This is a genomic window from Methylopila henanensis, assembly GCF_042681025.1.
Lineage (GTDB): Bacteria > Pseudomonadota > Alphaproteobacteria > Rhizobiales > Methylopilaceae > Methylopila > Methylopila henanensis.
In genome coordinates this window covers 25,889-80,145 of the sequence record NZ_JBHUER010000004.1, presented here as the reverse complement: position 1 = coordinate 80,145, position 54,257 = coordinate 25,889, and the positions used below count along the sequence as shown (strand labels likewise).

The 54,257-nt window shown below is 70.3% G+C and carries 56 protein-coding genes, 3 pseudogenes and 1 riboswitch (1 of these 60 cut by a window edge); of the genes and pseudogenes, 32 read left to right on the top strand and 27 right to left on the bottom strand.

The features are described 5' to 3' along the window. The 3 genes in view from ACFSCV_RS06695 to rsmA are tightly spaced (each overlapping or abutting the next) and all read left to right on the top strand, a layout consistent with a single transcriptional unit that may run on beyond the window. Positions 1 to 400: the 3' portion of a SurA N-terminal domain-containing protein gene (locus ACFSCV_RS06695; RefSeq protein WP_378798221.1), read on the top strand. 521 nt of this gene lie to the left of the window's left edge; 400 of the gene's 921 nt are visible here — the last part of the coding sequence; the start codon falls outside the window, past its left edge; its stop codon occupies positions 398 to 400. Continuing rightward, positions 397 to 1,425 (top strand): 4-hydroxythreonine-4-phosphate dehydrogenase PdxA, encoded by a 1,029-nt coding sequence (gene pdxA, locus ACFSCV_RS06690; protein WP_378798219.1) that lies wholly within the window; start codon positions 397 to 399, stop codon positions 1,423 to 1,425. Before ACFSCV_RS06695 ends, pdxA begins: the two co-directional genes overlap by 4 nt. Next, positions 1,422 to 2,264 (top strand): 16S rRNA (adenine(1518)-N(6)/adenine(1519)-N(6))-dimethyltransferase RsmA, encoded by an 843-nt coding sequence (gene rsmA / locus ACFSCV_RS06685; protein ID WP_378798217.1) that lies wholly within the window; start codon positions 1,422 to 1,424, stop codon positions 2,262 to 2,264. Before pdxA ends, rsmA begins: the two co-directional genes overlap by 4 nt. Positions 2,265 to 2,271: 7 nt before the next feature. Here the strand turns inward: rsmA and gmk are convergent, their stop codons facing one another. The 4 genes from gmk to ACFSCV_RS06665 all read right to left on the bottom strand — a co-directional run bounded on the left by gmk (position 2,272) and on the right by ACFSCV_RS06665 (position 6,358). Continuing rightward, complete coding sequence (gmk, locus tag ACFSCV_RS06680; RefSeq protein WP_378798215.1) at positions 2,272 to 2,943, bottom strand: guanylate kinase; 672 nt, start codon at positions 2,941 to 2,943, stop codon at positions 2,272 to 2,274. Between the two features lie 5 nt (positions 2,944 to 2,948). Continuing rightward, positions 2,949 to 3,839, bottom strand: coding sequence for a YicC/YloC family endoribonuclease (locus tag ACFSCV_RS06675; protein WP_378798213.1), 891 nt, complete (start codon positions 3,837 to 3,839; stop codon positions 2,949 to 2,951). Between the two features lie 129 nt (positions 3,840 to 3,968). After that, on the bottom strand, positions 3,969 to 5,765 hold the full coding sequence (locus ACFSCV_RS06670; protein WP_378798211.1) for an ABC transporter ATP-binding protein: 1,797 nt from the start codon (positions 5,763 to 5,765) through the stop codon (positions 3,969 to 3,971). Positions 5,766 to 6,175: 410 nt separating this feature from the next. Beyond that, positions 6,176 to 6,358: a YdcH family protein gene (locus ACFSCV_RS06665; protein WP_378798209.1), complete on the bottom strand. Its 183-nt coding sequence runs from the start codon at positions 6,356 to 6,358 to the stop codon at positions 6,176 to 6,178. A 184-nt stretch (positions 6,359 to 6,542) separates the two neighbouring features. On the opposite strand from ACFSCV_RS06665, the gene ACFSCV_RS06660 reads away from it, so the two are divergent. Then, positions 6,543 to 6,767, top strand: a complete 225-nt coding sequence (locus ACFSCV_RS06660) for a YdcH family protein (protein WP_271200446.1) — start codon at positions 6,543 to 6,545, stop codon at positions 6,765 to 6,767. A gap of 6 nt (positions 6,768 to 6,773) precedes the next feature. Here the strand turns inward: ACFSCV_RS06660 and ACFSCV_RS06655 are convergent, their stop codons facing one another. Beyond that, a complete protein-coding gene (locus ACFSCV_RS06655; protein WP_378798206.1) occupies positions 6,774 to 8,144 on the bottom strand; it encodes an NAD(P)H-dependent oxidoreductase in 1,371 nt (456 codons plus the stop codon). Positions 8,145 to 8,321: 177 nt separating this feature from the next. Here ACFSCV_RS06655 and purE point away from each other — a divergent pair, with 177 nt between their 5' ends. From purE to ACFSCV_RS06635, 4 genes and pseudogenes are all read left to right on the top strand, one after another. Beyond that, positions 8,322 to 8,828, top strand: coding sequence for a 5-(carboxyamino)imidazole ribonucleotide mutase (purE, locus tag ACFSCV_RS06650; protein ID WP_378798204.1), 507 nt, complete (start codon positions 8,322 to 8,324; stop codon positions 8,826 to 8,828). Position 8,829: 1 nt separating this feature from the next. Further along, on the top strand, positions 8,830 to 9,915 hold the full coding sequence (locus ACFSCV_RS06645; RefSeq protein WP_378798202.1) for a 5-(carboxyamino)imidazole ribonucleotide synthase: 1,086 nt from the start codon (positions 8,830 to 8,832) through the stop codon (positions 9,913 to 9,915). Between the two features lie 174 nt (positions 9,916 to 10,089). Beyond that, positions 10,090 to 10,308, top strand: a pseudogene (rpsU, locus tag ACFSCV_RS06640) (30S ribosomal protein S21); the annotation flags it as partial. A gap of 215 nt (positions 10,309 to 10,523) precedes the next feature. After that, entirely contained in the window at positions 10,524 to 11,381 is an 858-nt protein-coding gene (locus ACFSCV_RS06635; RefSeq protein WP_378798200.1) for a tetratricopeptide repeat protein, read from the top strand. Positions 11,382 to 11,466: 85 nt separating this feature from the next. Here the strand turns inward: ACFSCV_RS06635 and thiC are convergent, their stop codons facing one another. Continuing rightward, complete coding sequence (gene thiC, locus ACFSCV_RS06630) at positions 11,467 to 13,320, bottom strand: phosphomethylpyrimidine synthase ThiC (protein WP_378798198.1); 1,854 nt, start codon at positions 13,318 to 13,320, stop codon at positions 11,467 to 11,469. Between the two features lie 84 nt (positions 13,321 to 13,404). Beyond that, a riboswitch (TPP riboswitch) is annotated at positions 13,405 to 13,514 on the bottom strand. A gap of 182 nt (positions 13,515 to 13,696) precedes the next feature. Here thiC and ACFSCV_RS06625 point away from each other — a divergent pair. Both ACFSCV_RS06625 and ACFSCV_RS06620 read left to right on the top strand, forming a co-directional pair. Then, positions 13,697 to 14,359: a GntR family transcriptional regulator gene (locus ACFSCV_RS06625; RefSeq protein WP_378798196.1), complete on the top strand. Its 663-nt coding sequence runs from the start codon at positions 13,697 to 13,699 to the stop codon at positions 14,357 to 14,359. Positions 14,360 to 14,390: 31 nt separating this feature from the next. Continuing rightward, positions 14,391 to 15,170: pseudogene (locus tag ACFSCV_RS06620) on the top strand (phytanoyl-CoA dioxygenase family protein); the annotation flags it as partial. 79 nt (positions 15,171 to 15,249) lie between these two features. On the opposite strand, the gene ACFSCV_RS06615 reads toward ACFSCV_RS06620, so the two are convergent. From ACFSCV_RS06615 to ACFSCV_RS06565, 11 genes and pseudogenes are all read right to left on the bottom strand, one after another. After that, entirely contained in the window at positions 15,250 to 15,840 is a 591-nt protein-coding gene (locus tag ACFSCV_RS06615) for a Swt1 family HEPN domain-containing protein (protein WP_378798194.1), read from the bottom strand. Further along, positions 15,837 to 16,536, bottom strand: a pseudogene (locus tag ACFSCV_RS06610) (DUF5343 domain-containing protein). Before ACFSCV_RS06610 ends, ACFSCV_RS06615 begins: the two are co-directional and overlap by 4 nt. 271 nt (positions 16,537 to 16,807) lie before the next feature. Beyond that, positions 16,808 to 18,211: an NAD(P)(+) transhydrogenase (Re/Si-specific) subunit beta gene (locus tag ACFSCV_RS06605; RefSeq protein ID WP_378798192.1), complete on the bottom strand. Its 1,404-nt coding sequence runs from the start codon at positions 18,209 to 18,211 to the stop codon at positions 16,808 to 16,810. 8 nt (positions 18,212 to 18,219) lie between these two features. Then, entirely contained in the window at positions 18,220 to 18,663 is a 444-nt protein-coding gene (locus tag ACFSCV_RS06600) for a proton-translocating transhydrogenase family protein (RefSeq protein WP_271200457.1), read from the bottom strand. Next, the gene (locus tag ACFSCV_RS06595) at positions 18,663 to 19,805 is read right to left on the bottom strand and encodes a Re/Si-specific NAD(P)(+) transhydrogenase subunit alpha (protein WP_378798190.1); all 1,143 of its coding nucleotides are present in this window, start codon (positions 19,803 to 19,805) and stop codon (positions 18,663 to 18,665) included. The genes ACFSCV_RS06600 and ACFSCV_RS06595 overlap by 1 nt, the downstream gene beginning before the upstream one ends. 4 nt (positions 19,806 to 19,809) lie before the next feature. Further along, a complete protein-coding gene (locus tag ACFSCV_RS06590; RefSeq protein ID WP_378798188.1) occupies positions 19,810 to 20,094 on the bottom strand; it encodes an aa3-type cytochrome c oxidase subunit IV in 285 nt (94 codons plus the stop codon). Between the two features lie 316 nt (positions 20,095 to 20,410). Next, positions 20,411 to 21,787, bottom strand: coding sequence for an ABC1 kinase family protein (locus ACFSCV_RS06585; RefSeq protein ID WP_378798186.1), 1,377 nt, complete (start codon positions 21,785 to 21,787; stop codon positions 20,411 to 20,413). 129 nt (positions 21,788 to 21,916) lie between these two features. Next, complete coding sequence (locus tag ACFSCV_RS06580; RefSeq protein WP_378798184.1) at positions 21,917 to 22,558, bottom strand: class I SAM-dependent methyltransferase; 642 nt, start codon at positions 22,556 to 22,558, stop codon at positions 21,917 to 21,919. Then, complete coding sequence (gene mnmA, locus ACFSCV_RS06575) at positions 22,555 to 23,727, bottom strand: tRNA 2-thiouridine(34) synthase MnmA (RefSeq protein WP_378798182.1); 1,173 nt, start codon at positions 23,725 to 23,727, stop codon at positions 22,555 to 22,557. Before mnmA ends, ACFSCV_RS06580 begins: the two co-directional genes overlap by 4 nt. Positions 23,728 to 23,927: 200 nt before the next feature. Further along, on the bottom strand, positions 23,928 to 24,593 hold the full coding sequence (locus ACFSCV_RS06570; protein WP_378798180.1) for a flagellar hook assembly protein FlgD: 666 nt from the start codon (positions 24,591 to 24,593) through the stop codon (positions 23,928 to 23,930). A gap of 17 nt (positions 24,594 to 24,610) precedes the next feature. Beyond that, complete coding sequence (locus tag ACFSCV_RS06565) at positions 24,611 to 25,897, bottom strand: flagellar hook-length control protein FliK (RefSeq protein ID WP_465264206.1); 1,287 nt, start codon at positions 25,895 to 25,897, stop codon at positions 24,611 to 24,613. Positions 25,898 to 26,191: 294 nt separating this feature from the next. On the opposite strand from ACFSCV_RS06565, the gene sciP reads away from it, so the two are divergent. The 6 genes from sciP (at position 26,192) to flbD (ending at position 31,741) form a co-directional block, all read left to right on the top strand. Next, positions 26,192 to 26,467 (top strand): CtrA inhibitor SciP, encoded by a 276-nt coding sequence (gene sciP, locus ACFSCV_RS06560; RefSeq protein ID WP_271200467.1) that lies wholly within the window; start codon positions 26,192 to 26,194, stop codon positions 26,465 to 26,467. 157 nt (positions 26,468 to 26,624) lie between these two features. After that, positions 26,625 to 28,292, top strand: a complete 1,668-nt coding sequence (gene fliF / locus ACFSCV_RS06555) for a flagellar basal-body MS-ring/collar protein FliF (protein WP_378798176.1) — start codon at positions 26,625 to 26,627, stop codon at positions 28,290 to 28,292. Between the two features lie 4 nt (positions 28,293 to 28,296). Beyond that, a complete protein-coding gene (fliG, locus tag ACFSCV_RS06550; RefSeq protein ID WP_378798174.1) occupies positions 28,297 to 29,331 on the top strand; it encodes a flagellar motor switch protein FliG in 1,035 nt (344 codons plus the stop codon). A 27-nt stretch (positions 29,332 to 29,358) separates the two neighbouring features. Further along, complete coding sequence (locus ACFSCV_RS06545; protein WP_378798172.1) at positions 29,359 to 30,018, top strand: FliH/SctL family protein; 660 nt, start codon at positions 29,359 to 29,361, stop codon at positions 30,016 to 30,018. Then, entirely contained in the window at positions 30,015 to 30,365 is a 351-nt protein-coding gene (gene fliN, locus ACFSCV_RS06540) for a flagellar motor switch protein FliN (RefSeq protein WP_378798170.1), read from the top strand. Before ACFSCV_RS06545 ends, fliN begins: the two co-directional genes overlap by 4 nt. A gap of 14 nt (positions 30,366 to 30,379) precedes the next feature. Continuing rightward, positions 30,380 to 31,741: a sigma-54-dependent transcriptional regulator FlbD gene (flbD, locus tag ACFSCV_RS06535; RefSeq protein ID WP_378798168.1), complete on the top strand. Its 1,362-nt coding sequence runs from the start codon at positions 30,380 to 30,382 to the stop codon at positions 31,739 to 31,741. Between the two features lie 12 nt (positions 31,742 to 31,753). Here the strand turns inward: flbD and rcdA are convergent, their stop codons facing one another. After that, positions 31,754 to 32,284 carry a protease adaptor protein RcdA gene (gene rcdA, locus ACFSCV_RS06530; RefSeq protein ID WP_378798166.1) on the bottom strand — a complete coding sequence of 177 codons (531 nt, stop codon included), beginning with the start codon at positions 32,282 to 32,284 and terminating at the stop codon, positions 31,754 to 31,756. 332 nt (positions 32,285 to 32,616) lie between these two features. After that, positions 32,617 to 32,817: a DUF1192 domain-containing protein gene (locus ACFSCV_RS06525; protein WP_378798164.1), complete on the bottom strand. Its 201-nt coding sequence runs from the start codon at positions 32,815 to 32,817 to the stop codon at positions 32,617 to 32,619. A 195-nt stretch (positions 32,818 to 33,012) separates the two neighbouring features. Between ACFSCV_RS06525 and ACFSCV_RS06520 the strand changes: the two genes are divergently transcribed. Further along, the gene (locus ACFSCV_RS06520; protein ID WP_378798162.1) at positions 33,013 to 33,708 is read left to right on the top strand and encodes a DUF1013 domain-containing protein; all 696 of its coding nucleotides are present in this window, start codon (positions 33,013 to 33,015) and stop codon (positions 33,706 to 33,708) included. A gap of 8 nt (positions 33,709 to 33,716) precedes the next feature. On the opposite strand, the gene ACFSCV_RS06515 is transcribed toward ACFSCV_RS06520, so the two are convergent. Both ACFSCV_RS06515 and ACFSCV_RS06510 read right to left on the bottom strand, forming a co-directional pair. Then, positions 33,717 to 34,364 carry a glutathione S-transferase family protein gene (locus ACFSCV_RS06515; protein WP_378798160.1) on the bottom strand — a complete coding sequence of 216 codons (648 nt, stop codon included), beginning with the start codon at positions 34,362 to 34,364 and terminating at the stop codon, positions 33,717 to 33,719. Between the two features lie 13 nt (positions 34,365 to 34,377). Continuing rightward, positions 34,378 to 36,267 (bottom strand): propionyl-CoA synthetase, encoded by a 1,890-nt coding sequence (locus ACFSCV_RS06510; protein ID WP_378798158.1) that lies wholly within the window; start codon positions 36,265 to 36,267, stop codon positions 34,378 to 34,380. 187 nt (positions 36,268 to 36,454) lie between these two features. On the opposite strand from ACFSCV_RS06510, the gene ACFSCV_RS06505 reads away from it, so the two are divergent. Both ACFSCV_RS06505 and ACFSCV_RS06500 read left to right on the top strand, forming a co-directional pair. Further along, positions 36,455 to 37,249 carry an EAL domain-containing protein gene (locus tag ACFSCV_RS06505; RefSeq protein WP_378798156.1) on the top strand — a complete coding sequence of 265 codons (795 nt, stop codon included), beginning with the start codon at positions 36,455 to 36,457 and terminating at the stop codon, positions 37,247 to 37,249. Positions 37,250 to 37,555: 306 nt separating this feature from the next. After that, positions 37,556 to 38,395 (top strand): DUF1206 domain-containing protein, encoded by an 840-nt coding sequence (locus ACFSCV_RS06500; RefSeq protein WP_378798154.1) that lies wholly within the window; start codon positions 37,556 to 37,558, stop codon positions 38,393 to 38,395. Here the strand turns inward: ACFSCV_RS06500 and mltG are convergent. From mltG to fabD, 5 genes are all read right to left on the bottom strand, one after another. Further along, positions 38,392 to 39,636, bottom strand: a complete 1,245-nt coding sequence (gene mltG / locus ACFSCV_RS06495) for an endolytic transglycosylase MltG (protein ID WP_378798152.1) — start codon at positions 39,634 to 39,636, stop codon at positions 38,392 to 38,394. The genes ACFSCV_RS06500 and mltG overlap by 4 nt on opposite strands. Before the next feature lie 91 nt (positions 39,637 to 39,727). Next, complete coding sequence (gene fabF, locus ACFSCV_RS06490) at positions 39,728 to 40,993, bottom strand: beta-ketoacyl-ACP synthase II (RefSeq protein ID WP_378798150.1); 1,266 nt, start codon at positions 40,991 to 40,993, stop codon at positions 39,728 to 39,730. A 60-nt stretch (positions 40,994 to 41,053) separates the two neighbouring features. Then, on the bottom strand, positions 41,054 to 41,296 hold the full coding sequence (locus ACFSCV_RS06485) for an acyl carrier protein (RefSeq protein ID WP_261402796.1): 243 nt from the start codon (positions 41,294 to 41,296) through the stop codon (positions 41,054 to 41,056). Between the two features lie 243 nt (positions 41,297 to 41,539). Beyond that, the gene (fabG, locus tag ACFSCV_RS06480; protein WP_378798147.1) at positions 41,540 to 42,277 is read right to left on the bottom strand and encodes a 3-oxoacyl-[acyl-carrier-protein] reductase; all 738 of its coding nucleotides are present in this window, start codon (positions 42,275 to 42,277) and stop codon (positions 41,540 to 41,542) included. 16 nt (positions 42,278 to 42,293) lie between these two features. Beyond that, the gene (fabD, locus tag ACFSCV_RS06475) at positions 42,294 to 43,250 is read right to left on the bottom strand and encodes an ACP S-malonyltransferase (protein ID WP_378798145.1); all 957 of its coding nucleotides are present in this window, start codon (positions 43,248 to 43,250) and stop codon (positions 42,294 to 42,296) included. Positions 43,251 to 43,415: 165 nt separating this feature from the next. Between fabD and ACFSCV_RS06470 the strand changes: the two genes are divergently transcribed. Further along, positions 43,416 to 43,859 carry a carboxymuconolactone decarboxylase family protein gene (locus tag ACFSCV_RS06470; protein WP_378798143.1) on the top strand — a complete coding sequence of 148 codons (444 nt, stop codon included), beginning with the start codon at positions 43,416 to 43,418 and terminating at the stop codon, positions 43,857 to 43,859. Here the strand turns inward: ACFSCV_RS06470 and ACFSCV_RS06465 are convergent. Continuing rightward, positions 43,754 to 44,767 carry an acyl-CoA desaturase gene (locus ACFSCV_RS06465; RefSeq protein ID WP_378798141.1) on the bottom strand — a complete coding sequence of 338 codons (1,014 nt, stop codon included), beginning with the start codon at positions 44,765 to 44,767 and terminating at the stop codon, positions 43,754 to 43,756. The two genes, ACFSCV_RS06470 and ACFSCV_RS06465, sit on opposite strands and share 106 nt — an antisense overlap. A gap of 122 nt (positions 44,768 to 44,889) precedes the next feature. On the opposite strand from ACFSCV_RS06465, the gene ACFSCV_RS06460 reads away from it, so the two are divergent. The 12 genes from ACFSCV_RS06460 to ACFSCV_RS06405 form a co-directional block, all read left to right on the top strand. Further along, on the top strand, positions 44,890 to 45,228 hold the full coding sequence (locus tag ACFSCV_RS06460; RefSeq protein ID WP_378798139.1) for a metalloregulator ArsR/SmtB family transcription factor: 339 nt from the start codon (positions 44,890 to 44,892) through the stop codon (positions 45,226 to 45,228). Positions 45,229 to 45,443: 215 nt separating this feature from the next. Continuing rightward, positions 45,444 to 45,902, top strand: a complete 459-nt coding sequence (gene rpsF / locus ACFSCV_RS06455; RefSeq protein WP_378798137.1) for a 30S ribosomal protein S6 — start codon at positions 45,444 to 45,446, stop codon at positions 45,900 to 45,902. Beyond that, positions 45,902 to 46,150 (top strand): 30S ribosomal protein S18, encoded by a 249-nt coding sequence (gene rpsR / locus ACFSCV_RS06450; RefSeq protein WP_271204639.1) that lies wholly within the window; start codon positions 45,902 to 45,904, stop codon positions 46,148 to 46,150. The genes rpsF and rpsR overlap by 1 nt, the downstream gene beginning before the upstream one ends. A gap of 206 nt (positions 46,151 to 46,356) precedes the next feature. Beyond that, the gene (locus ACFSCV_RS06445; protein WP_378798135.1) at positions 46,357 to 47,325 is read left to right on the top strand and encodes a DUF2232 domain-containing protein; all 969 of its coding nucleotides are present in this window, start codon (positions 46,357 to 46,359) and stop codon (positions 47,323 to 47,325) included. Between the two features lie 35 nt (positions 47,326 to 47,360). Further along, positions 47,361 to 47,960 carry a 50S ribosomal protein L9 gene (rplI, locus tag ACFSCV_RS06440; RefSeq protein ID WP_378798133.1) on the top strand — a complete coding sequence of 200 codons (600 nt, stop codon included), beginning with the start codon at positions 47,361 to 47,363 and terminating at the stop codon, positions 47,958 to 47,960. Between the two features lie 195 nt (positions 47,961 to 48,155). Further along, positions 48,156 to 48,788 carry a DsbA family protein gene (locus ACFSCV_RS06435; RefSeq protein WP_378798131.1) on the top strand — a complete coding sequence of 211 codons (633 nt, stop codon included), beginning with the start codon at positions 48,156 to 48,158 and terminating at the stop codon, positions 48,786 to 48,788. A gap of 178 nt (positions 48,789 to 48,966) precedes the next feature. Then, positions 48,967 to 50,457: a replicative DNA helicase gene (locus ACFSCV_RS06430; protein WP_378798129.1), complete on the top strand. Its 1,491-nt coding sequence runs from the start codon at positions 48,967 to 48,969 to the stop codon at positions 50,455 to 50,457. Positions 50,458 to 50,470: 13 nt separating this feature from the next. Further along, positions 50,471 to 51,574: an alanine racemase gene (gene alr, locus ACFSCV_RS06425; protein ID WP_378798127.1), complete on the top strand. Its 1,104-nt coding sequence runs from the start codon at positions 50,471 to 50,473 to the stop codon at positions 51,572 to 51,574. 63 nt (positions 51,575 to 51,637) lie between these two features. Continuing rightward, complete coding sequence (locus ACFSCV_RS06420; protein WP_378798125.1) at positions 51,638 to 51,910, top strand: type II toxin-antitoxin system ParD family antitoxin; 273 nt, start codon at positions 51,638 to 51,640, stop codon at positions 51,908 to 51,910. Further along, positions 51,900 to 52,214: a type II toxin-antitoxin system RelE/ParE family toxin gene (locus tag ACFSCV_RS06415; RefSeq protein ID WP_378798123.1), complete on the top strand. Its 315-nt coding sequence runs from the start codon at positions 51,900 to 51,902 to the stop codon at positions 52,212 to 52,214. The genes ACFSCV_RS06420 and ACFSCV_RS06415 overlap by 11 nt, the downstream gene beginning before the upstream one ends. Next, positions 52,202 to 53,617, top strand: coding sequence for a DNA repair protein RadA (gene radA / locus ACFSCV_RS06410; RefSeq protein ID WP_378798121.1), 1,416 nt, complete (start codon positions 52,202 to 52,204; stop codon positions 53,615 to 53,617). The genes ACFSCV_RS06415 and radA overlap by 13 nt, the downstream gene beginning before the upstream one ends. Before the next feature lie 85 nt (positions 53,618 to 53,702). Continuing rightward, a partial coding sequence (locus ACFSCV_RS06405; RefSeq protein ID WP_378798119.1) for a CvpA family protein occupies positions 53,703 to 54,257 on the top strand: 555 nt, incomplete at its 3' end.

Below are 54,257 nucleotides of genomic sequence, written 5' to 3'. Positions count from 1 at the left end.
GCTGCCGAAGGGCGCGACCGAGGCCCAGGTGAACCAGCGCCGCGCCGAGGCCAACGCCGCCCGCGCCCGTTTCCCCGGCTGCGACCAGGCGGTGCAGTTCGCGACCAGCCTGCGCGACGTCGCCGTGAAGGAGCCGGTGACGCGCTCCTCGGCGTCGCTCGGCAAGGAGCTCAACGAAAACCTGTCCAAGGTGAAGCTCGGGTCCCTGACCGCGCCGGAGCGCGGCGAGCAGGGCCTCGAGATGATCGCGGTCTGCGAGCGCAAGGACATCGCCGACGACAACATGCTCCGCCGTCAGGCGCTGGACGACACCGGCGGCAAGGAGCTCGAGGAGCAGGCGAAGAAGTATCTCGAGCAGCTCAAGTCGCGCGCGATCATCCAGGTCCTCAGCCAGGGATGACCGCGCCCGCCGACCTCGGCCGTCCGCTCGCGCTCAGCATGGGCGAGCCGGCCGGGATCGGACCGGACCTCGCGCTCAGGCTCTGGAGCGAGCGACGCGCCCGCGCGACGCCGGCCTTCGCAGCCCTCGGCGATCCCGCCGTCTACGCCGAACGCGCGGCCCTGCTCGGAATCGAGGCTCCGATCGCCGAGGTCGAGCCCGAGGCGGCCGAGGCCGTGTTCGCCGAACGCTTTCCCGTGACGCCCGTCGGCCGGCGCTGCCGCGCCGAGCCCGGCCGACCCGATCCCCGCGACGCCGAGACCGTGGTCTCCGCGATCCGGATCGGCGTCGAACTGGTCCACGCCGGGCGCTGCGCCGCGCTCGTCACCGCGCCGATCGCCAAGGCGCCGCTCGCCGAAGCCGGCTTTCCGCATCCCGGGCACACCGAATATCTCGGCCATCTCGCCGAGACGCTGTGGGGCGCGCCCGCCCGCGCGGTCATGCTGCTGTGGGCCGAGGAGATCGCCGTCGTCCCGGTCACGGTGCATGTGCCGCTCAACCGGGTTCCGGCGCTGCTGACCGAGGACGAGATCGTCGAAACCGGCCGCATCGTCGCGCGCGACCTGCGCCGGCGCTTCCGCATCGACGCGCCGCGGCTCGCCGTCGCCGGGCTCAACCCGCATGCGGGCGAGGACGGGCTGCTCGGACTGGAAGACGAGGCCGTCGTCGCCCCCGCCGTCCGCCGGCTGAAGGCGGAAGGGATCATGGCGACCGGCCCGCACCCGGCCGACACCATGTTCCACGCGGCGGCGCGCGCCCGCTACGACGCCGCGCTCTGCATGTATCACGATCAGGCGCTGATCCCGGTGAAGACGCTGGCTTTCGACCGCGCGGTGAACGTGACGCTCGGCCTGCCCTTCGTGCGCACCTCGCCCGACCACGGCACCGCCTTCGACATCGCCGGCACGGGCGTCGGCGATCCCGCGAGCCTGCTCGCGGCGCTCGTCCTCGCGCGGCGGCTGTCGCGGGAGCCGGCGCTCGCGTGAGCGCGATCGACGATCTGCCGCCTCTGCGCGACGTCATCCAGCGGCACGACCTCGCGCCGAAGAAGTCGCTCGGCCAGAACTTCCTGCTGGATCTCAACCTCACCGCGCGCATCGCCCGGACCGGCGGCCGCCTCGACGGCGTGACGGTGGTCGAGGTCGGGCCCGGCCCCGGCGGCCTCACCCGCGCGCTGCTGGCGGAGGGCGCGCGACGGGTCGTCGCGATCGAAAAGGACGCCCGCGCGCTGGCGGCCCTCGCCGAGATCGCCGCGCGCTATCCCGGCCGGCTCGACGTGGTCGAGGGCGACGCGCTCGAGGTCGACATGGGCGCGCTCGCGGGCGACGGCCCTGCGCGGGTGATCGCCAACCTGCCCTACAACGTCGCGACGCCGCTGCTGCTGGGATGGGTCGCGGCGGACCGCTGGCCGCCCTGGTGGGACGGGCTGACGCTGATGTTCCAGCGCGAGGTGGCCGAGCGCATCGTGGCGCGGCCGGGCGACAGCGCCTATGGCCGGCTGGCCGTCATGTGCGGCTGGCGCTGCGAGGCGAAGATCGCCTTCGACGTGAACCCGCAGGCCTTCACCCCGCCGCCGAAGGTGGTGTCCTCGGTCGTGCGGCTGGAGCCGCGGCCGCAGCCCCTGCCCTGCGCGGTCAAGGCGCTCGAAACGGTGACGCAGGCCGCCTTCGGCCAGCGACGCAAGATGTTGCGCCAGAGCCTCAAGAGCCTCGGCGACCCGTTGGCGCTGCTCGACGCCGCCCGGATCGAGCCGACCCGCCGGGCGGAGGAGGTCTCGGTCGAGGGCTTCGTCGCGCTCGCCAACGCGTGGGTTGCGACGCGCTGACCGCGCGTCAGATCAGCGTTTCGGCCAGTTCCTCCGCCAGCCTGTCGGCGAACTCCCCGATCGCGACGCGGCGCGCGCGGCGCAGCCGCTCGGCCTCGAGGATCGAGCGGATCTCGTTGAAGCAGCGGTCGAGGTCGTCGTTGACGACGACGTAGTCGTATTCCGTCCAGCGCGCGATCTCGACGGCCGCGTTTCTGAGGCGCTTCAGGATGACCTCCGGCGCGTCCTCGGCCCGGCGCTCCAGCCGCGCGCGAAGCTCGGCCGCGGAGGGCGGCAGCACGAACACGCTGGCGACGTCGTCCGGCATCGCCTCGCGCGCTTGCAGCGCGCCCTGCCAGTCGATGTCGAACAGGATGTCCTTGCCCTCGGCGAGCGCCTTCTCCACCGGCTCGCGCGGCGTTCCGTAGCTGTTGCCGTGCACCGTCGCCCATTCCAGCAGTTCGCCCGCGTCGCGCATCGACTCGAACTGGCGCTGGGTGATGAAGTGGTAGTGGACGCCGTCGATCTCGCTGCCGCGACGGGGACGGGTGGTGACGGAGATCGAGACCGTGAGCCCCGCGGCGCTCTCCATCAGCGCGCGCGTCAGCGTGGACTTGCCGGCGCCCGACGGCGACGACAGCACGAGCACGACGCCGCGGCGGACCATATCCTTCTTGGCGACTACGGGTTCGGTCGTCATCGCGCTCACTCCACGTTCTGGACCTGCTCGCGGAACTGCTCGACCACGGCCTTGAGCTCGAGGCCGATCGCCGAGAGGCTGCGGTCGTTGGCCTTGGCGGACAGGGTGTTCGCCTCGCGGCCGAGCTCCTGCGCCAGGAAATCGAGCTTCCGGCCGACGGCGCCGCCCTCCTCAAGCAGCTTGCGCGCCGCGGCCACGTGGGCCGCGAGCCGGTCGAGCTCCTCGCGGATATCGGCGCGGGAGGCGAGCAGCGCCGCTTCCTGATGCAGGCGGTCGGGGTCGAGCGCGGGACTGGCGCCCAGCAGCGCGGCCACCTGTTCGGCGAGCCGGGCGCGCACCGCCTCGGGGCCACGCGCGGGGCAGGCGTCGGCGCGCGCGGTGAGCTCGGCGATCGTCGACAGCCTCTCGGCAAGCACGGCGTCGAGCGCCGCGCCCTCGGCGGCGCGCATGGCGGCGAGCTCGTCGAGCGCGCGTTCGAAGTCGGCGAGCGCCGCGGATTCGAGCGCCGCGCGCTCCTCCGGGGATTCGTCCGCCTCCACGAGTTCGACCACGCCGCGCTGCGCCAGCAGGCCGTCGATCGTCGGCGGCGCGGCGTCCGGCAGCCGGGCCGCGATCGCGGCCGCGGCGGCGAGCACCGCCGCGAGCGCCGCCTCGTTGACGCGCGCCTCCACGGCGCGCGCAGCGCCGGCGAAGGTCAGCGTCGCGTGGGCGGTCCCGCGCTTGAGCCGCGCGGCGGCGGCGGCGCGGGCCGCCGGTTCGATCGCGTCGAAACCCGGCGGGGTGCGCAGCCGCAGGTCCAGCCCCTTGGCGTTGACGCTGCGGATCTCCCAGGTCCAGCAGGCGTCGCCGAGCCCGCCCGAGACGCGCGCGAAGCCTGTCATGCTGGCGATCGGCATGGGCCTGGGTCCTTCGGTCGGAAGCGCGCCGGAACGAGGGCGGGATAGGCTTGTGGACCGCGGCCGCAGCCCTCGTCAATCGCGGGCGGCGGCGGAAGCCCGAAGGCCTGCTCCGCCGCCGCCCGGCCGTCAGGCCGCGACGACCTCGGCCTGTTCGCCGCTCTGGCGCTCGAACAGGCGGCGGTAGACGCCGCCTTCGCGGGCGACCAGCGCCTCATGGTCGCCCTGCTCGACGATCCTACCGGCGTCGAACACCAGGATGCGGTCCATGGCGCGCACGGTGGACAGCCGGTGCGCGATGACGACCGTGGTGCGGCCGATCATCAGCCGCTCGATCGCCTCCTGGATCGCCGCCTCCGATTCCGAATCGAGGCTCGACGTCGCCTCATCCAGAATCAGCACGGGGGCGTCGGCCAGGAAGGCGCGGGCGATCGCGACCCGCTGGCGCTCGCCGCCCGAGAGCTTGACCCCGCGCTCGCCGACCAGCGTGCCGTAGCCCTTTGGCAGCTTCGAGATGAAGCCGTGGGCGTTGGCGAGCCGGGCCGCGCGCTCGATCTCCGCCATCGTCGCGCCCGGACGGGCGTAGGCGATGTTCTCGGCGAGCGAGCGGTGGAACAGCGTCGGCTCCTGCGGGACGATCGCGATCTGCGCCCTGAGCGACGCCTGCGTCGCCTGCGCGACGTCCTGCCCGTCGATCGTCACCCGGCCGGCGGTCGCGTCGTAGAGGCGCTGGACCAGCTTGACGAAGGTGGTCTTGCCCGAGCCGGAATGGCCGACGAGACCGACCCGTTCGCCGCCCTCGATCACGACAGAGAGGTCGCGGTAGAGCGGCGTCGCGTGGCCGGAATAGTGGAACGTCACGTTCTCGAACGCGATCCGCCCCTGCCCGACCGCGATCGAAACCGCGCCCGGCCGATCCTCGACGCCGACCGGCACGCCGTGCAGCTCGACCAGCTCCTGCAGGTCGTTCACCGCGCGCTGCAGGTCCGCGACATGCATGCCGACGTCGCGCAGATAGCCGTGGATCACCGCGAACATCGTGAGCAGGAAGGCGGCGTCGCCCGCGGTCGCCTGCCCCGTCCACCACAGCCAGACGCCGAGGCCGAGCGTCGCCGCGCGCAGCAGCATCAGGATGAGGTTCTGCAGCACGCCGTTCCAGGTGCCGCGCCGCCAGGTCCGCGTCGTCCGCCGGCTCCACTTGTCCATGACGAAGCCGAGCCGGCGCTCCTCGCGCGCCTCGGCGCCGAAGGCCTTCACCACCGCGTTGCAGGTGACGGCGTCGGCCATCACGCCGCCGAGCTTCGTGTCCCACGCGTTCGAAAGCTGCGCCGCCGGCGCGACCCACAGCAGCGAGATCGCGACCGTCGTCGCGACATAGGCGACGGCGCCGACGAGGGTGACGAGGCCCATCAGCGGCCAGTGCGCCGCCAGCACCGCGGTCGAGGCGACCAGCACCAGCAGCGAGGGCGCGAGCGCCATCAGCAGCAGATCGTTGAACTGGTCGATGGCCCACATGCCGCGCGTGACCTTGCGCACCGTGGAGCCCGCGAAGTTGTTCGCGTGCCAGTCGGTCGACAGCCGCTGCACCCGCGCGAAAGCTTCCGCCGCGGCGTCCTTCATGATGGTCTGCGTCATGGGGATGACGGTCATGAAGGCGAGCGCGCGGAAGCCCGCGATCATCGCCGACAGCGTGACGATGGCCGCGAACGACCACAGCGCCGCGTCGAGCCCTGAGTCGCGGTCGGCGCTCGCGAAGGCGTCCACCAGCCGCCCGGCGAAAACCGGGATGGCGACGTCGGCCAGCGTCGCGAGCGCCATCGCGCCCGCGATCAGCGCCACGCGGCCGGGCTGACGGGCCCAGTGCTCGAAAACGAAACGCATGGAGCGCGCGAACGGCGCGTCCCTGAGGGAAGTCGAAACGGTCATGACGGCTCCCGGCCGCGCGAGGACGCGGGCCGGCTCCTGAAACAAGACGCGGAGGCGCGCAGACGCGACGGCGGCAGGAGCCGACGCGGCGATCACGCCACGCAGTGAAACATCACGGATGAAGCGGAGAAAATTCGGCGGGCGCCGCGGCGGACCGCGCGCAGGTCTGGCCTAGCGGCGGGGCGGCCGGCCGGAGGCGGCGAAGGCGATGATCGCTGTCATGCACGTCCCTCCAGACCCAAGGGTTAAAGCCGAACGGCTACGTAAATACCCGTAAGCTGATCGGTCCGCAAGCCGCGCCGCGCACGATCCTCGGGACCTGTCGCCATTATGCATCAGACATGAAAACGCCGCCGGCCCTGCAGGTCGACGGCGCATAGCAGCGAAGATGAATGGGCCTTCGCAGAAGGCTAGTGAACCGTAGCCCCCGTCGGGGCCAGCCTTACGATTTCATCCTTGATCCGCAATTTCTTGCGTTTCAACGTCGTAACCTTGACATCATCCGTATTCGGATGAGCGAGTTCCAGTTCAATCTCACGCTCGATGGCGCGATGCTTCTTCTCCAGCTCAACAAGATGCGACTCGATGGACATGAAGCACGTCTCCCTCGTCTGGTCTTGACGTCATGAGCATGTCACGAACGACCGGCCCTGTCGAACCTTCTTGCGCGTCGACTTTAGATCACACTTGCGCGACTCCATGGCCGCCCTTGCCCGGCGCCGGCCGCGCGGCGATACTCCGCCGGAACGGCGCGTGGCGTGGCATGGACGGGGGTCGATGGCGAGACGGGAGGACGACGCGCGGGCCGAGGAGCTGGCGGCGCGGGAAGAGCTCGCTCGCCTCAAGGAGGAGCATCGCGATCTCGACACCGCCATCGAGGCGCTCGAGCGCGTCGGCGCCGGCGACCGGCTGCAGATCCAGCGCCTGAAGAAGCGCAAGCTGGGGCTCAAGGACCGGATGTCGTTCCTCGAGGACCAGCTTACGCCCGACATCATCGCCTGACGGCGGTCACTCCGCCGCCTTCGCCGCGCCGGCCGCCCAGCGCTCCATCGCGCGGCGCGTGGAGACGGCGATCCCGTCTCCGATCGCGACGTCGTCCCAGCCGAGCACCGCGCCTTCCGCGACGTCGCGGACAAGCCGCACGCCGTGGGCGAGCCCGATCGGCAGCGCGCCGCGCGCGAGCGAATCCTCGGCCCGCATCAGCTTGCCCCAGACCGTGAACCCGCCCTCCCCGTCGAGCGTCTCGCCGGCGCGGAGCGGCTTCTTGGCGCAGGCGGCCACATCGGCGCGGAAGCCGGTCGGCGCGCCGGTCGCCTCCCCGCGCAGCGCGGCCGCGGCGACGCTGACGCCAAGCTCCAGACCGATCAGATGCGACGGGCGATGCAGCGAGGCGTAGCGGCCGGACGGGTCGACGCTGACCCCGTACTCGCGAAAACACCGGCGGGCGTAGTCGCCGCGCGGGCCCTCGTCCGCCGGCTCGAACACCACATAGACGCCCCAGCGCAGGTCGTTCATGACCTGCCGCCCGTCGCGCTCCAGGCTCGACACCACCTCCACCATGCCGGCCTCCTCCAGCACGCCGCCGGCCGCCCGCGGCCTCAACGTCCGGGCGAGGTCGTGCGCGCCGCAGGGCGGAAAGGCGAGCCCCTCCTTCGGGGCCTTGAGCCCGGTGGCGTTGGCGATCGCCGCCATCTCGATCGCCGACTTGGTGCCGTCGAGGAAGGAGTTGAACATCTGCGCGTTCATGCCCGCGCGTTCCGCCTCCTCGGCCCTGAGGCCGTAATGGTCCCACACCGTGTCCGGCGTCGAGGCGTGGTAGGCCGGCAGGTACTTGGTGCCCTTCCCCGCCGCCACGACCCGGAAGCCGCAGGCCTCCGCCCAGTCGACCATCTCGCAGACCAGCGCCGGCTGGTCGCCATAGGCGAGCGAGTAGACCAGCCCCGCGCGCGCGAACGCGTCGGCGAGATAGGGGCCGGCGAGCACGTCGGCCTCGACGTTGACCATGACCATGTGCCGGCCGTTCTCCGCGGCGAGCAGCGCGTGGCGGCAGCCGGCGGCGGGGCTGCCGGTGGCGTCGATCACGACGTCGAGACCGTCGGCGCGGATCAGCGCCTCGGAATCCTCCGTCAGCATCACGCCGCCGCCCTTGCGCGCCGCCTCGAACGACGCGGCGACGGCGGCTTCGGCGTCCCAGCCGGTGGCCGCCAGCGCGGCCTTCGCCCGCGCCTCCGAGAGATCCGCGATCCCCATGAGATGCAGCCCCGGCGTCGTGCGGACCTGGGACAGGAACATGGAGCCGAACTTGCCGGCCCCGATCAGCCCGACCCGGACCGGCCGGCCTTCTGCGGCGCGGCGGCGCAGCTTTGCGGCGAGGTTCATCGACGCATCCTCCCTTTTCGACGTTTCCCGCGGACGCCTCTGCGGGCGGCTCGCGAGACCGAGCAGAGCCGGCCCGGGCTTCCGCGTCAACGCGCCGCGAACCTAAGGCCCGCTTGCGCGCAGGCGCCGCGGCGCCTATCGTCCGGCCATCCCTTCTCACGCACGGAGCTACGAACGATGGTCGCGGAAGACCGCGCCGAGGCGGCCCCTGTCGCCATCGTCATGGGCAGCCAGTCCGACTGGGCGACCATGAGCCACGCCTCCGAGACGCTGAAGGCGCTCGGCGTGGCGCATGACGCGCGCATCGTCTCCGCGCACCGCACGCCCGACCGGCTCGTCGCCTTCGCGAAGGGCGCGAGAGACGAAGGCTTCCGGGTCGTCATCGCGGGCGCGGGCGGGGCCGCCCACCTGCCGGGCATGGTCGCGGCGATGACGCCGCTGCCGGTGTTCGGCGTGCCGGTGCAGTCGCACACGCTGTCCGGCCTCGACAGCCTGCTGTCGATCGTCCAGATGCCCGCCGGCGTTCCCGTCGGCACGCTCGCGATCGGCCGCGCCGGCGCGGTCAACGCCGCCCTGCTCGCCGCCTCCGTGCTTGCGCTTACCGACGCGAGCCTCGCGGAGCGGCTCGACGCCTGGCGCGCCGCCCAGACCGATGGCGTGGCCGACCGGCCGACGGAGTCCTGACATGACCGCGACGCCCCTCGCCCCCGGCGCCACGATCGGCATTCTCGGCGGCGGCCAGCTCGGCCGCATGATCGCGCTCGCAGCGGCACCGCTCGGGCTCAAGGCGCATGTGTTCTCTCCCGATCCGCACAGCCCCGCCTTCGACGTCGCGGCCGAGCGCACGATCGCGAATTATGACGACGAGGCCGCGCTCGCGCTGTTCGCCGACAGCGTCGACGTCGTGACCTACGAGTTCGAGAACATTCCGGCCGCGACCGCGGAGCTGGTGTCCTCCCACAGCCCGCTGTTCCCGGACGCCCGCGCGCTCGCGACCACGCAGGACCGGCTGACCGAGAAGACCTTCCTGCGCGACCTCGGCCTGCCCACGCCGGCCTTCGCGGAGGTGCACGACCGCGCCAGCATGGCCGCCGCCGTCGGCGCCATCGGCCGGCCGGCGGTGTTGAAGACGCGCCGCTTCGGTTATGACGGCAAGGGCCAGGTGCTGGTGCGCGAGGGCCTCGGCCTCGACCAGGCGCTCGCCATGATGAACGGCCAGCCGGCGATCCTCGAGGCCTTCGTGCCGTTCCGCGCCGAGGTGTCGGTGGTGGCGGCGCGCGGGCGCGACGGCTCGTTCGCGGCTTTCGACGTGGTCGAGAACCGGCACGAGAACCACATCCTGCGCTCTTCCCACGTCCCCGCGGCGATCAAGCCGGAGACGGCGGCCTCCGCGGTCGCGATCGCCCGCAAGATCGCCGACGCCTTCCAGTATGTCGGCGTGTTCGCGGTCGAAATGTTCCTCGTGGAGGGGCCGACCGGCGAGAAGGTCGTCGTCAACGAGATCGCGCCGCGGGTCCACAATTCCGGCCACTGGACCATCGAGGGCGCCGAGACCAGCCAGTTCGAGCAGCATGTGCGCGCCGTCGCCGGCTGGCCGCTGGGCTCGACCGCGACCCGCGGGCGGGTGGTCATGACCAACCTGCTCGGCGCCGAGGCGAACGGCTGGCGCGCGCTGCTGGCCGAGCCCGGCGCGGCCGTCCATCTCTACGGCAAGGGCGAGCCGAAGCCCGGCCGCAAGATGGGCCACGTCACGCGGGTGACGATCGGCTGACGCCTCGCGCGCATAAGGCCTCGATCCGCGTAGACAACCCCTGAGCCCTCTGGTAAACGCTTCGCCGACGATGGCGGCGTTCGCACACCAGCGGGCGTCGGCCTTTTGTTTTTTGCTTCCGGCGCCGTCCGCGGCGACCGTCCGCCCAGAGACAAACGCTACCCGAGGCACGACGTGCAGGTTCTCGTCCGCGACAACAATGTCGACCAGGCCCTGAAGGCCCTGAAGAAGAAGATGCAGCGCGAAGGCATCTTCCGCGAAATGAAGCTCCGCGGTCATTATGAGAAGCCGTCCGAGAAGAAGGCGCGCGAGAAGGCGGAAGCCGTCCGCCGCGCCCGCAAGCTGGCCCGCAAGCGCGCGCAGCGCGAGGGCCTCCTGCCGATGAAGAAGAAGTGATTCGCTGAGGGCGATCGGCGCCGGCCTCCGGCGCCTTACGTCTCGCGACGTGACTGCGATGCGCCCGTTGGACCAGTCCGGCGGGCGTTTTTGCGCCTTGGGGGACACGCTCCGGCCCGCGCCGCCGGCAGCACGGGCTGCGGACGCAATCTCGCCGCAATCCGCCTGTGTCTGACGGCTCTTGGGCTGGCGCGCGGTAAGGTGGTGAGGACATGCAGGCTTCGGGTTCGGGCATTCTGGCGCGCCGCGGCGCGTTTCTCGTGGCGATGCTCGCGCTCGCCGGCTGCGAATCCATGGGCCCCTCGGCCGCGACGCTCGAGCCCGAGGCCTATGCCGCCCGGCAGAGCGACCTCGGCTCCCTGACCCAGGTCGTGCAGTCGAACCCCGGCGACGCCGAGGCGTGGAACATGCGCGGCTCCGCCTACGCCCGTCTCGGCCAGTACGACAACGCGATCGGCGACTTCAGCCAGGCGATCCGCATCAACAGCGGCATGGCCAAGGCCTACGCCAACCGCGCCCTCGCCTACCGCTCGCAGAACAAGACCGCCGAGGCGGTCAGCGACTACAACCGCGCGATCGAGGTCGACCCGAACTACAGCCCGGCCTTCGTCGGCCGCGGCAACCTCTACCGCTCGACCGGCCGCACCGACGCCGCGCTCGCCGACTTCGACCGCGCGATCGAGCTCGACCGCAACAACGCGCAGGCCTGGCACAACCGCGGCCTGATCCATCAGGCGCAGGGGCGCCACGACGACGCGATCGACGACTTCACCAAGTCGACCGCGATCGCGGTCACGGCGCCGGAGCCCTATGTCGGCCGCGGCATGAGCTATCTCGCGCTCAACGACGCCGCGGCGGCGCTCGACGACTTCAACACCGCGCGCACGCTGAACCCGAAATACATCGACGCCTGGATCGGCCGCGGCCTCGCCTTCGAGCGCCAGAACGAGCTGCTGAAGGCCCGCGCCTCGTTCGCGCAGGCGCTCAACATCGACCGCAACGACAAGCGCGCCAACGAAGCCTTCAAGCGCGTCGGCGGCGTCCCCGGCGCGACCTACACCGAGCGCTGAGCGAGTCGATCCTGCAAGAGACGAAGAAGGGCCGGAGCGTCGCTCCGGCCCTTCTTTTTTTGGCTCCGTCCGGACGCCTTGGCCTTTACTCCGCGGCGTCGACGTAGAGCTTGCCGCCGCCTTCCAGGAACTCGGCCGACTTCGCCTTCATGCCCTCCTCCGCCTCGAAGGTGACGTTCTGGGCGCGGACTTCGGCGCGCAGGTCCTGCGTGATCTTCATCGAGCAGAACTTCGGACCGCACATGGAGCAGAAATGCGCCACCTTGTGCGCGTCCTTCGGCAGCGTCTCGTCGTGGAAGGCGCGGGCGGTGTCGGGGTCGAGCGAGAGGTTGAACTGGTCCTCCCAGCGGAAGTCGAACCGCGCGCGGCTGACCGCGTCGTCCCGAATCTTCGCCGCGGGATGGCCCTTGGCGAGGTCGGCCGCATGGGCCGAGATGCGGTACGTGATGACGCCGGTCTTGACGTCGTCGCGGTTCGGCAGACCGAGATGCTCCTTCGGCGTGACGTAGCAGAGCATGGCGGTGCCGAACCAACCGATCATCGCGGCGCCGATGCCGGACGTGATGTGGTCGTAGCCCGGCGCGATGTCGGTGGTGAGCGGCCCGAGCGTGTAGAACGGCGCCTCGCCGCAGACGGCGAGCTGCTTGTCCATGTTGGCCTTGATTTTGTGCATCGGCACGTGGCCGGGGCCCTCGATCATGACCTGGCAGCCCTTGTCCCAGGCTATCTTGGTCAGCTCGCCCAGCGTCTCCAGCTCGGCGAACTGCGCGGCGTCGTTGGCGTCCGCGATCGAGCCCGGCCGCAGGCCGTCGCCGAGCGAGAACGAGACGTCGTACTTCCGCATGATGTCGCAGATGTCGCCGAAGCGCTCGTAGAGGAAGCTCTCGCGATGGCCGGCGAGGCACCAGCGCGCCATGATCGACCCGCCGCGCGAGACGATGCCGGTGACGCGATCCGCCGTCAGCGGCACATGCGCCAGCCGCACGCCGGCGTGGATGGTGAAGTAGTCGACGCCCTGCTCCGCCTGCTCGATCAGGGTGTCCTTGAACACCTCCCAGTCGAGCTTCAGCGGATCGCCGTCGACCTTCTCCAGCGCCTGGTAGATCGGCACCGTGCCGATCGGCACCGGCGAGTTGCGGATGATCCAGGAGCGGATGTTGTGGATGTTGCGGCCGGTGGAGAGGTCCATGACGGTGTCTGCGCCCCAGCGGATCGCCCAGACCAGCTTCTCGACCTCTTCCGCCGCGCCCGAGGTCACCGCCGAGTTGCCGATATTGGCGTTGACCTTGACCAGGAAGTTGCGGCCGATCGCCATCGGCTCGAGCTCGGGGTGGTTGACGTTCGCCGGGATGATGGCGCGGCCGCGGGCGATCTCGTCGCGCACGAATTCCGGCGTCACGAATTCCGGGATCGACGCGCCGAAGCTGTCGCCGTCGGCGTGGCGGACGCCGGCGCCCTCCAGCGCCTGCTCGCGGGCGAGGTTTTCGCGGAACGCCACATAGATCATCTCCTCGGTGATGATCCCGGCCTTCGCGAACTCGTACTGGGTCACCATCTGGCCGTTCGCGGCCTCGCGGATGACGCGCGTCGCCGGGCACGGAGCGACCAGCTTGTCGGCGGAGACGTTGCCGTTGTCCTCCGGCTTCACCGCGCGCCCCGGGGCGATGTCGAGCCCGCGCTTGGCGATCCAGTCTTCGCGCACCGGCGCCAGACCGGCGGCGAGGTCGATCGCGACGTCGGTCTCGGTGTAGCGGCCCGACGGATCGTAGACCCGCACCGGCGGCTCGTTCGGATCGCTGAGCGTGATCTCGCGGAACGGCACCCGAAGCTCGGGATGCGACTTCGGCGAGGCGTAGACCTTGCGCGAGCCGAAGATCGGCCCGGTGGTGACGCTTTCGGGCGCGGCCTTGGCGTCCTTCGGCGGAATATGGACGTTCATGGGGGATCTCCTCCTCGATGTTCTCGTTCGGGAGATCCGGGGTGTCGCGAAACGTCTGGGAGGCGTTCGGCGGCTTGCGCCGGCTCGGCCTTCGGTTCCCGTCCCTTCGCCGGCATGACCCGGATCAGGTTCTAAGGGATCGGCGTGCCGCCATCTCAGCCCCGCATCGCAGCGGGACGCCCCTCGGACCGGGATCGAGGTTAGGAGCTTGGAATCGTTCTGTCGAGCCCAGGCGCCGGGGTCGTCCCCCGTCCGACCGACCGCACCCCTCCTCGCCCTATCCCTTCATCACTGTCGCCCCCGCCGCGCCCCGGACCTTTTGACGCCCTTGCGTGATTGAAGTAGCATTTTGGAATTCCGAATTCGGAATTCTGATATGCAGCCGCTTGCGACCGCGCCGAACCTGATCTCCCAGACCTACGACCGCATCCTCGAGGCGATCGTCGACCGCAGCCTGCCGCCGGGCGAGCGCATCCGGCAGCACGAGCTGGCGGAGCGGCTCGGCGTGTCCCGCCAGCCGGTCAGCCATGCGCTCCATCTGCTGCGCGGCCAGGGCCTGCTCGCCGACAGCGGCCGCAAGGGCTTTCAGGTGACGCCGCTCGACGGCGTCCGCATCCGGCAGCTTTACGAGGTGCGCGGGGCGCTCGACGCGCTCGCGGCCCGGCTCGCGGCGGAACGCGGCGCGGACGGCGCGGCGCTCGAACGCGCGCTCGACGCCGGGGCCGCCATCACCGCGCGGACGCCGCTCGCCGAGCAGATCGCCCGCGACGCCGACTTCCACCGCGCGCTCTACCGGCTCTCGGGCAACCCAGCGATCGAGGAGACAGTCGGCCCGCAATGGCCGCACATGCGCCGCGCCATGGCGACGGTGCTCGCCGATCCAGAGCACCGCGCCCGCGTCTGGGCCGAGCACGTCGCTATAGCCGATCGCGTGCTCGCCAGAGACCCGGACGGCGCGGAGGCCGCCGCGCGCGACCATGCGATCGGCGCGGGACGAACCATGGAGGAGCGGCTCAGCACGCTGCGCGACGCCGCATAATTCCCGACAAAAGCAGCGGCAGGAGGAAACGATGCGTCTGACCGAAGACCAGCTCGCGCAGTTCCACGAGGACGGCTGGCTGCTGCTGCCGGACCTGTTCACGCCCGAGGAGGTGGACCTGCTCCGCCGCGAGGCGGTCGCGATCTACGATGAGCATCGCCCCGAGGTCTGGCGCGAGAAGGACGGCGCACCGCGCACCGCCTTCGCCGCCCACACCTACAACGAAGCCTTCCGCCTGCTCGGCGCGCACCCGCGCATGATCCGGCCCGTCGAGCAGGTGTTCGGCGAACATGTGTATCTGCACCAGTACAAGATCAACGCCAAGTCCGCCTTCACCGGCGCGGTCTGGCAATGGCACCAGGACTACGGCACCTGGAAGCGCGACGACGGCATGCCGGAGCCGCGCGCCATGAACATCTCGATCTTCCTCGACGAGGTGATGCCCATCAACGGCCCGCTGATGCTGGTGCCAAAGAGCCAGAAGGCCGGCGACCTGAAGGCGAGCCACGACCTCGAGACCACCTCGTACCCGCTCTGGACGCTGGACGAGGAGACGGTCACCCGGCTGGTCGCGGAAGGCGGCATCGTCGCGCCGACGGGCCGGCCCGGCAGCATGCTGATGTTCCACGGCAATCTGGTGCACGGCTCCGCCGGCAACATCACGCCCTACCCGCGCAAGATCGTCTATCTCACGCTCAACGCCTGCTCCAACTACATCCGCACGCCCACGCGGCCCGAATTCATCGCGCACCGCGACTTCGCGCCGATCCAGTGCGTCGAGGACGACGCGCTCGTCCGGCTCGCGCGGAGCCAGAGCCGGCAGGGCGGCCGAGTAGCGGCCAAGCGCAGGATCAGCAACACCCGCGCCAGGTGCAGCTTCAAAAAACTCGCTACTTGGGGCCCTCAAGCAACCGAAACCAGTCTTTCACAGTTAATTTGAGGCGATCAACTTCATCCTCCGCCAGAAGCCCACAATGAGCGATTGGGCCACGGAGGTTGTTGAGCGAAAACATCACCCTACCCATCGCCTTCTGATTACTCAGAATACCCCCAAATAACGAGTAGTTCGCACGAATAATATCACCTAGTTGACCAAACGTTACATAATCTAGAGGATTATCCGATCTTGGGGTGAACCCTGCGTCCTGTTCTCTCTGCAAATTTCCCTTAAACTCGATCTTTGCACTGTCGGGGGCATATTTATCCCACCAATCCGGCCCCTTGTTATCCTCAGTAAGCGTGTCGTCAATTAGCCGGCGAATGTCGTTCTCTAGCATGTAGAAGAGCTTATAATGCTCAGCCATCATCACTGCGTTGTCGCGGACCTCTGCCGAAAATTGCGATACGGAGGCCTTGACCGAAGCATTCTCCTCAGCGATTGAACGGCTAACTCTTGGATTAGAGTTCGCCTCTTCAACAGCCAACTTTATCGATGCGCCTTTCAGCAAAAACAGCTCTACTGCGTCCACCTCATCTATCATAGGAGATTTTCTTTGACGCTGCGGAATATCGCATTTAGCACCTTGAGATCCGACGTCTCAGGAAGAACAATATTAATATTGTATACCAATCCGACCGACTTCGAACCTCTGTTCACACCACGGACAATTTCGCTTTGACTGCTTTGATTTGCGGTGCCGCCAGCAAGTTCATCCTGAAAACTTGCGTCGTCATCACCACCGGACAAATCAGCTCCAGCGGGAATGAAGGACTTCACCACGTTGAAGGTTGATTTGATCGCCTGCGCGACAGGATCATTTGCCTTCAGTCCAGTGATTTCGAGAATGATGTCGCGCAGCTTGTGATCGTCGACGGTGTGCGCATATTCGCTTCGTTTGAATATTTCTGGAAAGCCGTTTCGCAGCCCAGCTAAAGCTGCCGTAGGCCGACCACCTTCCGTTCGAAATTTAGCATAAAGCTCGGTTGGAACACCATCGCTAGACAAAAAGCCCATTTTTCATGATCGGGATAGTGCCACGAGCCGCACCACCGCTTAACTTAAGAACATGCTCCAAGAAATCTGCATTAAACTTGTCTGGGCGAGACGCATCAACAAGGCGCTCAAGCGCCCTTTTTAGGGTTCCGGAGGCTGCAAGGTATGGAAGATTTCCGGGAATCTTTCTCGGTGCAGATGCCTTCACTGCAGCCGTCTTCTCGTCGGTTCCAGTTTGTTCCATGCCCTGCTTAGCTTCGGCCATCCTATCCCCCACTCCGCTAGCGCATCCTAATGAGATGAGGAATGATCGCAATGCGCTTTGTTAAAGCTAAGCACAGAAAGACCCAGTCGTACCGAGCGGCAACCCGAACACGGTCATCTATTTAGCGGACTATGTCGACGCCCGCATTATGACCCCCGGCGCTAGGCTTAGGGTTGCGGCCGGCGATCAACAAAAGCAAAAGGCCGGACCTCGCGGTCCGGCCTTTCATCTTCAGAGCACCCTCGCCCTATCACAGCCCCTTGACGATGGCCTCGGTGACCTTCTTGGCGTCGCCGAACAGCATCATGGTGTTGTCGCGGAAGAACAGCTCGTTCTCCACGCCGGCGTAGCCCGCCGCCATGCCGCGCTTGATGAAGAGCACGGTGCCCGCCTTCTCCACGTCGAGGATCGGCATGCCGTAGATCGGCGAGGTCTTGTCGGTCTTGGCCGCAGGGTTCGTCACGTCGTTCGCGCCGATGACGAAGGCGACGTCCGCGCCCGAGAACTCCGAGTTGATCTCGTCGAGCTCGAACACCTCGTCGTAAGGCACCTGCGCCTCGGCGAGCAGCACGTTCATGTGGCCCGGCATGCGGCCCGCCACCGGATGAATGGCGTACTTCACCTCGACGCCTTCTTCCTTCAGCTTGTCGGCCATCTCGCGCAGCGCGTGCTGGGCCTGCGCCACCGCCATGCCGTAGCCCGGCACGATGATGACCTTGGACGCGTTCTTCATGATGTAGGCCGCGTCCTCGGCCGCGCCCTGCTTCACCGGGCGCTGTTCGCCCCCGCCCGCCGCCGCTCCGCCGCCCGCCGCGGCGTCGCCGCCGAAGCCGCCGAGGATGACGGAGATGAAGCTCCGGTTCATGCCCTTGCACATGATGTAGGACAGGATCGCGCCCGACGAGCCGACCAGCGCGCCGGTGATGATCAGCGCCAGATTGCCGAGCGTGAAGCCGATGCCGGCCGCCGCCCAACCCGAATAGGAGTTGAGCATCGACACGACCACCGGCATGTCCGCGCCGCCGATCGGGATGATGATCAGGAAGCCGAAGGCGAGCGAGGCCAGCACGATGAGCCAGAACACGAAGTGGCTTTCGGTCAGGCAGAACACGATCACGAGCACCACGATCAGAGCCGCGAGGCCGATGTTGATGACGTGACGCATGGGCAGCAGGATCGGCGTGCCGGACATCCGGCCGTCGAGCTTGGCGAAGGCGATCAGCGATCCGGTGAAGGTGATCGCGCCGATCGCCACGCCGAGCGCCATCTCAACCAGCGACTGGCCATGGATCGTGCCCACGGAGCCGATGCCGAACGCCTCCGGCGCGTAGAGCGCCGCGGCCGCCACAAGCACGGCGGCGAGGCCGACGAGCGAGTGGAACGCCGCCACGAGCTGCGGCATCGAGGTCATGGCGATGCGCTTGGCGGTGAGCGCGCCGATCGCGCCGCCGACGCCGAGGCCGGCGAGGACGAGGACCCAGCCGCCGACGCCGTGCGGCGGCGAGACGAACAGGGTGGTCAGGATCGCGAGCGTCATGCCCGCGATGCCCATGGCGTTGCCGCGCCGCGAGGTCGCCGGGCTCGAAAGCCCCTGCAGCGACAGGATGAACAGGACGCCGGCGATGAGGTAGAGGATCTGGACGAGGTCGGTCATCGGTCCCGTCAGCCCTTCTTCTTGTACATGCCGAGCATGCGCTGGGTGACGAGGAACCCGCCGAAGATGTTGATCGAGGCGAGCACGAGGGCCACGAAGCCGAAGCCGCGCGCCCACCACGGGCCGGAGCCCCCGGCGAGGTCGACGCCGACCGCGAGCAGCGCGCCGACGACGATGACGGAGGAGATGGCGTTGGTCACCGCCATCAGCGGCGTGTGCAGCGCGGGCGTCACGCTCCACACCACGTAGTAGCCCACGAACACGGCCAGCACGAAGATCGCGAGGCGGAACACGAACGGGTCGATCACCCCGCCGGACGCGCCGTGCAGCGCGGCGCCGGCGGCGTCGGCGATCTGGTCGGCGTAGCCCTGGGCCGCGGCTGCGGCCTCGCGGGCGGCGTCGGCCGCGGCCTGAGCGCGGTCCGCAGCCTCTTCAGGAGACAGGACGGCCATCAGTTCGCCTCCGCCGGTTTCGCGATCGGATGGATGACGGCGCCGTCGCGGGTGAGCGCGGTCGCCTTGACGAGCTCATCGTCCCAGTTGACGGCGAGCTCCTTGGTTTCCTTGGAGATGAGCGTCTCGAGGAAGGCCGACAGGTTCTTGGCGTAGAGCGCCGAGGACGAGGCGGCGAGACGGCCCGGAACATTGAGGTGCCCGACGATCTTGACGCCGTCGACCTCGACCACTTCGCCCGCGACCGCGCCCTCGACGTTGCCGCCGCGCTCGACCGCGAGGTCGACGATCACCGAGCCCGGCTTCATCGACTTCACCATGGCCGCCGTCACCAGACGCGGCGCCGGACGACCCGGAATGAGCGCGGTGGTGATGACGATGTCCTGCTTGGCGATGTGGGCGGCCGTCAGCTCCGCCTGCTTGGCCTGGTACTCGGCCGACATCGGCTTGGCGTAGCCGGCCGCGGTCTCGGCCTGCTTGAACTCGTCGTCCTCGACCGCGATGAACTTGGCGCCGAGCGAGGCGACCTGCTCCTTGGCGGCCGGACGGACGTCGGTCGCCGAGACGACCGCGCCGAGGCGGCGGGCGGTGGCGATGGCCTGCAGGCCCGCGACGCCCGCGCCCATGACGAAGGCCTTGGCCGGCGGAACGGTGCCGGCGGCGGTCATCATCTGCGGCATGGCGCGGCCGAACTCGGCCGCGGCGTCGATCACCGCGCGGTAGCCCGCGAGGTTCGCCTGGCTGGACAGCACGTCCATCACCTGCGCGCGGGTGATGCGGGGCATCAGCTCCATGGCGAAGGCGGAGACGTTCGCGGTGGCGAGCGCCGCAATGGCGTCGGCCGCGCCGTAAGGATCCATGATGCCGATGACGAGCGCGCCGGGCTTCAGGCCCGAAAGGCTCTCAGGCGTCGGGCGGCGCACCGTCAGCAGCACGTCGGCGCCGGAGAGCGCGTCGGCGCGCGAGGCGGCGATCTGGGCGCCGGCCTCCTCATAGGCGGCGTCGATGACGCCGGAGCTGAGGCCTGCGCCCGTCTCGACGCTGATCTCGGCCCCAAGGCCCTTCAGCTTCTTGACGACGTCAGGCGTCAGCGCGACCCGCGGCTCCGCAGGGTCGAGTTCCTTCGCAACGGCGATTTTCATCGGTTCAGACGATGTACCAGAGCGCCACGACCAGCAGGGCCGACAGGCCGATCGGAAGGATGGTGCCCTTCTCGCTGACCGCGCCGATCACGCCGCCGACGATCGACAGCACCACGCCGAGGCCGCACAGCCACCAGGGGCCGGTCACGCCGCCGATCGCCAGCGAAATGACGATCAGAACCGCCATCGCCGTGCCGATCTTGGAGAGCTTCATCACAGCGGCGTAAGTGCGCTCGTGCTCGGCGTAGTCGTTGCCGGTGGCGGTCGCGTATTCGGTAATGCCAGCCATGATCTCAGTCCCTTTGTGCGTTCTAATCGGCGCTTGGACTTTCGCCTTTATCGGAAACCCGGGGGGGTGGCAATTCCCTTTCAGCCACTGGCATACCAAATGCCAATAACCCACAAATAAGCTGAACCCCTGATAACTGAGGCTTTTGCGGCGGCGGCCTGAATCTTCAGCGGACTCGCCGGCGCGCCGCTTCGCGGGCGCAGCATCCCCGCCGCCGAGAACCATGCTGCAAAGCGGAAAAACTTTCGGAGGGGCGCCCCGTCAGCGTCCGGTGACGCTGGCCCGGGCGGGCGGGCGACCGGACGCCGCCATCAGATCATCCGGCTCGATCCGCGAGGCCCGCGGCCTCCATCGCCTGCGCCTGTCGCGCGGCGACGCGCTCGACCGTGAAGTCCGCGATCGCGTCCTCGAACAGGCGGCGGAAATTGAGTTCGGCCCGCAGATGCAAAAACACGCCGCCGAGCCCGATCGCGGCGCGGTCCATGAAGACGAACTCGCGCGGGATGCGGATCGGGCCCTTGCGCTTCAGCTCCTGATGCACGCGGAACGCCTCGGCCCGGCCATAGGCGCCGGGCGAGACGCCGTCGGCGATGGTGCGGACGCGGTCGTCCAGCAGCGGGCCGTAGATGAAGCGCGCCCAGATGTTGAGAACGTCGATCAGCTCGCGCTTCAGGCCGCGAAAACCCCAGGTCTCGTAGGCGTGGACGACCCGCTGCTCGTCGTCGTCGCGCAGGCCCTCGTAGAGGTCGACCACCCCGCCGACGAAGGCCGGCGGGAAAATGCGGACGCAGCCGTAGTCCAGCAGGTTGACGCCCTGCGGCTCCCCGCCCTCGTCGAAGGCGGCGTAATTGCCGAGATGCGGATCGCCGTGGATGACGCCATGGCGCGAGAACGGCCGCCACCACGCCCGGAACATCGCGACGGCGAGCCGGTTGCGGATCTCGAGCGAGGCCTCCTTGTGGACGAGCAGCCGCCGCCCCTCCAGCCAGTCGAGCGTGAGCAGCCGGCCGGTGGACAGCTCGCCCCAAACGCCGGGCACGCGCACCTCGGGCGTGTCGTCGAGCATCAGGCGGTAGAGCGCGGCGTGCTTCGCCTCGCGGCGGTAATCGAGCTCCTCGCGGATGCGCGCGCCGATCTCCTCCACGATCTCGGACGTGTCGATCGCGCCGTCGAAACGGCGGCGCAGGTCGAACAGCAGCGCAAGCTGGCCGAGGTCGGCCTCCACCGCGGAGGCCATGTCCGGGTATTGCAGCTTCACCGCGAGCGGGGAGCCGTCCGGCGCGGTCGCGCGATGGACCTGGCCGAGCGAGGCCGCCGCCGCCGGCTCGCGCTCGAACGAGCCGAAACGGCTCAGCCAGTCGGCCCCGAGCTCGGCCGCCATGCGCCGGCGCACGAAGCCGTAGCCCATCGGCGGCGCGTCGGACTGGAGCTGCGCCAGCTCCTCCGCGTATTCGGGCGGCAGGGCGTCGGGAATGGTGGCGAGAAGCTGCGCCACCTTCATGATCGGCCCCTTCAGCCCGCCGAGCGCCGCGGCGAGGTCCGCGGCCCTGCCCGCCCGCCCCGTGGCGCGGCCGAGAAGCTGGGATCCCGCGATCCGGGCCGCGACCCCGCCGACGTTGACGCCCACCCGCGCATAGCGCGTCGCGCGGGCCGTGAAGCGGTTGCGTTCGAGATCGCGGTCGGACGGGGGCATGAAGGGCTTTCGGTGCGGGGCGGTCCAAGCGCTAAAGGTGGGATGCGAACGCGCGGTTCCCAATCACTTGGACGATATCCGCCCCGCCTTCCCGGTTCGGGATCGGAGAGCCGGCCGCCCCCCGCCGCGTCACCCCGCCCGCTTGATGCGGATCATCTTGAAGAACGGCGCCGGGAAGATCGACGTCACCTCGACGACGCTCATGTCGGGCGTGGTCGCGGCCCAGGCCGCGAGGCGCGAGACCTTGAAGTCGGTGGACCAGCCGACCGTCTTCACAATCGGCGCGAGCGCGGTCTCGATCTTCATGAGCGGGCCGTCCTCCGCGCCCATCTTGGACGCCACGACGATCTCGCCGCCCGGCTTCAGCACGCGACGCATTTCCGACAGCGCGGCCTCGGGGTCCGGCACCAGCGTGATGACGAAGGGCACGGTGACGGCGTCGAAGGTCGCGTCGGGCAGGCCGAGCCGGCAGGCGTCCATCACCGAGAAGCCGCGCACCTGGGTCAGGCCCTGGGTCGCCACCTTCTCGCGCGCCTTGGCGAGCATGTGCTCCGACAGGTCGACGCCCACCACGCGCGCCGTCGGCGGGTAGTAGCGCAGCACGAGGCCGGTGCCGACGCCGACTTCGAGGATGTCCGGCCCGCAGGCGGCGGCCGCCGCGGCCGCCTTCTTCTGGCCGTCGGCCAGGAACCTCACATAGACCTTGTCGTAGAACCTGGCCCAGACCTCGTAGGCCTTCTTCTGCCCGGCAAGATCGTACTGAACGCTCATCGCGCCGCCTCGCTGGCCGACAGCGCCGGCGCGTGGACGCGCTCCGGAGCCCGGATGATCCCGCCGCCCAGAACCCGGTCGCCGGTCGCGTCGTCGTAGAACACGCAGGCCTGCCCCGGCGCGACGCCGCTTTCGCCCGCGAGCAGCTCGACCTCGGCCTCGCGGGGGCCGAGCGCCCTGATCCGCGCAGGCGCCGCCGGTCGCGTGGAGCGCACGCGGGCGCGCGCCGCGAGCCCTTCCGCCGGCAGGTCCCCGAAGGCCCCGTCGCCGAGCCAGTTGACGTCGCGGACGCGGACGACGCGCGTCTCCAGCGCCTCGCGCGGGCCCACGACCAGCGTCTTCGCCGCGGCGTCGATGCGCACGACGTAGAGCGGCTCGCCGACCGACAGGGCGAGCCCGCGCCGCTGGCCGACGGTGTAGCGCAGCACGCCCTCGTGGCTCCCGAGAACGCGGCCGTCGAGATGGACGATTGGGCCGGGCTCCGACGCGCCGGGCTTCAGCTTCTCGATCACGTCGGCGTAGCGGCCGTTCGGGACAAAGCAGATGTCCTGGCTGTCCGGCTTGTCGGCGACGATCAGGCCGAGCTCGCGGGCGATCTCCCGCACCTCCGCCTTCGGCAGCCGCCCGAGCGGGAAGCGCAGCAGGGCGAGCTGCTCGGGGGTGGTGCCGTAGAGGAAGTAGCTCTGGTCGCGGTCGGCGTCGGCGGGGCGAAAAAGGCCGCGGCCGCCGCCCGGCAGCGCGCGGCTCTCGATGTAGTGGCCGGTGGCGAGCGCTGCGGCGCCGAGCTGCTTCGCGGTGTCGAGCAGATCCACGAACTTGACGGTCTGGTTGCAGGCGACACAGGGGATCGGCGTCTCGCCGTCGAGATAGCTCTGCGCGAACGGGTCGATCACCGCCTCGCGGAACCGGCTCTCGTAGTCGAGCACGTAATGCGGAATCCCGAGCGTCTCGGCCACGCGGCGGGCGTCGTGGATGTCCTGGCCCGCGCAGCAGGCGCCCTTGCGGGCGGTCGCCGCGCCATGGTCGTAGAGCTGCAGCGTGACGCCGACGACGTCGTAACCGCCGCGCGCCAGCAGCCCGGCGACGACCGAGGAGTCGACGCCGCCCGACATCGCGACGACGACGCGCGTCGCGGCGGGCGGTCCCGGCAGTTCGAGGTCGACGGTCATCCGGCGGACAGGCTCGCGTTCGTTGGTGGCGGCGGACCACCTCTTATCTGGCGACGCCCTGTGACGGAAGCATGTCGCTTCGCCTCACCGGGCGCGCGCCAGCCGCGCGGGCTCGAAGCCGGCGCGCTTCTTTGAGGTGAGTCGCTACACGTAGCGCGCGACGATGTCCCTCGCGCCTCCCTCGACGGGGCCGAAGAAGCTCAGATCGCCGCCGCGGTCCTGATGTGCTTCAGCGAGGACAGCGGCACGCGCAGGTCGCCGATGGTGAGCACCGCGGTCCCGGTGGTGAGGTCGACGCCGTCGACCGTGCCGGCGATCTCGGACGTCACCGAAACCGTCGATCCCGCCGCGTCCGTCGCCGTGACGACGATCGAGTAGAGCCCTTCCGGAGCGTCCGCGCCGGACGTGGTCTTGCCGTCCCAGGTGAAGTCCTGGTCGCCATACTCGAGATCCACCGTCCGGGTCGCCACCAGCGCGCCGCTGGCGTTGCGGATTTCGACCGTCGCGCTGGCGGCGGAAGGAGCGTTCAGCTTCCAGGTCGCGGCGCCGTCGTCGAGCAGCGTGGTGTCGCCGTCCGCCGTCACCGACTTACCCACGAGGCCAAGCGCGGTCGCGGCCTGCGAGGTCTGGGTCGCGGCCAGTAGGGCGCCCAGCGTGTCGTTGGTCTGGAGCTGCTGCTCGACGCCCGCAAACTGCACCAGCTGCTGGGTGAACTGGTTGGTGTCGAGCGGGTCGAGCGGGTTCTGGTTCCTGAGCTGGGTCGTCAGCAGCGTCAGAAACGTGTCGAAGTTGCTCGCGAGCGTCGACCGCGACGTGGTCGTGGCGGATGTCGCGCTGGTCGAGCTGCCGGTCGCGTCGACGGCCATGGCGGGCGTTCCCTTCTTCAGACCCGGAGGTCGAGCGCCGAGGCGGACCGCCTCGTCGGGGCGTAGGCGAGCGGGGCCGCGAGCGCGGCGCCCTCGTCGATGGCGTCGTTCCGGCCGGACGGCGTGAGCGGGGCCGCGCGTTCCCTCGCCCAGCCGCCGCCGTCGCGCAGTTCGAAGGCGAGGCCGTCGCCGGCGAGCTGGAAGCCGGCCTGCTGCAGCGAGCGCGCGAGGTCGCCGGCGTCCTGCTTCAGCATCGCCAGCGTCTCGGGCCGTTCGACGACCAGCCGGGTCGAGACCTTGCCGTCGCTCGCGATGTCGAGCCGCACGTCGATGCGGCCGAGATCGCCGTCCTCGAGCTGGACGTCGAACCGGGTGCGGCGCGCGCCGGAGGCCGCGGGCGCCGCCTGCGCCGCCGCGACCACGGCGGCGGACACCTGCGCGGCGGCGCTCGGCGCGGTCTGCGACGGCGCCTGAGCCGCCTTGGCGGCGGTCTCGAAGCCCGAGGCTCCGGTCGGAATCTGGTCCGCGGCCTTCGCCGCAGACGCCGGCGCGCTTCCGCCGCCGGACGCGCCGTCGTCCTGGGTCGAGGCGTCGTGATCGCCCGAGGCCTCGGCGACCGGTCTGGCGGCGGCGGCCTCGATCTCGGGGGCCGTGGCGTCGGCGTCCGCGGAGGCGTCGGAGCCGGCGNCGGCCGCCGGCGTCGGCGGCGCGGGCTGGGCCGCCGCGGCGATCGGGATGGGAGGCTGCGCCAGAGGCTGGCCCGCGGCCGGCTTGGCCGGGCCCGTCACGGCCGGGGCCGCGTCGGATGGGCCGGCCTCGTCGGCGGCCTGCGCCGCCGCCTCGATCTCGTCCACAAACGCGCCGACCACCTTCAACGCGATGGGGGCCGACGCCGCGGCGTTGGCCGGCCGCTGCGCTTCGGCGGCGGCGGACGTCTGCGGCTTCGCGCCCGCCCTCTCCGGAGCGGGCCGGGCCTCCGCAGCGTCGCCGGCCGTTGCGCCGGCGAGCGGGAGCTTCGGTGCCGCGCCTTCGCTCAGCCCCTCTCCGCCGGCGGCTTCGGCGGGCGCGGGCAGGATCGCCGACTGCGCCGCGACCAGAACTGCGGCCGGCGACGACTCGGCCTCGTCGCGGCCGGAAAGCTCATCGATAGACGAATTCGATTCGGCGCCGGCTGCGGTCGGCGCGGGTCCGTCCGCGGTCTCCGACGCCGCCAGCACGTCCGCGAAAGCGCCCACGGACCCCGCCGCGGGCGTCGGCGAGGCAGGCGCGGCGGTTCTGGGAGCGGCGGCGGAGACGGCGATCATGAGCGAGGCGGGACCCGATGGTTCGGCGTGGTCTCGCAATCCGCATGCCACCGGAAGGGCCAAGAAGATCAACGCGCCGGCCTCCGCGGCGCTCGGCGTTTTCTGCCCTCCGGCGGAAAATTTTGCCCGCCGCGAAAGACCACGCAACAGTCAAAAGATCACCATTCGTTAGTATTTGAATTACTTCTCATTAACGATTGAAATTCGGTCGAAATCATCTTTTCCGCTTAGCCAAATGTTAAATCGCCGCGCCTAACGTTGCTAGAGACGGGTCAGATGCGTGTGAGAGTACCGATGACCGAAATGCAACGTGGACGCGCCAAGTATGTGATCGGACCGGACGGAAGTCCGCTCACGGTCGCCGACTTGCCGCCGTCCGACACCAAACGGTGGGTGATCCGGCGCAAGGCCGAGGTCGTCGCCGCCGTGCGTGGCGGGCTTCTCAGCCTCGAGGAGGCCTGTCAGCGCTACACGCTGACGGTCGAGGAATTTCTTTCCTGGCAAGCGTCGATCGACCGCCATGGCCTTGCAGGACTCCGCACGACGCGCATTCAACAGTATCGCGCCTGACCGCTTAAAGTCTTCGCGTACGTCCGCGCCGGCCCTCGTGGCCGGCGCCGTCGTTTCCGGCGCCCGCTCGACGGGGGCATTAACGACCCGTTTACCATGCGCCGGGCAATTCTTGCCGGGTGGGGCCGGATCGCGGCGCCCTTCCGGGAGAGGCTCGTTGGGCGGCGCCGTTGCATTCCTGCGTACGTTCGGGCCGGGCCGCATCGCCGCGATGCTGGCGGTCGCGATCGCCCTGATCGGGTTCTTCGCCTTCACGATCGTGCGGTTCACGCAGCCGCAGATGTCGCCGCTGTTCAGCGACCTGTCGCTGCAGGACTCATCGGCCGTGATCAAGGAGCTCGAGCAGCGCGCGGTCCCTTACGAGCTGCGCCAGGACGGGGCGTCGATCCTCGTGCCGAAGGAGCAGATCGCGAAGCTGCGCATGGGCCTCGCCGAGAAGAGCCTGCCCGCCGGCGGCGGCGTCGGCTGGGAGATCTTCGACAAGAGCGACGGATTCTCCGCGACGAGCTTCGTCCAGAACGTCAATCACCTGCGCGCGCTCGAGGGCGAGCTCGCCCGGTCGATCCGGTCGCTCAACCGGGTCGAGGCCGCGCGCGTCCACCTCGTCATCCCCGAGAAGCCGCTGTTCGCGCGCGACGCGCCGCAGCCCTCGGCGTCGATCGTGATTCGCGCCCGCGGCGAGCTGGAAGGCGGCGAGATCCGCGCCATCCGCCACCTCGCCGCCTCCGCGGTGCAGGGGCTGAAGCCCGAGAAGGTGTCGCTGGTCGACGAGAGCGGCCGGCTGCTCGCCGACGGCTCCGGATCGGAGGACGGCGCGGGCGGCTCCGGCGACGAGCGCACCACGGCGCTGGAGCGGCGGCTGCGCGAGCGCGTCGAGGCGATCGTCGGACGCGTCGTCGGACGCGACCGCGCCCGCGTCGAGGTCCGCGCCGAGATGGACACCACCAAGTCCACCGTCACCGCCGACAGCTTCGATCCGGAGAGCCGCGTCGTCCGCTCGACCCAGACGCGGGAGGAGAGCTCGCAGTCGTCGGAGGCCGGCGACCAGGCCGTGACGGTCGGCGCGCAGCTTCCGAACGCGCAAGGCGCCGCCGCCGGTCAGGCCCCGCAGAACCGCGACACCTCGAACAAGACCGAGGAGGTGGTGAACTACGAGATCTCGCGCACCACCCGCACCGAGGTGCAGGACGGCGCCCGTCTGAAGCGGCTCTCGGTCGCCGTGCTGGTCGACGGCGTCTACGCCCGCGCCGCCAATGGCGACGTCTCCTATGCGCCGCGGCCGCAGGAGGAGCTCGACCGGATCGGCGCGCTGGTGCGGGCCGGCGTCGGCTTCGACCAGGCCCGCGGCGACGCGGTCGAGATCGTCAACCTGCGCTTCGCCGACCTGCCCGGCGCGGCCGACGCCGGCGCGGCGCCGGGTCTGTTCGAGCTGACCCGCGAGGACGTCATGCGCTGGGCGGAGCTCGCCGTGCTGGCGCTGCTGACCGTGCTGGTGCTGTTCGTGGTGGTGCGCCCGCTGCTGCGGAAGGCGCTGTCGCCCGAGACGACGATCACCACCACGCGCACGCTCGTGGTCGGAGCGTCCGGCGACGAGGCCGCCGCGCTCGCCGGCCCCGGCGAGACGCCCGCCCTCGCCGGCCCCGCGGGGGCCATGACGACGAGCGGCGGCCAGGGCCAGGAGCCCGGCACCGCCCGGATGATCGCCGCGGCCGAGATCGCGGGCCGCGTCCAGGCCGAATCGATGCAGCGCATCGGCGAGCTGGTGAAGAACAACCCGAACGAGACCCTGTCGATCATCCGGCAGTGGATGCAGGAGCCCGCGTAGGACCATGGCTCAGGCCGTCGCCACCCGGGGCGCCGCCCCGACCCGCGCTCTCACCGGCATCGACCGCGCGGCCGTGCTGATGCTCGCGCTCGGCGAGGAGCACGGCGCCTCGATCTGGCCGCAGCTCGACGACGACGAGATCCGCGCGCTGTCCTCGGCCATGTCGTCGCTCGGCCCCGTCGACATCGAAACGGTCGAGGGGCTGCTGATGCAGTTCGTCTCGAACCTCTCCACCGCCGGCGCCCTGATGGGCACCTTCGACAGCACCGAAAGGCTGCTCGCGAGGCTGCTCCCGAAGGAGCGCGTCGGCGCGATCATGGAGGAGATCCGCGGGCCGGCCGGCCGCAACATGTGGGAGAAGCTCTCCAACGTGCAGGAGGCGGTGCTCGCGAACTACCTGAAGAACGAGTACCCGCAGACCGTCGCCGTGGTGCTGTCGAAGATCCGCGCCGAACATTCCGCGCGCGTGCTCGCGATCCTGCCGGAAGACTTCGCGCTCGACGTGGTGCGCCGGATGCTCGCGATGGAGGCGGTGCAGAAGGACATCCTCGAGCGCGTCGAGCAGACGCTGCGCTCGGAGCTGATGTCGAACCTGTCCCAGACCTCGCGCCGCGACGCCCACGAGCAGATGGCGGAGATCTTCAACTCGTTCGACCGGCAGACCGAGACCCGCTTCCTGACCAAGCTGGAGGAGGCGTCGAAGGACAGCGCCGAGCGCATCAAGCAGCTCATGTTCACCTTCGACGACCTGCAGAAGCTCGACGCCGCCGGCGTCCAGACGCTGCTGCGCGACGCGCCGCGCGACAAGCTGGCGGTGGCGCTGAAGGGCGCGAGCCAGACCATGCGCGAGTTCCTCATGGGCTACATGTCGAGCCGCGCCGCCAAGATGCTGATCGACGACATGGAGGCGATGGGGCCGGTCCGGCTCAAGGACGTCGACGAGGCGCAGTCCGCCCTGGTCGGCCTGACCAAGGACCTCGCCGCCAAGGGCGAAATCCGCATCTCCAAGAGCAAGGGGGAGGACGAGCTTGTCTACTGATCCTCTCCCCGCCGGGCGGAGCGCCGCGTGACCGCCAAGCCCGCCCGCTTCCTGTTCGACCTCGACTTCGGCGCGCCGCCGCCGGCGCCGGCCGCGGCGCCGGTCGTGCCGCTCGCGGACCATGAGGCCGCGCTCGCCCGCGCCGAGGCCTCCGCCTTCCGCCGCGGCGAGGCCGAGGGCCGCAAGGCGATGCGCGACAGCGACGCCGCGCGCCTGACGGCGGCGATCGAGACGCTCGGCGCCCAGCTCGCCATGTCGATCGCCGACGCCGACGCGCGCGCGCTTCACCTGCAGCGCCAGTCGGTCGAGCTCGCCCTCGCCCTCGCCCGCAAGCTCGCGGGGGCCGCCGTCGCCCGCGCGCCGCTCGCCGAGATCACCGCGGCCGCCGAGGCCTGCTTCCTCGAGCTGCGCTCGGCCCCGCACGTCGCCGTGCGCGTCGCGCCCGACCTCGTCGAGACGGTCAAGGCCGAACTCGGCGCGATCGCCCATGTCCGCGGCTTCGCGGGCCGCCTCGTCGTGCTCGGCGACCCCGAGGTCGCGACCGGCGACGCCCGGCTCGAATGGGCCGACGGCGGCGTGGTGCGCGACGCCGCCGCGGTCCTGCGCGCGATCGAGGCCGCCGTCGCCCGCCACTTCGCGCCGTCCGGCGCGCCGGACGTCACCACTTCGGAAGGAGCCGACGCATGAGCGCAGGCAAGGAAGTTCCCCTGCCGGAGTTGAACGCCGACGAGATCGACCTCGTCGACACCAGCCGCCGGCGTCCCGACGATTCCGCGGACGCCCGCGTCGCCGCCGAACTCGAGGCGGTGTTCGACGTTCCCGTCTCGGTCTCGGCCGTGCTTGGGCGGTCGCGCGTCGACGTCGGCGAACTGCTGAGGCTCAAGCCCGGATCGATCCTCGAACTCGACCGCAAGGTCGGCGAGGCGATCGACATCTACGTCAACGACCGGCTCGTCGCCCGCGGCGAAGTGGTGCTGGTCGAAGAGCGGCTCGGCGTGACGATGACCGAAATCATCAAGCCCGACCGCGCCTGAACGGAGGACGACCCATGCGGCTCACCATCGTCGGCCAGCTCAAGGGGCAGCTCACCGCCGCCACCCGGATCGCCATGGACCGCGGCGCGGCAGTGACCCACGCCGAGACCATCGACCAGGCGATGCGCAGCCTGCGCGCCGGCCGCGGCGCCGACCTGATCATGATCGACGTCGCGCTGCCCGTGCGCGAACTGACCGAAGCGCTGAAGGCCGAGCGGTTCCACGTGCCGGTGGTCGCCTGCGGCGTCGACAACGACGCGCGCGCCGCCGTCGCGGCGATTCAGTCGGGCGCGCAGGAGTACATCCCGCTCCCGCCCGATCCCGAGCTGATCGCGGCCGTGCTCGCCGCCGTAGCCGACGACGCGCGCGACCTCGTGTTCCGCGATCCCGTCATGGCCTCCGTCGTCCAGCTCGCGACCCAGGTCGCGGCCTCCTCAGCGAGCGTCCTGATCACCGGCGAGAGCGGATCGGGCAAGGAGATGCTGGCGCGCCACATCCACGCCCGCTCGCCCCGCGCGGCCAAGCCGTTCGTGTCGGTCAACTGCGCCGCGATCCCGGAGCAGCTTCTGGAAAGCGAGCTGTTCGGCCACGAGAAGGGCGCCTTCACCGGGGCCTCGGCCCGCCGCATCGGCAAGTTCGAGGAAGCCTCCGGCGGCACGCTGCTGCTCGACGAGATCTCCGAAATGGACGTGCGGCTGCAGGCGAAGCTGCTGCGCGCGCTGCAGGAGCGCGTCATCGACCGCGTCGGCGGCGCGAAGCCGGTGCCGGTCGACATCCGGGTGCTCGCGACCTCGAACCGGGTGCTTGCGGACGAGGTGCGCCGCGGGACGTTCCGCGAAGACCTGCTCTACCGGCTGAACGTCGTCACGCTGAAGATCCCGCCGCTGCGGCAGCGGCCGGGCGACATCCTCGAGCTCGCCGCGCATTTCGCGAAGAAGTACGCGCAGCTCAACGGCGTCGCGGTGCGCCCGCTGTCCGCCTCGGCGCGAACCGAGATCGTGCGCTGCGCCTTCCCCGGCAACGTGCGCGAGCTGGAGAACATGATCCACCGCGCGGTGCTGCTCGCGAGCGGGCCGGAGATCGGACCGGAGGCGATCCTGAGCCCCGACGGCGCGCCGATGGCGCCGCGCGGCGCGGACCCGGCGTCGCGCGCGGCGGAGGCGGCCGAGACCGTCACGCGCGGCTTCGTCGGCCGCACGGTGGCGGACGTCGAGCGCGAGCTGATCCTCGACACGCTCGGCCACACGCTGGGCAACCGCACCCACGCGGCCAACATCCTCGGCATCTCGATCCGCACGCTGCGGAACAAGCTCAACCAGTACGACGACGAGGGCTTCGCGATCACGCCGCCGCAGGGCGGGGTCGCCGCGGCCTGAACGGGCGCAGAATCAGCGGCCGGCGCCGAAGGCCTGACGCAGGAGTTCGAGCTGGCCTTCGAGCGGGTTGCGCGACGGCTCCTCGGCCACGACCTTGCCGTCGAGCTGCACGTCGAGGATCTGCACGCGCTCCTGAAGCCGCGCGGTGCGGTCGACCAGATCGCGCAGCCGTTCCGGCAGCCGTTCGAACACGTCCCGCGGCAGCGTCGACGCCACCGCCGACAGCCGCACCTTGAGCTTTTCCTCGCGGGCCTGGTCGAGCGACATCTCGCCCTCGTTCACCGCGCGCTGCACCAGCAGCCAGGACGCGATCTGCATCAGCCGGGTGGTGAGACGCATGCTCTCGGTGGCGTAGGCGATGGACTCGGCGCGGCCCAGCTCGCGGGATTCGCCGCGGCCGTCGCCGTCGAGATAGGCCGCGGTCTCCTCCACCAGCGCCATGCCCTCGCGGAACAGCGTCGTGAACGCCGCCGAGCCGACCAGACGCATGCCGAGCGAGACGGGTTCGGACGGAGCCGCGGGACGCTCGGACCTGTCGATCATAATCGGACAACCTCTCTCGGGAACGCGCGCTCAAGCCGGCGAGAAGCCTTAGCCTTCGGACAGCGTCGCATCAACGACAGGGGTTGGGCAATCGGGGCGCCAACAGCCGGCTTTTCCACCGGCCGCGCCGCGACAAGGCGCACGGACGGTTAACGCGCCAAAAAAAGGCCGCCGGAAGCGGCGGCCTTAAGTCCATGACAGGGAGGCGTCAAAAAGAGTGGACAGGAACCACTCGGAATCCAGAAAACTGGACAGCTCATTAATCGCTTGAAAAGGTTAACGCCGCCTTAAGAGCATCGGAGACCGTTCGGAATCAGGCGCGCGATGGCCGATCAACTCCGGAAGATCGCGTCGGCCGCGCTGCGGTGCGAGGATTTCGCGGCGATCGCGGCCTCGACCCGGACGATCTCCGCCTTGAGCGCCGCGACCCGCTCCACAAGCTCGTCGACGGACAGGCGGCCGAGGTCCTGCCCGATCGCATGCTGCGCCGGCGCCGCGGCGGGTTTCGGAGCGTCGTCGTCGAAGACCGCCATGGACGTCCTCCCATCGGCTCGTTTTCGGACGCCGAACGTGCCGCATCGGGACGGGCGGGCGCAAGCGTCCCGCGGACGGACATGCGTTGCCAGGACAGCGGCCTTCGGCTTATAAAGCCCGCAACCCCCGTCATCGAGATAACGGTCAGGGCTCCGCCGCACCCCGGCGGTCGGAGCGAGAGGAGCATTGCACCCATGTCGAACGCGCCGCTGATGCCGAAGGCGACCGCGGTCTGGCTCGTCGAGAACACCTCGCTGTCGTTCGCCCAGATCGCCGATTTCTGCAAGCTGCACGAGCTCGAGGTCAAAGCCGTCGCCGACGGCGAGGCCGCGCAGGGCATCAAGGGCCTCGACCCGATCACCTCCGGCCAGATCACCCGCGAGGAGATCGAGAAGGGCCAGAAGAACCCGGACTACCGGCTTCAGCTCGCGGTCTCCAAGGTGCGCCTGCCGCCGGTGAAGCCCCGCAAGGGCCCGCGCTACACCCCGGTCTCGCGCCGGCAGGATCGCCCGAACGCGATCCTCTGGCTGGTGCGGAACCATCCGGAGCTCAAGGACACGCAGATCATCCGCCTCGTCGGCACCACCAAGTCGACGATCGCCGCGATCCGCGACCGCACCCACTGGAACGCCGCCAACCTTACGCCGGCCGATCCGGTGACGCTCGGCCTGTGCTCGCAGATCGACCTCGACTTCGAGGTGGCGAAGGCCGCCAAGGCCAACCCGGACGCCGTCCTGCGCAAGGAAGAGGACAACGAGACGCTGCTGCCGGCGGAGGTCACGACCGGCGACGACGCCTCGTCCGAGCGCGAGCTCGACGTCCAGAGCGTGTTCGCGAAGCTCAAGCAGCTCAAGCGGGACGACGAGGACGAGGACGACGACAGCCGCTGAGGCCGTCGTCAGAAGTCGAGCCGGCCACGCAGCTCGTCGAACGGCAGCATAACGTTCGCGCGATAGGCGGGCCGCTCGTAAAGACGATCGCGCCACGCCTCCACATGCGGCAGCCGCGGCCGGTCGATCTCCAGCTCGTAGTAGCGGAAGAGCGCGGCGCCGGCCGCGACGTCGGCCAGCGTCAGCCGGTCGCCGGCGAGGAACGGAGCGCTCGCCAGCGCTTCGTCCATCAGCCCGAACAGCTCGGCGCAGCGGGCGACGCTCGCGTTGATCGCCGGCCAGTCCCGCTGTTCCTCGGGCGTGCGGTAGAAGCCCCAGAACACCCCGTTCAGAAACGCCGGCTGCAGCGCAGTCTGCGCCCAGTCCATCCAGCCGTCGATCCGCGCCCGTTCCGCGGGATCGTCGGGCCAGAACGCCCCGGCCCCGTAGCGGGCGGCGAGATAGCGCAGGATGGCGTGCGATTCCCAGACCGGGAGGCCGTCGTCCTCCAGCACCGGCACGCGGCCATGCGGGTTCAGGCCGCGGTCCCGCAACTCGCCGAGCCGGCCGAAACCGCCTCCTGCCGGGACATGGCGGTAATCGAGGCCGATCTCGTCAAGCAGCCACAGCGTCTTCTGGACGTTGAACGAGTTCCTGCGCCCCCAGAGCGTGAGCACGCCCTCCCCGCAGTCAGCGCCGCGCCGCGAGCGCGTCGCCGATCTCGTCCAGCGTCGTCGGGTCCTCGATGGTCGCGGGCATCGCCCAGTCCTCGCCGTCGGCGATCTTCTGGATCGTGCCGCGCAGGATCTTGCCGGAGCGGGTCTTGGGCAGGCGCTGGACGGTGAGCGCGGTCTTGAACGCCGCGACCGGGCCGATGCGGTCGCGCACCAGCGCGACGATCTCGCGCTCGATGTCCGCCGGCGTACGGTCGACGCCCGCCTTCAGCACCACGAAGCCGGTCGGCGACTGGCCCTTGAGCTGGTCGGCCACGCCGACCACGGCGCATTCCGCCACGTCCGGGTGGCTCGCGATCACCTCCTCCATGCCGCCGGTCGAGAGCCGGTGGCCGGCGACGTTGATGATGTCGTCGGTGCGGGCCATGAAGAAGACATAGCCGTCCTCGTCGACGAAGCCGGCGTCCGAGGTCTGGTAGTAGCCGGGAAAGCCATCGAGATAAGCCGAGCGGAAGCGGTCGTCGGCGTTCCACAGCGTCGGCAGGCAGCCCGGCGGCAGCGGCAGGCGGATGACGATGTTGCCGAGCGTTCCGCGCGGCGCCTCGTGGCCCTCGTCGGTCAGCACGCGCACGTCGTAGCCCGGCATCGGCACGGTCGGCGAGCCGAGCTTGACCGGCAGCCGCTCGAACCCGATCGGGTTCGCGACGATCGGCCAGCCGGTCTCGGTCTGCCAGCAGTTGTCGATCACAGGCACGCCGAGCAGCGTCTCCGCCCACTGGATGCTGGGCGGGTCCGCCCGTTCGCCGGCGAGGAACAGGGCGCGCAGGCGGGAGAGGTCGTATTTCCGAGCCTCCCGGCCCTCCGGGTCCTCCTTGCGGATGGCGCGCAGCGCCGTCGGCGCGGTGAACAGCGCCACCACGCCATGCTCGGAGATGACGCGCCAGAACGCGCCGGCGTCCGGCGTCCCGACCGGCTTGCCCTCGTAGAGCACCGTGGTCGCGCCGATGATCAGCGGCGCATAGACGATGTAGGAGTGCCCGACCACCCAGCCGATGTCGGAGGCGCAGAAGAACGCCTCGCCGGGATTGAGGCCGTAGACGGCCTTCATCGACCAGGCGAGCGCGACCAGATAGCCGCCGGTGTCGCGCACCACGCCTTTCGGGGTGCCCGTGGTGCCGGAGGTATAGAGGATGTAGAGCGGATCGGTCGCAGCGACGGGCGCGCAGTCCGTGGTCCGCCCCTCCGCCGCGGCGCGCAGGGCGGCCCAGTCGTGGTCGCGCCCCGGCGTCAGCTCGGCCTCGAGCTCGGGCCGCTGCAGCAGGACGACCGCGTCCGGCTTGTGGGACGCGGCGGCGATCGCCTGGTCGAGCAGCGGCTTGTAGGCGACCTTCCGCGTCGGCTCGATCCCGCAGGAGGCCGTCAGCACCACCTTGGGCGCCGCGTCATCGATGCGCTTGGCGAGCTCCGCCGCCGCGAAGCCGCCGAACACCACGGAATGGATCGCGCCAAGCCTCGCGCAGGCGTACATGCCGACCAGCGCCTCCGGGACCATGGGCATGTAGATCACCACGCGGTCGCCCTTCGCGACGCCGAGGTCCTGCAGCACGGCGGCGAAGGCCGAGACCTCGTCGCGCAAGCCCGCGTAGGTGTAGCTGCGCTTCGATCCGGTGACGGGGCTGTCGTAGATCAGGGCGGTCTGTCCGCCCCGGCCGGCGTCGACATGGCGGTCGAGCGCGTTGTGGCAGGCGTTGACGACCCCGTCCGGAAACCAGCGGCCATAGGCGCCCTGATCGGGGTCGAAGGCGCGGGTCGGCGGCTCGAACCAGTCCACGGCCCTGGCGGCTTCGAGCCAGAAGGCCTCCCGGTCTTCGAGCGACCGCGCGTGCAGGTCTTCGTAAGCGCCCATGGACCAGTCCTCCCGGATAGCCGCGTCTTCGTCGCGCTGCTTTCCGGACCACTCTTAAGGCGATCCGTCGCTTTCGTCATCGCGGCGTCCACGACGGGCGGACGCAATTAACCGCAGGGTAATCTGGTGCCCCGCAGTCTGCCTCGAGCAGAGCCCGCCGTGCGGCGGAGCCAAATACGAGCAGAGCATGCGCATCGGTCTGGAGTCTTTTGATCTGCTCGCGAACGCGGGCTGCGCCGGCTGCCGTCAGCCTTTTGCGATCGACATCGCGATGGCCTTCCAGCCCATCCTCGACGTGACCGACGGAAGCGTCTTCGCTTACGAGGCGCTGGTCCGCGGCGCGAACGGCGAAGGCGCGGCCGCGGTTCTCGCGCATGTCACGCCGGACACGCGCTTCGCGTTCGACCAGCTCTGCCGCCGCGCCGCCGTGGAGGCCGCCGCGCGGCTAGGCATCCAATCCCTGGTCAGCATCAACTTCATGCCGAACGCCGTCTACGAGCCGGCGCTCTGCCTCGGCACCACGCTCGCGGCCGCCCGGAGGCATGGCTTCCCGGTCGACCGCATCATGTTCGAAGTGACGGAAGGCGAGAAGATCGAAGACCGGCCGCATCTCACGCGGATTCTTGCGGAGTACAAGCGTCAGGGCTTCACCACCGCCATCGACGATTTCGGCGCAGGGCATTCCGGCCTGAACCTGCTCGCCGAGTTCCAGCCCGACGTCGTAAAGCTCGACATGGACCTGATCCGCGGCATCGACGGCAGCCGCGTTCGGCAGGCGATCCTCGCCAGCATGATGACCTTGGCGGAAGCCATCGGCATGCGCGTCGTGGCCGAGGGGATCGAGACCTTCGAGGAATACGCCTGTCTCAAGACCATGGGCGTGACGCTGATGCAGGGCTATCTGTTCGCGCGTCCGGAGCTTGGGCGTCTGCCCGCCGTTGTCCTGCCGGAGACGCCGCGGGCCCACGCCGCGGTGGCTTGAAAGAGCAGAGGGGCCGCCCTTGCGGACGACCCCTCCCATCTCCAATCGCGGTCGTGAAAGACCTCCGCGACCGCCTGAATCAGGCGCGCACCCCAGCCGAAGCCGAGATCCAGGTCACGGCGCTCTCCGAGCGCTGATCAAGACGATGAGACACCGGATCACCTCCTTTCGGTTGTTGACGACACCGAAAGTATGAGGCGGCCGGTCGAGTCGGGCAAGGGGCGTCACGTCGGCCGCCGCCTCCGGTGGGGACGGGCGCGCCTCTTCGCGCCTTGAAGCGCTGCGCGGCCGCCCGATGATCGTGTCATGGACCTTCATCACGCGTCGCGCATCGAAACGCTCGCCCGCCTCGGCTTCGCCGCCAGGGGTCTCGTCTATTGCCTTGTCGGCGGGCTCGCCGTGCTGGCGGCCATCGGCGTCGGCGGGTCGACCGGCGGCAGCCGGAGCGCATTGCTGGTCGTGCTGGAGCAGCCCTTCGGCGCCGCGCTCCTGGCGGCCGTGGGCGCAGGCCTCGTCTGCTTCGCGGCGTGGCGCATCACCAGCGCCGTAACCGACGCCGACGGCCGAGGGGACAGCGCCAAGGGCCGGGGCGTCCGGGCGCTGCAGGCCCTGAGCGGCGTGGTCTATCTCGGCCTCGCCGGCACGGCCATCGGCCTCGCCGCCGGGCGCGGCGGCGGAGGAGGCGGCGAAGACCAGGCCGCGCAGGACTGGACCGCATGGGCGCTTGCGCAGCCGCTCGGCCGCTGGGCGATCGCGGCGATCGGGTTCGGCGTCGTCGCCGGCGGCTTCGGCTATGGCTGGAAGGCGTGGCGGGGCGACGTGACCAAGCGCCTCTCCGTCCCGCCGGACGCCATGGGTTGGGTGACGGCGGTCGGGCGCGCGGGCTACGCGGCGCGCGGCGTCACCTTCCTGCTGATCGGCGGCTTCCTCGCGCTCGCCGCCTGGCGCGCCGATTCGGAGGAGGTCCGCGGCCTCGGCGGCGCGCTGCAGGCGCTGCGCGCGCAGCCCTATGGCTGGGTCCTGCTCGGCCTTACCGCGGCGGGTCTGTTCGCCTTCGGCCTGTTCGGCTTCGTGCAGGCGCGCTACCGCCGCATCGACGCGCCCGACCTCGACGACGCGAGGGCGGCGCTGCGCAAGGTCGTCTAGCGGCGCGGGGCCGAGGAGCCGGGAGCCGCGGCGGAGCCGCCTTCCGGCTCGGGCGCCGCCTCGTCCGGCGCGGCCCGGTCGGTCTGCGCGCCGCGGGCGCGCTCGACCTGGCGCCAGCGCTGGACGTTGCGGTTGTGCTCGGCGAGCGTCGAAGCGAAGGCGTGGCCCCCGGTGCCGTCGGCGACGAAATACAGCTCGCCGGACGTGTCGGGACGGGCCGCGGCCTCCAGCGACGCGCGGCCGGGATTCGCGATCGGCCCAGCCGGCAGTCCGTTGATAACGTAGGTGTTGTAGGGCGTGCGCGACTGGATGTCGGTGCGCGTGAGGCTGCGCCCCAGCGTGCCGCGGCCGCCGACGAGGCCGTAGACGATCGTCGGGTCGGACTGGAGCCGCATGCCCTTGCGGAGACGGTTCACGAACACCGCCGCGACCCGCGTCCGCTCCTCGGCGACGCCGGTCTCCTTCTCGATCAGCGAGGCCAATACCAGCAGGTCGTCCGGCGACTTGACCGGCACGGAGGGATCGCGCCCGCGCCAGACCTCCTCGAGCGCGGCCTTCTGCGACTGGCGCATGCGCGCCAGCACCTGCTCGCGCGACGTGCCGCGCATCACCCGGTAGGTCTCCGGCAGCAGCGCGCCTTCCGGCGGGATCTCCTTGACGTCGCCGGTGAGCAGATCGATGTCGCGCAGCCGCTCGACGATCTGGAGGCTGGTCAGGCCTTCGGGGATCGTGATGGCGTGCTCGATCGACCGGCCGGAGGTCAGGATCTCCATGGCCTCGCGCATCGAGACATGGGCCGGGAAGGCGTATTCGCCGAAGCGCAGCCGGTCGTTGGCGCGGTAGAGCCGCACGCCGGCCTCGAACAGCTTCGGATGGTCGATGACGCCCGCGGCGGCGAGCGAGGCGGCGATGTCGGAGACGCCCTGGTTGCGCGGCACCATGACGGTGGTCTCGGCCGCGAGCGGCCCGGGCGCGTCGAAGGTCGACTTGCCCCAGTAGAACGCGCCGCCGACGCCGAGCGCGAGCAGCGTGAGGAAGGTGAAGACGCCGCTGAGATAGCCCACGAGCGCGCTCTGGCGGCGCGGACGGCGCGGCGACGGCGGAGCCGGCGGCGTGGTCGGGCCGGAGGCCTCAGCCGGCGCACGGCCTGCGGGCCGGCGCACGCCCGCGTCGGCGTCGTTGGCCGGCGCCGGGGCGGGCGTCGTGGTCCGCGGTCCGGAGGGGGTTCCCTCGGTCGTCACCGTCGCGTGCCTCCTCTGCGCCCCACCGCGCGGGGCAGACTTCCATGCGCCGCGACTTTACGTGTGATTGTGGCGAAACCCGACCGATCGCTCAGGCGTGATGACGACGGAACACCAGAGACGCGTTGGTGCCGCCGAAGCCGAAGGAGTTCGACAGCGCGATCTCGATCGGCATCGGCTTCGCGGCGCGGGGAACGAGGTCGATCGGGGTCTCGACGGAGGGGTTGTCGAGATTGAGCGTCGGCGGGGCGACCTGGTCCCGGAGCGCGAGCAGCGAGAAGATCGCCTCGACCGAGCCCGCCGCGCCGAGCAGATGCCCGATCGCGGACTTCGTCGACGACATCGTGATCTTGCCCGCCGCGTTCCCGACCAGCCGGGTGACGGCGCCGAGCTCGATCTCGTCGCCGAGCGGCGTCGAGGTGCCGTGGGCGTTGATGTAGTCGATCTCGCTCGCCGAAACGCCGGCCCGCTTCAGCGCGGCCGACATGCAGCGATAGGCCCCGTCGCCGTCCATCGCCGGCGCGGTGATGTGGTAGGCGTCGCCCGACAGGCCGTAGCCGATGACCTCGCCGTAGATCTTCGCGCCGCGCGCGATGGCGTGCTCGCGCTCCTCGAGCACCACGATCCCGGCGCCCTCGCCCATGACGAAGCCGTCACGGTCGCGGTCGTAGGGACGGGAGGCGCGGGTCGGCTCGTCGTTGAAGCCGGTCGACAGCGCCTTGCAGGCCGCGAAGCCCGCGACCGCGATGCGGCAGACCGGGGACTCGGTCCCGCCCGCCACCATCACGTCGGCGTCGCCGAAGGCGATCAGCCGGGCCGCGTCGCCGATCGCGTGCGCGCCGGTCGAGCACGCGGTCACGACCGCGTGGTTCGGCCCCTTGAGCCCGTGCCGGATCGAGACCTGGCCCGAGGCGAGGTTGATGAGGCGGCCGGGAATGAAGAACGGCGAGAGGCGCCGGGGACCCTTGTCCCGCAGCACGTGCGCCGCCTCCTCGATGCCCTGCAGCCCGCCGATGCCGGAGCCGATCAGCACGCCGGTGGCGTACTTCTCGTCCTCGGTCTCGGGCTTCCAGCCGCTGTCCTCCAGCGCCTGTGTCGCGGCGGCCATGGCGAAGACGATGAAGTCGTCGACCTTGCGCTGCTCCTTGGGCTCCATCCAGTCGTCGGCGTTGAAGGTCCCGTCGGACCCGTCGCCGCGCGGAATGATCCCTGCGATCCGCGCCGGAAGATCGTCGACCTGGAACTGGTCGATCGCCTTCAGGCCGCTCTCGCCTGCGATCAGCCGCCGCCAGACGGTCTCGACGCCCGAACCGAGCGGCGTCACCAGACCGAGACCCGTAACGACGACGCGTCTCACCGCGCCGTCCGTCGGAACCGACGTCCTTGCATCATGCCCGCCGTGCCGCGCTCGCGCAGGTCAAGCCTGCGCGGCGTTCTTCTCGAGGAACTTGGTGGCGTCGCCAACCGTCAGGATCGTCTCCGCGGCGTCGTCCGGGATCTCGCAGCCGAACTCTTCCTCGAAGGCCATGACGAGCTCGACGGTGTCGAGGCTGTCGGCGCCGAGGTCGTCGATGAAGCTCGCGTTCTCGGTGACCTTCTCGGCGTCCACGCCGAGATGCTCGACCACGATCTTCTTCACGCGTTCGGCAATGTCGCTCATCTACCTAATCCTTCGGTGGTTCTACGTTCGGAAGATCGCCTCGCAGGAACATTCGGACCCGACGGCGTCGTCATGGACACGAATCTTCCGAGAGGCTTTTTGAAGGCGGAACGCGGTCCCGGCAACGACTTTCTAAAACCGCCCCCGCGGGACCCGTTAAGCTTTTGGTCGCCCACCGCCTCTCGCAGGCCGCGGGTCTGGTATCATGTCCCCCCCGCCCGCGCCAGTCGGGGCGGGGCGTCCTCAGATCATCGCGATGCCGCCGTTGACCTGCAGCGTGTGGCCCGTGACGTAGGCCGCCTCGTCGCTCGCGAGGTAGACCGCCGCCGCCGCGATCTCCGCGCCCTGGCCGAAACGGCCGAGCGGGATATGGGCGAGCGAGGCCTCCTTCTGCTTCTCGTTCAGCGCGTCGGTCATCGGGCTTTCGATGAAGCCCGGCGCGATGCAGTTCACGGTGACGCCGCGGCTCGCGACCTCGGCCGCGAGCGATTTCGACATGCCGATCAGGCCGGCCTTCGAGGCGGCGTAGTTGCCCTGGCCCGGATTACCGGTGACGCCGACGACCGAGGTGATGCCGATCAGCCGGCCGCGGCGGCGCTTCACCATGCCCCGGAGCGCGGCGCGGTAGAGGCGGAAGCCTGCGGTCAGGTTGACCTGGATCACGTCCGCCCACTCCTCGTCCTTCATCCGCAGGAAGAGGTTATCGCGGGTGATGCCGGCGTTGTGCACCAGCACGTCGAGCGAGCCGAGGGCGGCCTCCGCCTGTCCCGGCAGCGCGTCGACGCTCGCCGCGTCCTTGAGGTCGGCCTGGAGCACGTGGACGCGCTCGCCGAGTTCGTCGGCGAGCGTCTTCAGCACGTCGACGCGGGTGCCGGAGATCGCGACCGTCGCGCCCTGCGCGTGGAGCGCCCGCGCGATGGCCCCGCCGATGCCGCCGGTCGCGCCGGTGACGAGGGCCGTGCGGCCCGTGAGGTCGAACATGGTCGTTCCTTCCCGGTCAGGACGCGCCGAAGGCGCCGTCCGTCTTGAGGCGTTCGATGTCGTCCGGGGAGCCGACGGCCTCGCCCGTCGCCCCGTCCGCGATGCGCTTGACGAGGCCCGACAGGACCTTGCCGGCGCCGATCTCGATGAAGCGCGTGACGCCCGCGCCGGCCATGAAGCCGACCGATTCGCGCCAGCGCACCGCGCCGGTCACCTGCTCCACCAGCCGCTTGCGGATGTCCTCCGGGTCGGTCAGCGGGCTCGCGGTGACGTTGGCGACCAGAGGCGCCTTCGGCGCGACGATCTTCACGCCGGCGAGCGCCTCGCGCATCACGTCGGCGGCCGGCTGCATCAGCGCGCAGTGGAAGGGCGCGGACACCGGCAGCAGCACCGCGCGCTTGGCGCCCTTGGACTTGGCGATCACGAGCGCGCGCTCGATCGCGGCCTTCGCGCCCGAGACCACCACCTGGCCGGGCGCGTTGTCGTTGGCGGCCTGGCAGACGTCGCCCTCGGCGGCTTCCGCCGCCACCGCGCGCGCCGCCTCGAGATCGAGCCCGAGCAGCGCCGCCATCGCGCCCTCGCCGACCGGGACCGCCTTCTGCATGGCGTCGCCGCGGATGCGCAGCAGGCGCGCGGCGTCGGACACCGTAAGGCTGCCGGCGGCCGCGAGCGCGGAGTACTCGCCGAGCGAATGGCCGGCGACGAAGGCGGCGTGGCGCGCCACGTCGAGCCCGGCCTCGGCCTCCAGCACGCGCAAGCTCGCGAGGCTCACCGCCATCAGCGCCGGCTGGGCGTTGGCGGTCAGCGTCAGCTTGTCCTCGGGCCCCTCGAAGATCGTCGCGGACAGGCTCTCGCCCAGCGCCGCGTCGACCTCCTCGAACACGGCGCGGGCGACGGCGAAGCTGTCGGCGAGCGCGCGGCCCATGCCGACCTGCTGGCTTCCCTGCCCGGGGAAGATCAAGGCTATGCTCACGTGACGGCGTTCCCCACGGGTTTCTGTCGCGGCGTGCAAAGCAGGCCCGCGCGGGGGCGTCAAGGCTGCGGGCGGCCGAATTGACGGCGGCCCGGGCCCAAAACGACCATTTCTCCGCTAGCCTGCGCCGCGCATCTCCTGACATCCCGCCGAAGAGGATCCGCCATGACCGACGAGCCGAGCGACGCCCAGGAGAGCCGGCAGGAGAGCCGGCACGCGCGGGGCCTGCGGATGCTCAAGGCGATCCACCCGCAGGTGGGCGAGCGCGTGGTCGACGGCGTGGCCGCGGTCTCGCCGGACCTCGCGCGCTGCCTCGTGGAGTTCCCCTTCGGCGACGTCTACGCTCGCCCCGGCCTCGACCTGCGCTCGCGCCAGATCGCGACCATCGCGGCGCTCGTCACCTTGGGCGGGGCCGAGCGCCAGCTCAAATGGCACGTGCGCGGCGGCCTCAACGTCGGACTCAACCGCGACGAGATTCTCGAAGTCATCCAGCAGATGACGATCTACGCCGGCTTCCCCCGCGCGCTGAACGCCCTCACCGCGGCGCAGGAGGTGTTCGAGGAGATCGAGGCCGAGGCGGCGGAGGAGGCCCGGCAGGACGACTCGTGAGGCGCGACGGGCGCCACCCGCCTCAGGCCTTCGCGGGGCTCAAGGTGAGCCGGCTCCTTCAGATTCCATACGAGCCCGAGCTGACGCAGCGTCACGAGCGCCCACCAGCCGGGATCAGCTTGGCCGGGTTCAACGCCGAGTCGGGCCGATTCCGGCCATGCGTGATGGTTGCCGTGCCAAGCCTCGCCAAACGTGATCAGCGCAGCCTTCGGCAAGTCGTGTCCTTGAACGGCGACGCCATCGACCGCCCACCCCTGCGGGCCGCGCTTGTGGGTGATGTGCCCCACCAGCCAGTGGCCGGTCAGGCTGACCGCGACACGGACCGGCACGCACCAGACCAGCCAGGGCAGGCCGCCGATCGCAAAGGCGGCGAGCCCGATCGGAACCTGCTGCAGCATCCAGGTCGCTTCAAGGAAGCGGTAGACGCGATCGTCAGCGAGGCGCGGTTCCGGCGCGAAGCGGGGCGGGTGGGCGAGCTCGAGCCGGCAGTGCAGTTGCCGCCATGCGTCGGTCCAGAAGCCGGCGCGGTGGGCGTGCAGATCGTGGCAGTCGGTCTGCCGCTGCGCCCAGTCCCGGGTGTCGTGGAGCCGAGCCATGCCAATCGGACCGGCCATACCGACCAGAACCCCGAGGTAGACCAGCAGGCGCTCCAGCCAGAGCGGCGCTTCGAAGGAGCGGTGGATCAGCAGCCTGTGCATTCCGATCGAATGGCCGAAGCAGATCGTGACCGCGGTCAGCGCGACGAAGGCGGCGACGGCTCCGGCAGTGACATGAAGCGGGGCGAGAATGAGGGCCGCCACGGTCATGCCGCCGGTGAACAGCGACTTGGGCGCGTCCCACGCCACCCGCCCTTCCGTGGCGGAGGTCGCTGGATCGGCGATGACGCGGGGCGTCGACAGGCAAGCCATGGCGGTTCTCCATGATTTTTTATTTAGCTAATCACCTAATCGTTCAACCGACCGCCGTTGTCAATCGTTAGCTAAATGACTAAATGTCGTGGACAGACAATGTTCGAAAGACCGGGAACCTCGTGCAATCGATCTTCGAAGCCCTCGCTTCGCCAGTGCGACGCAAGATTCTTGCCTATCTGGCGCACGCCGAGCTCAACGCCGGAGACATCGCCGCGCGCTTCGAGATGTCGAAGCCGTCGATCTCCCAGCATCTCGCGGTTCTGGAGGGCGCGGGACTTGTGACGAGCGAGAAGAGGGGAAAGTTCGTGTTCTACCGTCAGAACGGCGAGAGCCTCGCCAACACGCTCGCAGGCTTCGTACAGGAGGTCTGCCCGGTCGGCCGGCCGCTCCGCGAAGAGAGCGCCGCGCTCGGCAAGCTTCAGAAGGGCTCCAGCGCGTCCGGCGGCGGAGGCGGGTAGGCTCGCGCCCCTTGCCTCCCCGCCCCTCATCCTCTATAGGGCGCGCTTCGCGTCGTTCGGCTGGGGGCTGAACGGAGGGTTCGGGCTCGCCCGATCAGGACCGTAAAAGGTTCGTCCTCCCGTGTCTCCGCCTTCGAGAATCTGTTCGGGCCTTCGCGGGCTCGGAGGGCTTCGCGCCGGACGGCAGAATCCACCGCAAGAAGGTTCAAGCCCTCATGCCGCTTTACGAACACGTCTTCCTGGCGCGCCAGGACGTGACCGCGCAGCAGGTCGAGGCGCTCACCGAACAGTACAAGGCCGTGCTCGAAGGGCTCGGCGGCGAGGTCAAGAAGACCGAGTACTGGGGCGTGAAGCCGCTCGCCTACCGCATCAAGAAGAACCGCAAGGCGCACTACACGCTGCTCAACATCGACGCGCCCGCCGCGGCCGTCGCCGAGCTCGAGCGCCAGCAGGGCATCAGCGAGGACATCCTCCGCGTGCTCACCCTCAAGGTCGAGGAGCTCGAGGAAGGCCCGTCGGCCATGCTCCAGCGCCGCGACCGCGACGACCGCGACGACCGCCCGCGCGGCGGCGGCCGCGACGGCGAGCGCGGCGGTTTCCGCCGCGAGGGCGGGGACCGTGGTCCGCGCCGTGACGACCGCGGCCCGCGCCGCGACGAGCAGGGAGCCGAGTGATGGCCGCAGCAGCTTCCGGCGGCCAGCGCCGCCCGTTCTTCCGCCGTCGCAAGACCTGCCCGTTCTCCGGCGCCAACGCCCCGAAGATCGACCACAAGGACGTGCGGCTCCTGCAGCGCTACATCTCCGAGCGCGGCAAGATCGTGCCCTCGCGTATCACGGCGGTCTCCGCCAAGAAGCAGCGTGAGCTGGCCCGCGCCATCAAGCGTTCGCGCTTCCTCGGCCTGCTGCCCTACGTCATCAAGTGATCTGAGGCGGGCGAACGCCCGCACCGCGTCGAGCCCGGCCTTTCGGCCGGGCATTACGGCGAAACGAACGTCCCGGACCGCGGCCGCGCCGCCGCCCGGGACGACGACGCACTTCCCAGGCGGCGTCTCCGGACGTCGCCGTTGGGCGGGACCCACCCCGCCCTAACCGCGGCCTCCGGGCCCGCGGGACAGCCGGAACGAACGCGATGACGCCGCCCCTCTTCCTGATCGGCTTCGGAGCCGGACTCTCGTCCGCGCTGCTCTACGCCTCGGCGACGTCGGGCTCCCCGCTCGCGCTCATCCTGTTCTATGTCGCGCCGCTGCCGATCCTGCTCGCCGGGCTCGGCTGGCGCCATCACGCCGGACTGATCGGCGCCGTCGTCGCGGCGCTCGCGATCGGGCTCGTGTTCGGACCCTGGGCGGCCACGTTCCACTTCGTCATGATCGGCGCGCCGTCCTGGTGGCTCGCCTATCTCGCGCTGCTCGCCCGCCCCGGCGCGACGGAGAGCGCGACCGAATGGTACCCGATCGGCCGCCTCGTGCTGTGGGCGTCCGTGATCGGCGCCACGCTGATCGCGCTGACCATCCCCATGGTCGGCGCGTCGCTCGAGGAGTACCGGGCGACGCTGAAGGCGCTGTTCGAGCAGGCGCTCGGCAGCGACCGGCCCGGCGCGCCGCAGCTTCCGGCCGAGAACCGCGACGCGATCATCAATCTGATGACCGCGCTGCTGCCGATCATGGCGGCGGCGATGTGGACCATCGTCTCGCTGGCGAACCTGTGGCTCGCCGGCCGCATCACCCGCGCCTCCGGGCGGCTGACCCGGCCGTGGCCGGACCTGCCCGGCCTGACCTACCCGCGGCAGGCGACGCTCGCCTTCCTCGGGGCGACCGCGGCGTCGCTGCTGCCCGGCCTCGCCGGCTTCGCGGCGGAGCTCTACGCCGCGACCTTCCTGGTCGCCTTCGCCCTGCTCGGCCTCGCCGTGGTGCACACCACGACGCGGGTCGCGCCGACGCGCGGGCTCATCCTCTTCGGCGTCTACGCCCTGCTTTTGATCCAGCCCTGGGTCGGCGTCTTCCTCGCCGCCCTCGGCGTGGCGGAGCAGACGGTCGGCGTCCGCAAGCGCTTCGGACCGCCGCCGGGCCCGCCGCCCACGGCGACCGCTCCCAAACCCTGAACCATCACGACATCGACGAACTAAGGAACGCTCCCATGCAGGTCATTCTCCTCGAACGCATCGCCAAGCTCGGCCAGATGGGCGACGAAGTCCGCGTCCGCGACGGCTACGCCCGCAACTTCCTGCTTCCGAACCACAAGGCGTTGCGCGCCAACGAGGCCAACCGCAAGAAGTTCGAGAGCCAGCGCGCCCAGCTCGAGGCCCGCAACCTCGAGCTCAAGCAGGAGGCCGAGGCGGTCGGCGCCAAAGTCGACGGCACGACCGTCATCCTCGTCCGCCAGGCTGGCGAGACCGGCCAGCTCTACGGCTCGGTGTCGGCCCGCGACGTGGCCGAGGCGCTGACCAACGAGGGCTTCACTGTCGCCCGCAACCAGGTCGTGCTCAACACCCCGATCAAGTCGATCGGCATCCACTCGGTGCCGGTGCGGCTGCACCCGGAAGTCGAGGTCGCCGTGCAGATCAACGTCGCCCGCTCCACCGCCGAAGCCGAGCGCCAGGCGCAGGGCGAGGACCTGACCCAGCGCGAGGAAGGCCCGGCCTTCGAGACCTTCTCCGAGGACGACGAGGACGACCGCCGCGACCGTCGCGACCGCGACGAGGCCCCGGCGGACGAGGCCGAGGACGAGGCGCGCTGAGCGCGGCCTGATCCCGTCCCTCTTCACGACACGCGAACGCCCGGCCCCCGCGCCGGGCGTTTTCGTTTGGCCGGCGCGGCCGGGGGTTAAGCCTTTCCGCGAACTTCACCCGCTGTTGACCCGCGCTTGCTTGATTCCGCCCGCCGCGCGCGGCTTAACCTGCGCGCCCTGCGCCCTCCTTTGGGAACTGGTCCGATGACCCTGCTCGCCCGTCGTTCACTGCTTCTGCTGCCGGCCGCGGCCGTTCTGGCCCGGACCGTTCCGGCCGCGGCGCAGAGCCCGGCCGAGAAGGCGCTCGCCGAATCCGGTCCGCTGCCTGAGAACTCGTTCGGCTCGGCCTCGGCCCCGGTCACGGTGATCGAGTACGCCTCGCTCACCTGCCACCGCTGCCGCGATTTCCACCTGCAGACCTGGCCGGCGGTGAAGCAGAAATACGTCGACACCGGCAAGGTGCAGTTCGTGTTCCGGGAGTTTCCGCTCAACGCCCTCGACGCCGGCGGCTTCATGCTGGCCCGCTGCGCCGGCGAGAAGCGCTGGCATGCGGTCGTCGACATGCTCTACCGCACCGACGACGCCTGGGCGCACGCCCCTGACCCGCTCGAAGGCCTGCGCGGCCTGATGCGCCAGTTCGGCATGGGCGCGGAGCAGGTGAACGCCTGCCTCTCGGACCAGGCCATGCTCGACGGCGTCAACGCCGTCGCGCGCCGCGGCTCGATCGCCGGCGTCACCGGCACGCCGACCTTCTTCGTCAACGGCCGCAAGGCCTCGGGGATGATGACGGTCGACGAGTTCTCGAAGCTGATCGACCCGCATCTCGCGAGCCGCTGAATCGCCCGCGTCCGCGGCCTCGGCGCCTCAGTCAACCGGCGTCCGGGCCATTCCGCGCGGCCCTGTGTGAATCGGGGGCGGCGGCGGAATTCGCCCGGCGCGGTCCCGCTTCGTTCTCGCCGCCCGGCGCGCCGTGTTAAGCTCTGGTCAACCACCCGCAGCCCAAGACGCCCGCACCATGGCCCTCGCCGATTCCCTCGCCCGCCGCCTGATCGATCCCGAGCCGCAGTACCGGCTCGCGCCGTCGAACGTCGAGGCGGAGCAGGCGCTGCTGGGCGCGCTGCTCGTGAACAACGACGCGTTCTGGCGCGTCTCCGACTTCCTCGAGCCGGCGCATTTCTACGAAGGCCTGCACCAGAAGATCTACGAGATCGTCACCAGCCTCGTGCGGGCCGGCAAGGCCGCGACGCCGGTCACGATCAAGACCTTCCTGCCGACCGACGTCGATCTCGGCGGCATGACGACGGCCCAGTACCTCGCCCGGCTGGCGGCGGAAGCGACCACCGTCATCAACGCCGAGGACTACGGCCGCACGATTTACGATCTCGCGATCCGGCGCTCGCTGATCGGCATCGGCGAGGACCTCGTCAACGAGGCCTACGACGCCGCGGTCGACGCCACGCCGCGCGACCAGATCGAGGACGCCGAACGCAAGCTGTTCGCGCTCGCCGAATCGGGCCGCTACGACGGCGGCTTCCAGCCGTTCTCGCAGGCGCTCGCGACCGCGGTCGACATGGCCGCCGCGGCCTACAAGCGGGACGGCGGCCTCTCCGGCATCGCGACGGGGCTGACCGACCTCGACCGGCTGATGGGCGGGCTTCAGGCGTCCGACCTGATCATCCTCGCCGGCCGTCCGGCGATGGGCAAAACCTCGCTCGTCACCAACATCGCCTACAACGTGGCGAGCGCCTACAAGGGCGAAGTCCAGCCGGACGGGCGGATGAAGACCGTCAACGGCGGCGTGGTCGGCTTCTTCTCGCTGGAAATGTCCGCCGAACAGCTCGCCACCCGCATCATCGCCGAGCAGGCCTCGATCTCGTCCTCCAAGATCCGCCGCGGCGACATTCTTGAGAGCGACTTCTTCAAGCTGACCGAAGCGGTCGCCGAGATGCAGCGCGTGCCGCTCTACATCGACGAGACCGGCGGCATCTCGATCGCCCAGCTCGCCGCGCGCGCGCGGCGGCTGAAGCGCTCCAAGGGCCTCGACGTCATGGTAGTGGACTACCTGCAGCTGCTCTCGGCCTCCGCGAAGAAGGGCGAGAACCGGGTGCAGGAGCTGACCGAGATCACCACCGGGCTCAAGGCGCTGGCGAAGGAGCTCGCGGTGCCGATCATCGCGCTGTCCCAGCTCTCCCGTCAGGTCGAAAGCCGCGAGGACAAGCGCCCGCAGCTCGCCGACCTGCGCGAATCCGGCTCGATCGAGCAGGACGCCGACGTGGTGCTGTTCGTCTTCCGCGAAGAGTATTACGTGAAGAACAAGAAGCCTCGCGAGGGCACGCCGGAGTTCGACCAGTGGTTCACGGAGATGGAGAACGTCGCCGGCAAGGCCGAGGTCATCATCGGCAAGCAGCGTCATGGCCCGACCGGCTCGGTGCTGCTGCAGTTCGAGGCCGAGTTCACCCGCTTCGGCAACCTCGCCCAGCCCGACCATCTGCCGGAGCAGATGTGAGCGTCGCCGCCCTATGAACGAGGCGGCGGGCGCGCGCCTGACGATCGATCTCGGCGCGCTGGCCGCCAACTGGCGGACGCTGGCGCGCCTCGATTCCGGCTCCGAATGCGCCGCGGTTGTGAAAGCCGACGCCTACGGGCTCGGCATCGCCCACGCCGTCCCGGCGCTCGCCCGGGCCGGGGCGACGACGTTCTTCGTCGCGCATCTCGACGAGGCGCGCGCGGTCCGGGCGGCCGCGCCGCAGGCGACGATCTATGTTTTGAACGGCCTGCCGCCAGGCTGCGGAGACGCCTTCGCCGCGATCGACGCGCGACCGGCGCTGGGCTCGGTCGACGAGATCCTTGAATGGACCGCCTTCCGCGCCGCGACCGGCGCGGCGACCCAGGCGGCCGTCCATGTGGACACCGGCATGACCCGGCTCGGCCTCGACCCGGATCAGGCGCGCGACTGCCTGCCCCGCCTGCCCTTCACGCCCTCGCTGCTGATGAGCCATCTCGCCTGCGCCGACGAGCCGGAACGGCCGGAGACGGAGCGGCAACGCGCGCTGTTCGCGGAGCTGCGCTCCCTGAAGCCGGACGCGCCGGCGAGCCTCGCCAACTCGGCGGGGACGTTGCTTCGCGAAACGCAGGGCGGCGGCCTCGGCTTCGATCTGAGGCGGCCGGGCGTCGCGCTTTATGGTTCGAACCCCGTCGCAGCCCGGCCAGCGTCCCTGCGCCCGGTCGTGCGGCTGGAGGCGCGGGTCGTGCAGGTGCGCGAGGCCCCGGCCGGCGCGGCGGTGGGATACGGCGGCGCGGAGCGGCTGAGGCGGCGCTCGCGGCTCGCGATCCTGTCGCTCGGCTACGCCGACGGCATCCTGCGCTCCGGCGGCTCGGAAGACGGCGCGCCCGGCGCCTGCGCTGCGATCGGCGGCGTGCCCTGCCCCTATGTCGGCCGCATCTCGATGGACCTGATCGCGGTCGACGTCACCGACGCGCCCGAACGCCCGAACCGCGGCGACTGGGTCGAGGTGCTCGGCCCCACCGTCTCCGTCGACGACCTCGCCCGCGCCTGCGGCACCATCGGTTACGAGGTGCTGACCCGGCTCAGCCGTCGGTGCGAGCGGCGGTTCATGGGGTAAGCGCGGGTTGATTGGAACCCGGGCAGCGCCCACTATTGGGGCCGACAATCGAGGAGAGGTCCAATGCCGTCGGGCTTGACGCTTGGAGACCATTATGAAGCGCTTGTCCGAGACTTGGTCGCATCCGGCCGCTATCGCAATGCGACCGAGGTGGTGCAAGCCGGGCTCCAGATGCTGGAAGACCTCGACGCCGATCTGCGCGCTCGGCGCGCCGAGCTCGAGGCATCGTTCGCCGAGGCGCTGGCGGATGTCGAAGCGGGCAACTTCCTGACCGCCGACGAGGTCGAATCGCACTTCAAGAGGCGTGCGTCGGGCGGGGGCCGGTTTGACCGCTGACGCGGTGAGATTCGCGCGGCGTGCGATCGCCGATCTCGACGACATCTACGATTTCCACCACGCGCGGACCCCCCGTTATGCGGAGCAGCTGAACCTGCGGCTGAGGGTCGCCGCTCTTTCGATCGCGCGTCATCCTGAACGCGGCGCCGCACTGCCGAGGACCCCGCACTTCCGACGCTTGGTCGAGAGCGATCATCTCATCGTCTATGCGGCCCAAGACGGCCGCATATTCATTGTCCGCATCCTGTACGGCGCACGAGACGTCGATGCGCTGCTGTCCGCCGAGTCGCCATGGCCCGCCTGAAACCCACCTTCGTCTGTCAGGCCTGCGGCGCGGTCACCTCGCGCTGGGCGGGGAAGTGCGAGGCCTGCGGGGCCTGGAACGCGATCGTCGAGGAGGCCGCCGCGGCGCCGCTGCCCGGCGGCGCGTCCTCGACGACGGCGCGGGCGCTCGGCCGCGGCCGCGTGGTCGTGCTGGAAGGGCTGTCCGGCGCGACCGACGAGGCGCCGCGGCTCGTCTCGGGGCTTGGCGAGCTCGACCGCGTGACCGGAGGCGGCTTCGTCCACGGCTCCGCGCTGCTGTTGGGCGGCGAGCCCGGCATCGGCAAGTCCACGCTATTGCTGCAGGGCTCCGCCGCCCTCGCCCGCGCCGGCCATCGGGTGGTCTATGTCTCCGGCGAGGAAGCCGCGGCGCAGGTCAGGCTGCGCGCGCAGCGGCTCGGCCTCGCCGACGCTCCTGTCGCCCTCGCCGCCGAAACCAATGTCGAGGACATCCTCGCCACGCTGAAGGACGGCCCGCCGCCGCGGCTCGTCATCATCGACTCGATCCAGACGCTGTGGACCAGCCAGGTCGAGGCCGCCCCCGGCACCGTCACGCAGGTGCGCGCCGCGGCCCAAGCGATGATCCGCTACGCCAAGACCACCGGCGCCTGCGTCATCCTCGTCGGCCACGTCACCAAGGACGGCCAGATCGCAGGTCCTCGCGTCGTCGAGCACATGGTGGACGCCGTGCTGTCGTTCGAGGGAGATTCGGGCCGCGACTTCCGCATCCTGCGCGCCCAGAAGAACCGCTTCGGGCCGACCGACGAGATCGGCGTGTTCGCCATGACCGGCGACGGGCTGGAGCAGGTGACGAATCCCTCCGCCCTGTTCCTCGGCGACCGGGAGCCCGACGCCCCCGGAGCAGCGGTGCTCGCGGGGCTCGAAGGATCCCGACCGATTCTCGTGGAGATCCAGGCGCTGGTGGTGCCGTCGACCCTCGGCACGCCCCGCCGCGCCGTCGTCGGCTGGGACAACGCCCGTCTCGCCATGGTGCTGGCCGTGCTGGAGGCGCGCTGCGGCGTCCGGCTCGGCGGCCATGACGTGCATCTCGCGGTGGCGGGCGGGTTGCGCATCCAGGAGCCGGCGGCCGACCTCGCGGTCGCCGCCGCGCTCGTCTCCTCGCTCACCGGCGCGGCCCTGCCCGTGGACGCCGTGTTCTTCGGCGAGATCGGGCTCACCGGCGCGGTCCGGCCCGTGTCGCATCCCGGCCCGCGCCTGCGGGAGGCCGCGCGCCTGGGCTTCAAGCGCGGCGTGCTGCCGGCGGCCGCAGCGGACGCGGCGCAGGGAACGGACGTCTCGATCGTCGCCATTCCGACGCTCGACGTGCTGGTGGCCCGCCTCGCGGCGCGCGCAGACGCCGCGCATGCGTCGCGACAAGGCGCGTGACGGGCGCATGACCGCGCGGTATAGAGAGCCCGCTCGAAGGCCCGCGAGGGTTCACGTCCGCTCACGTTCCCGATCGACCGCGTAGATGACCATCACACTTCTCGACGTGATCCTTATCGGCGTGATGCTGATCTCGGCCGTGCTGGCGATGGTGCGCGGCTTCACGCGCGAGGTGCTGTCGATCGCCTCCTGGGTCGCCGCGGCGGCAGCGACCATCGTCGCTTTCGAGCCGGCGCGTGCTCTGGCGCGCGAGCACATCAAGTTCAATCCGCCGCAGATCGCCGACGTGGTCGCCGCGGGCGGCGTGTTCATCGTCACGCTGCTGGTGGTGTCCTTCATCACCATGAAGATTTCGGACGCGATCCTCGACAGCCGCATCGGTCCGGTCGACCGCACGCTCGGCTTCATGTTCGGCGCGGCGCGCGGCCTGCTGCTGATCGTGATCGCGTTCCTGTTCTTCTCCTGGCTGGTGCCGGAGAAGGGCCAGCCGGACTGGTTCCGCACCGCGCAGTCCAAGCCCATGCTCCAGAGCGCGGGAGACCAGCTTCTCGCGCTGTTGCCTGAAGACCCCGAAAGCACCATTTTGCAGCGACTGAAGCGGCGCGACGGCGCGGCGGGCGAAGGCGGCGCAGCGCCTGCG

Excerpts from the sequence above, each read along its gene's own strand:
- pdxA (WP_378798219.1), top strand. The coding sequence starts at position 397 with ATGACCGCGCCCGCCGACCTCGGCCGTCCGCTCGCGCTCAGCATGGGC.
- gmk (WP_378798215.1), bottom strand. The coding sequence starts at position 2,943 with ATGACGACCGAACCCGTAGTCGCCAAGAAGGATATGGTCCGCCGCGGC.
- ACFSCV_RS06675 (WP_378798213.1), bottom strand. The coding sequence starts at position 3,839 with ATGCCGATCGCCAGCATGACAGGCTTCGCGCGCGTCTCGGGCGGGCTC.
- ACFSCV_RS06670 (WP_378798211.1), bottom strand. The coding sequence starts at position 5,765 with ATGACCGTTTCGACTTCCCTCAGGGACGCGCCGTTCGCGCGCTCCATG.
- ACFSCV_RS06665 (WP_378798209.1), bottom strand. The coding sequence starts at position 6,358 with ATGTCCATCGAGTCGCATCTTGTTGAGCTGGAGAAGAAGCATCGCGCC.
- ACFSCV_RS06660 (WP_271200446.1), top strand. The coding sequence starts at position 6,543 with ATGGCGAGACGGGAGGACGACGCGCGGGCCGAGGAGCTGGCGGCGCGG.
- ACFSCV_RS06655 (WP_378798206.1), bottom strand. The coding sequence starts at position 8,144 with ATGAACCTCGCCGCAAAGCTGCGCCGCCGCGCCGCAGAAGGCCGGCCG.
- purE (WP_378798204.1), top strand. The coding sequence starts at position 8,322 with ATGGTCGCGGAAGACCGCGCCGAGGCGGCCCCTGTCGCCATCGTCATG.
- ACFSCV_RS06645 (WP_378798202.1), top strand. The coding sequence starts at position 8,830 with ATGACCGCGACGCCCCTCGCCCCCGGCGCCACGATCGGCATTCTCGGC.
- ACFSCV_RS06635 (WP_378798200.1), top strand. The coding sequence starts at position 10,524 with ATGCAGGCTTCGGGTTCGGGCATTCTGGCGCGCCGCGGCGCGTTTCTC.
- thiC (WP_378798198.1), bottom strand. The coding sequence starts at position 13,320 with ATGAACGTCCATATTCCGCCGAAGGACGCCAAGGCCGCGCCCGAAAGC.
- ACFSCV_RS06625 (WP_378798196.1), top strand. The coding sequence starts at position 13,697 with ATGCAGCCGCTTGCGACCGCGCCGAACCTGATCTCCCAGACCTACGAC.
- ACFSCV_RS06615 (WP_378798194.1), bottom strand. The coding sequence starts at position 15,840 with ATGATAGATGAGGTGGACGCAGTAGAGCTGTTTTTGCTGAAAGGCGCA.
- ACFSCV_RS06605 (WP_378798192.1), bottom strand. The coding sequence starts at position 18,211 with ATGACCGACCTCGTCCAGATCCTCTACCTCATCGCCGGCGTCCTGTTC.
- ACFSCV_RS06600 (WP_271200457.1), bottom strand. The coding sequence starts at position 18,663 with ATGGCCGTCCTGTCTCCTGAAGAGGCTGCGGACCGCGCTCAGGCCGCG.
- ACFSCV_RS06595 (WP_378798190.1), bottom strand. The coding sequence starts at position 19,805 with ATGAAAATCGCCGTTGCGAAGGAACTCGACCCTGCGGAGCCGCGGGTC.
- ACFSCV_RS06590 (WP_378798188.1), bottom strand. The coding sequence starts at position 20,094 with ATGGCTGGCATTACCGAATACGCGACCGCCACCGGCAACGACTACGCC.
- ACFSCV_RS06585 (WP_378798186.1), bottom strand. The coding sequence starts at position 21,787 with ATGCCCCCGTCCGACCGCGATCTCGAACGCAACCGCTTCACGGCCCGC.
- ACFSCV_RS06580 (WP_378798184.1), bottom strand. The coding sequence starts at position 22,558 with ATGAGCGTTCAGTACGATCTTGCCGGGCAGAAGAAGGCCTACGAGGTC.
- mnmA (WP_378798182.1), bottom strand. The coding sequence starts at position 23,727 with ATGACCGTCGACCTCGAACTGCCGGGACCGCCCGCCGCGACGCGCGTC.
- ACFSCV_RS06570 (WP_378798180.1), bottom strand. The coding sequence starts at position 24,593 with ATGGCCGTCGACGCGACCGGCAGCTCGACCAGCGCGACATCCGCCACG.
- sciP (WP_271200467.1), top strand. The coding sequence starts at position 26,192 with ATGACCGAAATGCAACGTGGACGCGCCAAGTATGTGATCGGACCGGAC.
- fliG (WP_378798174.1), top strand. The coding sequence starts at position 28,297 with ATGGCTCAGGCCGTCGCCACCCGGGGCGCCGCCCCGACCCGCGCTCTC.
- fliN (WP_378798170.1), top strand. The coding sequence starts at position 30,015 with ATGAGCGCAGGCAAGGAAGTTCCCCTGCCGGAGTTGAACGCCGACGAG.
- flbD (WP_378798168.1), top strand. The coding sequence starts at position 30,380 with ATGCGGCTCACCATCGTCGGCCAGCTCAAGGGGCAGCTCACCGCCGCC.
- rcdA (WP_378798166.1), bottom strand. The coding sequence starts at position 32,284 with ATGATCGACAGGTCCGAGCGTCCCGCGGCTCCGTCCGAACCCGTCTCG.
- ACFSCV_RS06525 (WP_378798164.1), bottom strand. The coding sequence starts at position 32,817 with ATGGCGGTCTTCGACGACGACGCTCCGAAACCCGCCGCGGCGCCGGCG.
- ACFSCV_RS06520 (WP_378798162.1), top strand. The coding sequence starts at position 33,013 with ATGTCGAACGCGCCGCTGATGCCGAAGGCGACCGCGGTCTGGCTCGTC.
- ACFSCV_RS06510 (WP_378798158.1), bottom strand. The coding sequence starts at position 36,267 with ATGGGCGCTTACGAAGACCTGCACGCGCGGTCGCTCGAAGACCGGGAG.
- ACFSCV_RS06505 (WP_378798156.1), top strand. The coding sequence starts at position 36,455 with ATGCGCATCGGTCTGGAGTCTTTTGATCTGCTCGCGAACGCGGGCTGC.
- ACFSCV_RS06500 (WP_378798154.1), top strand. The coding sequence starts at position 37,556 with ATGGACCTTCATCACGCGTCGCGCATCGAAACGCTCGCCCGCCTCGGC.
- ACFSCV_RS06485 (WP_261402796.1), bottom strand. The coding sequence starts at position 41,296 with ATGAGCGACATTGCCGAACGCGTGAAGAAGATCGTGGTCGAGCATCTC.
- fabG (WP_378798147.1), bottom strand. The coding sequence starts at position 42,277 with ATGTTCGACCTCACGGGCCGCACGGCCCTCGTCACCGGCGCGACCGGC.
- ACFSCV_RS06470 (WP_378798143.1), top strand. The coding sequence starts at position 43,416 with ATGACCGACGAGCCGAGCGACGCCCAGGAGAGCCGGCAGGAGAGCCGG.
- ACFSCV_RS06465 (WP_378798141.1), bottom strand. The coding sequence starts at position 44,767 with ATGGCTTGCCTGTCGACGCCCCGCGTCATCGCCGATCCAGCGACCTCC.
- rpsF (WP_378798137.1), top strand. The coding sequence starts at position 45,444 with ATGCCGCTTTACGAACACGTCTTCCTGGCGCGCCAGGACGTGACCGCG.
- rpsR (WP_271204639.1), top strand. The coding sequence starts at position 45,902 with ATGGCCGCAGCAGCTTCCGGCGGCCAGCGCCGCCCGTTCTTCCGCCGT.
- ACFSCV_RS06445 (WP_378798135.1), top strand. The coding sequence starts at position 46,357 with ATGACGCCGCCCCTCTTCCTGATCGGCTTCGGAGCCGGACTCTCGTCC.
- rplI (WP_378798133.1), top strand. The coding sequence starts at position 47,361 with ATGCAGGTCATTCTCCTCGAACGCATCGCCAAGCTCGGCCAGATGGGC.
- ACFSCV_RS06435 (WP_378798131.1), top strand. The coding sequence starts at position 48,156 with ATGACCCTGCTCGCCCGTCGTTCACTGCTTCTGCTGCCGGCCGCGGCC.
- ACFSCV_RS06430 (WP_378798129.1), top strand. The coding sequence starts at position 48,967 with ATGGCCCTCGCCGATTCCCTCGCCCGCCGCCTGATCGATCCCGAGCCG.
- alr (WP_378798127.1), top strand. The coding sequence starts at position 50,471 with ATGAACGAGGCGGCGGGCGCGCGCCTGACGATCGATCTCGGCGCGCTG.
- ACFSCV_RS06420 (WP_378798125.1), top strand. The coding sequence starts at position 51,638 with ATGCCGTCGGGCTTGACGCTTGGAGACCATTATGAAGCGCTTGTCCGA.
- radA (WP_378798121.1), top strand. The coding sequence starts at position 52,202 with ATGGCCCGCCTGAAACCCACCTTCGTCTGTCAGGCCTGCGGCGCGGTC.